This window comes from Pseudomonas sp. AO-1, assembly GCF_019775695.1.
GTDB lineage: Bacteria > Pseudomonadota > Gammaproteobacteria > Pseudomonadales > Pseudomonadaceae > Aquipseudomonas > Aquipseudomonas parakoreensis.
Genome location: NZ_CP079947.1, coordinates 1,194,674 through 1,252,019, shown reverse-complemented (window position 1 = coordinate 1,252,019; position 57,346 = coordinate 1,194,674). Strand labels below are relative to the sequence as shown.

General features: G+C 59.2%; 50 protein-coding genes, 3 tRNA genes and 3 rRNA genes (2 of these 56 cut by a window edge). 26 read left to right on the top strand and 30 right to left on the bottom strand.

Annotation, left to right across the window (positions count from 1 at the left end; translation table 11 throughout):
• From KVQ82_RS05840 to KVQ82_RS05800, 10 genes are all read left to right on the top strand, one after another.
• A protein-coding gene (locus KVQ82_RS05840; RefSeq protein ID WP_222018397.1) for an ABC transporter permease crosses the window boundary here: on the top strand, positions 1-772 show its 3' portion. Its footprint begins 149 nt before the window's first position; only the last 772 of its 921 coding nucleotides appear in the window; the start codon falls outside the window, past its left edge; the stop codon is at positions 770-772.
• Positions 772-1,578, top strand: a complete 807-nt coding sequence (locus KVQ82_RS05835; RefSeq protein WP_041072499.1) for an ABC transporter permease — start codon at positions 772-774, stop codon at positions 1,576-1,578. The genes KVQ82_RS05840 and KVQ82_RS05835 overlap by 1 nt, the downstream gene beginning before the upstream one ends.
• Positions 1,579-1,605: 27 nt before the next feature.
• Positions 1,606-2,652: an extracellular solute-binding protein gene (locus tag KVQ82_RS05830; RefSeq protein WP_222018395.1), complete on the top strand. Its 1,047-nt coding sequence runs from the start codon at positions 1,606-1,608 to the stop codon at positions 2,650-2,652.
• 61 nt (positions 2,653-2,713) lie between these two features.
• Complete coding sequence (locus KVQ82_RS05825) at positions 2,714-4,168, top strand: amidase (RefSeq protein ID WP_222018393.1); 1,455 nt, start codon at positions 2,714-2,716, stop codon at positions 4,166-4,168.
• 86 nt (positions 4,169-4,254) lie between these two features.
• Positions 4,255-4,331 (top strand) — tRNA-Met (locus KVQ82_RS05820).
• Between the two features lie 322 nt (positions 4,332-4,653).
• Entirely contained in the window at positions 4,654-5,901 is a 1,248-nt protein-coding gene (locus tag KVQ82_RS05815) for an S-type pyocin domain-containing protein (RefSeq protein WP_222018392.1), read from the top strand.
• A 9-nt stretch (positions 5,902-5,910) separates the two neighbouring features.
• Complete coding sequence (locus KVQ82_RS05810) at positions 5,911-6,162, top strand: bacteriocin immunity protein (RefSeq protein ID WP_086791584.1); 252 nt, start codon at positions 5,911-5,913, stop codon at positions 6,160-6,162.
• Between the two features lie 17 nt (positions 6,163-6,179).
• Positions 6,180-6,440, top strand: a complete 261-nt coding sequence (locus tag KVQ82_RS05805; RefSeq protein WP_086791583.1) for a bacteriocin immunity protein — start codon at positions 6,180-6,182, stop codon at positions 6,438-6,440.
• Between the two features lie 201 nt (positions 6,441-6,641).
• Entirely contained in the window at positions 6,642-6,767 is a 126-nt protein-coding gene (locus tag KVQ82_RS31860; RefSeq protein ID WP_369426612.1) for a hypothetical protein, read from the top strand.
• Between the two features lie 2 nt (positions 6,768-6,769).
• Positions 6,770-7,024 carry a bacteriocin immunity protein gene (locus KVQ82_RS05800; RefSeq protein WP_174376901.1) on the top strand — a complete coding sequence of 85 codons (255 nt, stop codon included), beginning with the start codon at positions 6,770-6,772 and terminating at the stop codon, positions 7,022-7,024.
• Positions 7,025-7,065: 41 nt separating this feature from the next.
• On the opposite strand, the gene KVQ82_RS05795 is transcribed toward KVQ82_RS05800, so the two are convergent.
• Positions 7,066-8,178, bottom strand: a complete 1,113-nt coding sequence (locus KVQ82_RS05795; RefSeq protein ID WP_222018389.1) for a DUF2817 domain-containing protein — start codon at positions 8,176-8,178, stop codon at positions 7,066-7,068.
• 264 nt (positions 8,179-8,442) lie between these two features.
• Here KVQ82_RS05795 and ggt point away from each other — a divergent pair, with 264 nt between their 5' ends.
• Complete coding sequence (ggt, locus tag KVQ82_RS05790; protein ID WP_222018387.1) at positions 8,443-10,275, top strand: gamma-glutamyltransferase; 1,833 nt, start codon at positions 8,443-8,445, stop codon at positions 10,273-10,275.
• Positions 10,276-10,365: 90 nt separating this feature from the next.
• On the opposite strand, the gene KVQ82_RS05785 is transcribed toward ggt, so the two are convergent.
• The 3 genes from KVQ82_RS05785 to KVQ82_RS05775 all read right to left on the bottom strand — a co-directional run bounded on the left by KVQ82_RS05785 (position 10,366) and on the right by KVQ82_RS05775 (position 13,884).
• Entirely contained in the window at positions 10,366-10,965 is a 600-nt protein-coding gene (locus KVQ82_RS05785) for a flavin reductase family protein (protein WP_222018385.1), read from the bottom strand.
• A gap of 177 nt (positions 10,966-11,142) precedes the next feature.
• Positions 11,143-12,459 carry a PAS domain-containing methyl-accepting chemotaxis protein gene (locus tag KVQ82_RS05780; protein ID WP_222018383.1) on the bottom strand — a complete coding sequence of 439 codons (1,317 nt, stop codon included), beginning with the start codon at positions 12,457-12,459 and terminating at the stop codon, positions 11,143-11,145.
• A 111-nt stretch (positions 12,460-12,570) separates the two neighbouring features.
• Entirely contained in the window at positions 12,571-13,884 is a 1,314-nt protein-coding gene (locus KVQ82_RS05775) for an MFS transporter (RefSeq protein ID WP_222018381.1), read from the bottom strand.
• 340 nt (positions 13,885-14,224) lie between these two features.
• Between KVQ82_RS05775 and KVQ82_RS05770 the strand changes: the two genes are divergently transcribed.
• The 4 genes from KVQ82_RS05770 (at position 14,225) to KVQ82_RS05755 (ending at position 19,486) form a co-directional block, all read left to right on the top strand.
• A complete protein-coding gene (locus tag KVQ82_RS05770; RefSeq protein WP_108183795.1) occupies positions 14,225-15,643 on the top strand; it encodes a short-chain fatty acid transporter in 1,419 nt (472 codons plus the stop codon).
• 157 nt (positions 15,644-15,800) lie between these two features.
• Positions 15,801-17,495: an acid phosphatase gene (locus KVQ82_RS05765; protein ID WP_041074823.1), complete on the top strand. Its 1,695-nt coding sequence runs from the start codon at positions 15,801-15,803 to the stop codon at positions 17,493-17,495.
• Between the two features lie 117 nt (positions 17,496-17,612).
• The gene (locus tag KVQ82_RS05760) at positions 17,613-18,794 is read left to right on the top strand and encodes a hypothetical protein (RefSeq protein ID WP_222018379.1); all 1,182 of its coding nucleotides are present in this window, start codon (positions 17,613-17,615) and stop codon (positions 18,792-18,794) included.
• 176 nt (positions 18,795-18,970) lie between these two features.
• Positions 18,971-19,486 carry an SET domain-containing protein gene (locus tag KVQ82_RS05755; protein ID WP_086791564.1) on the top strand — a complete coding sequence of 172 codons (516 nt, stop codon included), beginning with the start codon at positions 18,971-18,973 and terminating at the stop codon, positions 19,484-19,486.
• A 1-nt stretch (position 19,487) separates the two neighbouring features.
• On the opposite strand, the gene can is transcribed toward KVQ82_RS05755, so the two are convergent.
• Positions 19,488-20,132 carry a carbonate dehydratase gene (gene can, locus KVQ82_RS05750; protein WP_041074817.1) on the bottom strand — a complete coding sequence of 215 codons (645 nt, stop codon included), beginning with the start codon at positions 20,130-20,132 and terminating at the stop codon, positions 19,488-19,490.
• A 139-nt stretch (positions 20,133-20,271) separates the two neighbouring features.
• On the opposite strand from can, the gene KVQ82_RS05745 reads away from it, so the two are divergent.
• On the top strand, positions 20,272-20,676 hold the full coding sequence (locus KVQ82_RS05745; protein ID WP_108183800.1) for a serine kinase/phosphatase: 405 nt from the start codon (positions 20,272-20,274) through the stop codon (positions 20,674-20,676).
• A 112-nt stretch (positions 20,677-20,788) separates the two neighbouring features.
• Here the strand turns inward: KVQ82_RS05745 and rimI are convergent, their stop codons facing one another.
• Positions 20,789-21,241 (bottom strand): ribosomal protein S18-alanine N-acetyltransferase, encoded by a 453-nt coding sequence (gene rimI / locus KVQ82_RS05740; RefSeq protein ID WP_041074813.1) that lies wholly within the window; start codon positions 21,239-21,241, stop codon positions 20,789-20,791.
• Positions 21,234-21,980, bottom strand: coding sequence for an energy transducer TonB (locus KVQ82_RS05735; protein ID WP_222019363.1), 747 nt, complete (start codon positions 21,978-21,980; stop codon positions 21,234-21,236). Before KVQ82_RS05735 ends, rimI begins: the two co-directional genes overlap by 8 nt.
• A gap of 233 nt (positions 21,981-22,213) precedes the next feature.
• Here KVQ82_RS05735 and mksB point away from each other — a divergent pair, with 233 nt between their 5' ends.
• Genes mksB through mksF form a run of 3 tightly spaced genes read left to right on the top strand, consistent with a single transcriptional unit; the run spans position 22,214 to position 27,022 of the window.
• The gene (mksB, locus tag KVQ82_RS05730) at positions 22,214-23,494 is read left to right on the top strand and encodes an Mks condensin complex protein MksB (RefSeq protein WP_222018350.1); all 1,281 of its coding nucleotides are present in this window, start codon (positions 22,214-22,216) and stop codon (positions 23,492-23,494) included.
• Positions 23,484-24,185: an Mks condensin complex protein MksE gene (gene mksE, locus KVQ82_RS05725; protein ID WP_047296552.1), complete on the top strand. Its 702-nt coding sequence runs from the start codon at positions 23,484-23,486 to the stop codon at positions 24,183-24,185. Before mksB ends, mksE begins: the two co-directional genes overlap by 11 nt.
• Positions 24,182-27,022, top strand: coding sequence for an Mks condensin complex protein MksF (gene mksF, locus KVQ82_RS05720; RefSeq protein WP_086791558.1), 2,841 nt, complete (start codon positions 24,182-24,184; stop codon positions 27,020-27,022). Before mksE ends, mksF begins: the two co-directional genes overlap by 4 nt.
• A 215-nt stretch (positions 27,023-27,237) precedes the next feature.
• Here the strand turns inward: mksF and KVQ82_RS05715 are convergent, their stop codons facing one another.
• From KVQ82_RS05715 to KVQ82_RS05650, 14 genes are all read right to left on the bottom strand, one after another.
• Positions 27,238-29,541 (bottom strand): PqiB family protein, encoded by a 2,304-nt coding sequence (locus KVQ82_RS05715; protein ID WP_222018348.1) that lies wholly within the window; start codon positions 29,539-29,541, stop codon positions 27,238-27,240.
• On the bottom strand, positions 29,534-30,157 hold the full coding sequence (locus tag KVQ82_RS05710) for a paraquat-inducible protein A (protein ID WP_027612260.1): 624 nt from the start codon (positions 30,155-30,157) through the stop codon (positions 29,534-29,536). The genes KVQ82_RS05715 and KVQ82_RS05710 overlap by 8 nt, the downstream gene beginning before the upstream one ends.
• Complete coding sequence (locus KVQ82_RS05705) at positions 30,144-30,803, bottom strand: paraquat-inducible protein A (protein WP_041074803.1); 660 nt, start codon at positions 30,801-30,803, stop codon at positions 30,144-30,146. The genes KVQ82_RS05710 and KVQ82_RS05705 overlap by 14 nt, the downstream gene beginning before the upstream one ends.
• Positions 30,804-30,952: 149 nt before the next feature.
• Positions 30,953-31,068, bottom strand: a 5S ribosomal RNA gene (gene rrf / locus KVQ82_RS05700).
• A 154-nt stretch (positions 31,069-31,222) separates the two neighbouring features.
• Positions 31,223-34,114: ribosomal RNA gene (locus KVQ82_RS05695) — 23S ribosomal RNA — on the bottom strand.
• A 247-nt stretch (positions 34,115-34,361) separates the two neighbouring features.
• Positions 34,362-34,437 (bottom strand) — tRNA-Ala (locus KVQ82_RS05690).
• A 28-nt stretch (positions 34,438-34,465) separates the two neighbouring features.
• Positions 34,466-34,542 (bottom strand) — tRNA-Ile (locus tag KVQ82_RS05685).
• 81 nt (positions 34,543-34,623) lie between these two features.
• A 16S ribosomal RNA gene (locus KVQ82_RS05680) occupies positions 34,624-36,160 on the bottom strand.
• The 16S, 23S and 5S rRNA genes sit together here with 2 tRNA genes alongside, the layout of an rRNA operon.
• A 553-nt stretch (positions 36,161-36,713) precedes the next feature.
• Complete coding sequence (msrQ, locus tag KVQ82_RS05675; protein ID WP_108183806.1) at positions 36,714-37,325, bottom strand: protein-methionine-sulfoxide reductase heme-binding subunit MsrQ; 612 nt, start codon at positions 37,323-37,325, stop codon at positions 36,714-36,716.
• Positions 37,325-38,338 (bottom strand): protein-methionine-sulfoxide reductase catalytic subunit MsrP, encoded by a 1,014-nt coding sequence (gene msrP / locus KVQ82_RS05670; RefSeq protein WP_121187191.1) that lies wholly within the window; start codon positions 38,336-38,338, stop codon positions 37,325-37,327. The genes msrQ and msrP overlap by 1 nt, the downstream gene beginning before the upstream one ends.
• Before the next feature lie 63 nt (positions 38,339-38,401).
• A complete protein-coding gene (pssA, locus tag KVQ82_RS05665) occupies positions 38,402-39,259 on the bottom strand; it encodes a CDP-diacylglycerol--serine O-phosphatidyltransferase (protein ID WP_003228213.1) in 858 nt (285 codons plus the stop codon).
• A 146-nt stretch (positions 39,260-39,405) separates the two neighbouring features.
• Positions 39,406-40,422, bottom strand: a complete 1,017-nt coding sequence (gene ilvC / locus KVQ82_RS05660; protein ID WP_007959661.1) for a ketol-acid reductoisomerase — start codon at positions 40,420-40,422, stop codon at positions 39,406-39,408.
• A gap of 44 nt (positions 40,423-40,466) precedes the next feature.
• The gene (gene ilvN / locus KVQ82_RS05655) at positions 40,467-40,958 is read right to left on the bottom strand and encodes an acetolactate synthase small subunit (RefSeq protein ID WP_003205610.1); all 492 of its coding nucleotides are present in this window, start codon (positions 40,956-40,958) and stop codon (positions 40,467-40,469) included.
• 2 nt (positions 40,959-40,960) lie between these two features.
• Positions 40,961-42,685 carry an acetolactate synthase 3 large subunit gene (locus KVQ82_RS05650; protein WP_041065497.1) on the bottom strand — a complete coding sequence of 575 codons (1,725 nt, stop codon included), beginning with the start codon at positions 42,683-42,685 and terminating at the stop codon, positions 40,961-40,963.
• A gap of 399 nt (positions 42,686-43,084) precedes the next feature.
• Here KVQ82_RS05650 and KVQ82_RS05645 point away from each other — a divergent pair, with 399 nt between their 5' ends.
• Positions 43,085-43,501 carry a DUF4124 domain-containing protein gene (locus KVQ82_RS05645; protein WP_222018346.1) on the top strand — a complete coding sequence of 139 codons (417 nt, stop codon included), beginning with the start codon at positions 43,085-43,087 and terminating at the stop codon, positions 43,499-43,501.
• Between the two features lie 91 nt (positions 43,502-43,592).
• On the opposite strand, the gene KVQ82_RS05640 is transcribed toward KVQ82_RS05645, so the two are convergent.
• The 3 genes from KVQ82_RS05640 to mrcB are packed head-to-tail and all read right to left on the bottom strand — an operon-like array spanning position 43,593 to position 47,024.
• Positions 43,593-43,928 (bottom strand): YqcC family protein, encoded by a 336-nt coding sequence (locus KVQ82_RS05640; RefSeq protein WP_041065457.1) that lies wholly within the window; start codon positions 43,926-43,928, stop codon positions 43,593-43,595.
• Entirely contained in the window at positions 43,928-44,683 is a 756-nt protein-coding gene (locus tag KVQ82_RS05635) for a lipoprotein (RefSeq protein ID WP_047296575.1), read from the bottom strand. Before KVQ82_RS05635 ends, KVQ82_RS05640 begins: the two co-directional genes overlap by 1 nt.
• A 16-nt stretch (positions 44,684-44,699) precedes the next feature.
• A complete protein-coding gene (mrcB, locus tag KVQ82_RS05630) occupies positions 44,700-47,024 on the bottom strand; it encodes a penicillin-binding protein 1B (RefSeq protein ID WP_041065450.1) in 2,325 nt (774 codons plus the stop codon).
• A 116-nt stretch (positions 47,025-47,140) separates the two neighbouring features.
• Between mrcB and KVQ82_RS05625 the strand changes: the two genes are divergently transcribed.
• The 4 genes from KVQ82_RS05625 (at position 47,141) to KVQ82_RS05610 (ending at position 50,501) form a co-directional block, all read left to right on the top strand.
• Positions 47,141-48,697: a bifunctional aminoglycoside phosphotransferase/ATP-binding protein gene (locus KVQ82_RS05625; RefSeq protein ID WP_222018344.1), complete on the top strand. Its 1,557-nt coding sequence runs from the start codon at positions 47,141-47,143 to the stop codon at positions 48,695-48,697.
• A 91-nt stretch (positions 48,698-48,788) separates the two neighbouring features.
• On the top strand, positions 48,789-49,133 hold the full coding sequence (locus KVQ82_RS05620; RefSeq protein WP_041065444.1) for a pentapeptide repeat-containing protein: 345 nt from the start codon (positions 48,789-48,791) through the stop codon (positions 49,131-49,133).
• A gap of 278 nt (positions 49,134-49,411) precedes the next feature.
• Entirely contained in the window at positions 49,412-49,684 is a 273-nt protein-coding gene (locus tag KVQ82_RS05615; RefSeq protein WP_003228231.1) for a TfoX/Sxy family protein, read from the top strand.
• A gap of 16 nt (positions 49,685-49,700) precedes the next feature.
• Positions 49,701-50,501 carry a Crp/Fnr family transcriptional regulator gene (locus KVQ82_RS05610; RefSeq protein ID WP_222018343.1) on the top strand — a complete coding sequence of 267 codons (801 nt, stop codon included), beginning with the start codon at positions 49,701-49,703 and terminating at the stop codon, positions 50,499-50,501.
• Positions 50,502-50,727: 226 nt separating this feature from the next.
• Here KVQ82_RS05610 and KVQ82_RS05605 read toward each other — a convergent pair whose 3' ends face one another.
• The 4 genes from KVQ82_RS05605 to KVQ82_RS05590 are packed head-to-tail and all read right to left on the bottom strand — an operon-like array spanning position 50,728 to position 54,273.
• Positions 50,728-51,579 carry a ChaN family lipoprotein gene (locus tag KVQ82_RS05605; protein ID WP_222018341.1) on the bottom strand — a complete coding sequence of 284 codons (852 nt, stop codon included), beginning with the start codon at positions 51,577-51,579 and terminating at the stop codon, positions 50,728-50,730.
• A gap of 20 nt (positions 51,580-51,599) precedes the next feature.
• Positions 51,600-52,367, bottom strand: a complete 768-nt coding sequence (locus KVQ82_RS05600; protein ID WP_222018338.1) for a heme ABC transporter ATP-binding protein — start codon at positions 52,365-52,367, stop codon at positions 51,600-51,602.
• Positions 52,367-53,350: an iron ABC transporter permease gene (locus tag KVQ82_RS05595; protein ID WP_222019362.1), complete on the bottom strand. Its 984-nt coding sequence runs from the start codon at positions 53,348-53,350 to the stop codon at positions 52,367-52,369. The genes KVQ82_RS05600 and KVQ82_RS05595 overlap by 1 nt, the downstream gene beginning before the upstream one ends.
• Positions 53,351-53,400: 50 nt before the next feature.
• Positions 53,401-54,273, bottom strand: coding sequence for a hemin ABC transporter substrate-binding protein (locus tag KVQ82_RS05590; RefSeq protein ID WP_222018336.1), 873 nt, complete (start codon positions 54,271-54,273; stop codon positions 53,401-53,403).
• Positions 54,274-54,435: 162 nt separating this feature from the next.
• On the opposite strand from KVQ82_RS05590, the gene KVQ82_RS05585 reads away from it, so the two are divergent.
• Positions 54,436-54,753, top strand: a complete 318-nt coding sequence (locus tag KVQ82_RS05585) for a Rieske (2Fe-2S) protein (RefSeq protein WP_041065423.1) — start codon at positions 54,436-54,438, stop codon at positions 54,751-54,753.
• Here the strand turns inward: KVQ82_RS05585 and sfsA are convergent.
• Positions 54,750-55,463: a DNA/RNA nuclease SfsA gene (gene sfsA / locus KVQ82_RS05580; protein WP_041065421.1), complete on the bottom strand. Its 714-nt coding sequence runs from the start codon at positions 55,461-55,463 to the stop codon at positions 54,750-54,752. The two genes, KVQ82_RS05585 and sfsA, sit on opposite strands and share 4 nt — an antisense overlap.
• Positions 55,463-56,635, bottom strand: a complete 1,173-nt coding sequence (locus KVQ82_RS05575; protein WP_222018334.1) for a pyridoxal phosphate-dependent aminotransferase — start codon at positions 56,633-56,635, stop codon at positions 55,463-55,465. Before KVQ82_RS05575 ends, sfsA begins: the two co-directional genes overlap by 1 nt.
• Positions 56,636-56,969: 334 nt before the next feature.
• On the opposite strand from KVQ82_RS05575, the gene dksA reads away from it, so the two are divergent.
• Positions 56,970-57,346: the 5' portion of an RNA polymerase-binding protein DksA gene (gene dksA, locus KVQ82_RS05570; RefSeq protein ID WP_108183819.1), read on the top strand. It continues 67 nt past the right edge of the window; 377 of the gene's 444 nt are visible here — the first part of the coding sequence; its start codon is at positions 56,970-56,972; its stop codon lies beyond the right edge, outside the window.

Here is a 57,346-nt window from a genome sequence, read left to right as displayed (position 1 = left end):
CTACGGCGGGGTCAACAAAGTCTTCAGCAGCGATGCTTATACCTCGTTGCTGTTCGAACGGCAGATGGACGACAGCCTGGCGTTCGCCGACTCCTACCTGATCATCGCCCTGCGTTCGGTCGGCATTGCCGGGCTGACCACACTCATCACGCTGTTGATCGGCTTCCCGGTCGCGGTGTGGCTGGCAATGCAACCGGCACATCGGCGTGGCCTGCTGATCTTCCTGATCACCGTGCCGTTCTGGGCCAACCTGCTGATCCGCACCTACGCGTGGATTCTGCTGCTGCGCAACACCGGCGTGATCAACAACAGTCTGCTGGGCATGGGCGTCATCCATGAACCGTTGCAGCTGTTGTACACCGACGGCGCGGTGCTGCTGGGGCTGGTTTATACCTACGCGCCGTTCGTGGTGCTGCCGATCTACGCCACGTTGGAAAAGATGGATATTCGCTTGCTCGAAGCGGCTCAGGATCTGTACGCCGGCCGCGTGCGCACCTTGCGCAAAGTGGTATTGCCGATCGCCAAACCGGGAATTCTCGCCGGCGCCATCCTCACGTTCGTGCCATGCCTGGGCGCGATGATCGCCCCGGAACTGCTCGGCGGCGGCACGCGAATGATGCTCGGCAACCTGATTTTCCGGCAGTTCAGCGATGCACGTAACTGGCCGTTCGGCGCCGCGCTGTCGCTGGTGCTGATGGCCGCCGTGATGCTGGTCTTGACCGTGTATGCCCTGCGCGCCGAGCGCCAGCGCATCGCCAAAGGAGGTGCGTGATGCTCGCGCTATTCAAACGCAAAGGGCTGGGCGTGCAGGACTTTCCCGGTTTCGGCGGCTTCAGCTTGCTGTTCTATCTGTACCTGTACGCGCCGATCGTGGTGCTGGTGGTGTTCTCGTTCAACGCCAACCAGTCCGCGACGGTGTGGACCGGCTTCAGCCTCGACTGGTATCGCGCCGCGTTCGCCAATCAAGCCTTGCGTCAGGCCGCTGGCAACAGCCTGTTGATCGCGGTCTGTGCGAGCATGATCGCCACGGCGATTGCCACCCTCGCCGCCCTCGGCACCTCACGCGGAGCGAAGTTCAAGGGCCTGCAACTGTCGATGGGCGCGATCATGTTGCCGCTGGTGCTGCCGGAAATCGTCGTCGGTGTGGCGACGCTTGCACTGTTCTCGACCATTGGCCTGTCGCTGGGCTACGGCAACCTGATCATCGCCCATACGGTGTTCTGCATTCCGTTCGCCTACCTGCCGATTCGCGCTCGCCTCAACGACATGGACCTGTCGCTGGAACAAGCCTCGGCCGACCTGTATGCCGGCCCGTGGCGGACCTTCCGCAAGGTGACCTTGCCGCTGCTGATGCCGGGAATTTTCTCCGGGCTGATGCTGGCCTTCATCGTCTCGCTGGATAACTTCGTGATCTCGATGATGGTCGCCCAGGCCGGTACGACAACGCTGCCGATCTTCATCTTCGGCCTGTTGCGCATGGGCGTGACACCCGACGTCAACGCCGTGTCGACCCTGATCCTCGGCGTCTCGGTGCTGTTTGTGAGCCTCTCTTACCTGCTGGGCAAAAAGAACGCCTGAACCTTCCAAGAACTGTGGGGAAATAGCATGAGCAAGTGGATAAAAAGCGTCGGCACTGCGTTGTTCCTGACTGCGCCGCTGGCGATGACCGGCAGCGTTCAGGCCGCGGAAAAACTCAATGTGGTGAGCTGGAGCGGCTACTTCTCGCCGGAGATTCTCGCCAAGTTCCAGAAGCAGACCGGTATCGAAGTCACCGTCGATTCCTACGACTCCAACGAGACCCTGCTGGCCAAACTGAAACAGGGTGGCGCCGGTTACGACGTGGCGATTCCTTCGCACCAGTTCATCCCGATCCTGATCAAGGAAAACCTGTTGGAGCGCTTCGATCCGGTCAAGGAGCCGTACTACGCCAGCGTTGTGGATAACCTGAAAAAACCAAGTTGGGACCCGGAGGGCGCGTACTCGGTGCCATTCATCTGGGGCACCACCAGCGTAGTCCTCGACACCGCGCGCTACAAAGGCCCGACTGACAGCTACAAGGTGTTGTACGAGCCGCCAGCCGAGTTGCAGGGACGGATCAACATGTTCGACTCGACCAGCGAGATGGTCGACATGGCCAGCCTCTATCTGAATGTTCCGCTGTGCAGTGAAGACCCGAAACAGATGCAACAGGTGCTAACGCTGCTCAAGGCGCAGAAGCCGTTCGTAAAGACTTACAGCTCTAAGGCCGGCTCGATCCGCGAGAACCTCGCCTCGGGTGAAATCGACATGTCGATGTTCTGGGGCGGCTCATCGATGCGCGCCCGCGAGATGAAACCGAGCCTGAAATACCTGTACCCGAAAGAAGGCGTACTGGCCTGGGTCGACAACATGGTCATCCCCACCGGCAGCAAGAACCCGGCGAATGCCAAGGCGTTCATCGCCTTCCTCAGCCAGCCGGAAAACGCGGCGATGACCCAGAACTTCCTCAAGCACCAGAGCCCGATCAAAGGCGTCGAACCGTTCCTCGATGCGGCGCTCAAGGACGCGCCGGAATTGCACATTCCCGAGGGCACTCACGTGGTGTTCAGCAAGACTTGCGGTGAAAGCGCGATCCGCCTCGCTGACCGTCTCTGGACCAACCTGATGCGTTGATTCCTGCCGCCTCGGCATGACGCCGGGGCGTTTCTTCAGCCGTCTGAAAGGCGCCGTTGTCATGAACTCCAATAACATCAGCGAACTGGTCCTGCTGCAGGCCCATGAGCTCGCCGAACGCATCCGCCTGCGCCAAGTGTCCTGCCGCGAAGTGATGCAGACTTATCTTGCCCATATCGAACGCTTCAACCCGCAGGTCAACGCGCTGATCAGCCTGCAGGCACCGGATGTTCTGCTGGCCCAGGCCGATGCGCGCGACGCCGAACTGGCGCGCGGTGAATACCGTGGCTGGATGCACGGCCTGCCCCACGCGATCAAGGATCTGTCGCTGACCCAAGGCATCCGCACCACGCTCGGCTCACCGTTGTTCAAGGACTTTATTCCCGAGCGCGACGGCATTATGGTCGAGCGGATCAAGGCTGCCGGCGCGATCATCATCGGCAAGACCAACACCCCGGAATTCGGCCTCGGTTCGCAAAGCTATAACACGCTGTTCGGTGCTACCGGCTGCGCTTATGACCCGAGCAAAACCGCCGGTGGCAGCAGCGGCGGCGCAGCAGCGGCGCTGGCGATGCATCTGGTGCCGGTGGCCGATGGCAGCGACATGATGGGTTCGCTGCGCAACCCGGCGGCGTTCAACAATATCTTTGGTTTCCGCCCGTCTCAGGGCCGCGTGCCGTTTGATGACAGTGCCGATCTGTTTTTCGATCAACTTGGCTATGAAGGACCGATGGCCCGCAGCGTGCGCGATGCGGCGTTGCTGCTGTCGGTGCAGGCTGGGGGCGATGCCCGGGCGCCGTTGTCCAACGCTGAATCCGGAGAGGTCTTTGCCGCGCCGCTGGAGCGTGATTTCAAGGGCACGCGATTGGGCTGGCTGGGAGACTTCAACGGTTATCTGCCGATGGAAAACGGCGTTCTGTCGCTGTGCGAGAAGACCTTTGCCGACTTTGAAAGCCTTGGCTGCCACGTTCAATCCGTTCAGCCGGGGTTCGCGCCTGAGCGGTTGTGGAGCAGTTGGCGGACGTTGCGGCACTGGATGGTCGCGGGGTCGCTGGGCGCAACTTATGCTGATCCACAGAAGCGCGAGCTGCTGAAACCGGAAGCCTGCTGGGAAGTGGAAAACGGTCTGAAGCTTTCGGCGAGCGAAGTGTTCGCCGCGTCGGTGGTGCGCAGCGATTGGTATCGGGCGATTTCCCGGTTGTTCGAACGCTACGATTACCTGCTGCTGCCCAGTGCACAGGTCTTCCCGTTCGATAAAACCCAGCCTTGGCCGACGTCTATCGAGGGCGTGAGCATGGACACGTATCACCGCTGGATGGAGGTAGTCATCCCCGGCACGCTGTCGGGTTGCCCGGTGGCGAGCGTTCAGGCCGGCTTCAATGCGCAGGGGTTGCCGATGGGGCTGCAGATCATCGGCCGGCACCAGGCCGACTTCGCGGTTCTGCAACTGGCGCACGCCTATGAACAGGCCAGCCGCTGGTTCGAACGCTGCCCTTCGCCCCTGCTGAGCCAGTAATTTTGATAAACGGTTGAAAGCGTAGAAAAATTTTTTAAATTTACGCTTGACGCTTTTCCATTTCAGGGGAATAATGCGCGCCACTTGGCTACATAGCTCAGTTGGTTAGAGCATAGCATTCATAATGCTGGGGTCCGGGGTTCAAGTCCCTGTGTAGCCACCAAGTACTAAAAACGGCTTACCGAAAGGTAGGCCGTTTTTTTATGCCTCGAAAAAACCACCCTCCCGTGGCGAGGGGATTCATCCCCGATGGCTGCAAAGCAGCCCCTCTCCATCCAGCTGCCCCATAATTCCTGATTGGCCCTGACCAAGGTTAATGGCACGTCAACAAACCGGGAAAGCACTGCAGGAAAAAGGTGCGCGCGGTGTACGAATTGGATTTTTCGTAAAACCTCGCGCCTGAACCCCACCCCATCGGTTTGCCCGAATTCCCCGTTGACCGACAAGCTCCCCTGGCTCGTTTCAAAGCCGTACAGGGAGTTGGCATGGCTCGATTCAAATCTCTCTTCGATGAAGATTGGCTTTGGAAACGTCCGAGAAGGACCGGCTCATGGGCCGCTTGGAATCCGCCTCCCCCGCCGGAGCCGGTGTACATCGAAAAGGATGAATGGCCAACGCCCAAGCCCCGCGAAGACCAGGTGTTCGCCAAGTCCTGCACGCCGGATAACTGGTGTCGAACGGACGCCGGCACTGCGCCAGAGCCCGCCGCCAATTTCGGCAAGATCATGGTCGCGGGGGCCATGCTCTTTCCCTCAGCCAGCACCGCGGTAGCGACCGCGCTCGGCGCCGACCTGGCTTTGGGGCGCATGGCCGGCGGCGGAATTCTGCAACAACGCCTCAACTGGGCCATCCGTGGCGCAGGCGGCGCGGCCAGCGTATTCATCCTCGGGATGCTGCCGACCCGCATGGGCGACGGCACATTGCACACCGACGAACAACTACGCCGCATGAGCCGCGCCAGCACTCGCGTGCGCTTCCAGTTTCGGCGCGATGCCCAAGGCGTCATGCAGGTTTACGGCATCCACGCCGGCGCTTCGGGCGATGACTCGGTCCGTACCGTCAACGTCGAGTGGAACAGCGACAAGACGGCGATGGAGGCCAGGCTCAACGGCATCACGATTGTATGGACGCCGCAACGCGGGCCACTCGGTTCAATGCCGCCGCTGGTTTATCCGGAACACCGCGAGCAACTGAACACGATCCTTGTCCACCCGATTCCTGAGAACACTGATACCCAGATAGAAGGCCCGCCCGGCGAAGACATTACCGCCGAGGATTGTATTCTGGTGTTCCCGGCGGACACCGGGCTGAAGTCGCTTTATGTAGTGTTTTCGAGGCCGGCCAGGCTGATGCCGGGGACGGTGACGGGGGTGGGGGAGGATGTTTCGGGGATATGGCTTGCTGGAGCGGGAACGGGGATCGGTGCGCCGATTCCGACACGGATTGCGGATAGGCTCAGGGGGAAGGAGTTTTCAAGCTTCGATGCATTTCGGAAAGCATTCTGGCAGGCCGTGCGGGATGATCCAGCCCTGTTTAATCAGTTCAATGTGGATGCCCAAGATCGTTTAGTGTCAGGCAATGCTCCCGCCGTTCGAGATAGAGAGGCCGTTGGCACACGAGGCGTATTCGAAATACACCACGTCGAGCGGATCGTAGACGGCGGCGCTGTGTACGACATAGACAACCTCCGCATCAACACCCCTAGAAATCACATCAGCCAGCACAAAAAGTAGTGAACGCACATGGTAAAAATATCCGAATACACAGAAACCGAATTTATCCGCTTCATTGAAAAAATACGGGCAACCAACAAATGTGGATCGGATACGGAGCTTGGTGAACTGCTGGCGCAGTTCAGAACGCTAACCGGTCACCCGGATGGAACCGACCTGATTTTTTATCCCGAGCCAGGAGCAAACAGCTCTGCTGAGGGCATTGCGAAGACCGTAAAGGAGTGGCGTGCCACTAATGGACTTCCGGGCTTCAAGCAATAGATGTCGAACCCCAAAATATGATCATCAAACGCAGCTTTTCGGACTACACCGAACAAGACTTCGTTGAATTCGTGGACGAGATCAGAAAAGAAGACAAGGCGCCCACTGATGAGCGTGCAGACGTCTTAGTGCGGCACTTCAACTCGATTGTTGGTCATCCAAGCGGGATGGACCTTATTTACTATCCAGAACCCGGAGCGGACACGTCGTCCGCTGGTATAGCTCGTACAGTTGCAGCATGGCGTGCTGCTAATGGTCTGCCCGGATTTAAGCAATAAGCGTTTTTTATCCCTCGAGACACACCGAACCCGTGGCGAGGGGATTTATCCCCGACAGGGTGCGCAGCGCCCCTTTTCCCCATAAAAACCGAACGGGCCTGCTGCGCAGTCCATCGGGGATAAATCCCCTCACCACACTGCCAAACCTGACCTGTGTAGGTAGCTTTGCCGCCAGGGCCATCACCCCCTTCAACCATATAGATATTCAAGAAAGCCAAATACGGACTACATCACATCGAGCATATCCAGCATGGAGGTGCGGTTTATGATGTGGATAACCTCGCTGTGATGACTCCGAAACGACATATAGAGATTCACACGGAATAAAAATGTCTACTAAAAACAACTTCTCGGATTACACGGAACAAGAGTTCCTCGGCCTGCTTGAGCGCATCATGGGAAATGATGAGAGCGAGGAGGAAGAAGGCAGACTTGTATTTCACTTCAACTCAATTTGTGGACATCCGAAGGGGTCCGACTTGATTTTCTACCCTGAGGACGACGCTGACGATTCAGCAGAAGGCGTGACCGAAACCATTAAAAAATGGCGTGCCGCCAATGGGCTACCCGGCTTCAAGCAATAAGCAACTTCATCCCCGAAGAAAGCCACAATGCCAAGCCTGACCTATTCAGGCTGCTCTGCCGACAGGGCCGCCAACCCCTTCGCCCAGATCTGCCGAGTCCGCAGCCCCACCATCGCCCGCCAGTCCGGATCGGCCGGATAAAACTGCTCCAGCAGATTCAACTTGATCGCCCGCCCCGTCGCATCCAGCGGATCGCCATGCAGATGGAGCCAATGGTCATCGCGCAAATGCCGATGCACGTCTGGCCCCGGATACGTTCCGCATTCGATCACGAATGGCATCAGTTGCACGTCGGGCAACGCATTGAGCAGCGCCTGTGAGGTGTACCCGGTAGCGGTCGCTGCCACACCGGTTTCACTCAAGGTGTCGGCGCCGGTGTGCAGCGTGTACAGCCATGGGCCATAAATCGCCTGTGCCTGCGCGAGTGCCGGATAAGGCGCCTGGGTGATGGTGAGCAACATCGGATGCCCGTACTCCCCTGCCCCAGTGTGCAGGTCGAAGCACATCACGGTTTCAGCACCGGTCATATGCGCATCGATGATCTGATGCAACGTGCGATTCGACCAGCTCGGTGCGCGGCCGCCATAGAACAGGCCATCGGGATGACTGTGCTGACCGCCCTCGACAATCGACATCACCGCCGGCCAGCCATGTTCGGCAATCTGCGCTTCGAGCAAGGCATCGGTGCGCTTACGCTCGGGGCCGTGCAAATCGGTGCAGGCATAGATCTCGTGCAGCGTGGCGTAGGCGCAGTTGTCCGGCAACGGCCCGGCGAAATCCAGGTGATTGCGGTTGAGATCGATGTTGTCTTCGTTGACCCGGCGCAGCCACGCGGCGCCCCATGGGTTGATCAAGTGGATCATCACAACCGCGACATCCTTGGGCAGCGAGCCGGGAACGAAAGTTTGCAGCCAGTCGATCTGGCAATCCGAACCGTAATAGCCCTCGACCCCGTGAGTGCCGCTGAGTGCCACCAAACGACGTTTGGCCTGCGGATCACCGAGCACAGCGACGTCGGTGCTCAAGGGTTCACCGAAGGGGCCGCAACGCGGATGGGCATACGAGGTGAGCGTGGCTCCGGCAGTTTGGGCGGCGGTCAGAAACTGTTCGCGCTGATCACGATAACTGGATTCGGTGGGAAACTCGCTGTGCATGTCGGCCTCTTGTTGGTTTTGTACTTGTGGGAGCGAGCTTGCTCGCGAAGGCGATAGTGCATTCAACATTTTGGTTGCCTGACACGCCCCATTCGCGAGCAAGCTCGCTCCCACAAGGGCTTTGTTTCAGTTCGATCAATTTGGCATTGACCCTAGCGAACATCCGCCCAGAAAAGAAAGACAAAAATGCCCGGTGGTTTGCGTCGCGACCGGCCGGTCGATAAAGTCCGTCAGACCTTTTACCCCACGGACGGAGAGCCCCACGTGTTTCCAGCCCTGCCCCTGAGCCGCTTTCGCCTGCCTGCCCTGACGCTGATCATCAGCGCCCTGACCCTCACCGCGTGCAACGCCCCGTCCTCCTCGACCTTGCCGCTGGCACCGGAAGCCGCTTCCGGTTACCGCACCGATCTGCAGACTCGCCACGCCAGTCAACACATGGCCGCTGCCGCCAATCCGCTGGCCGCCGAGGCCGGTCGCGAGATGTTGCGCAAGGGTGGTTCGGCGATTGATGCAGCGATTGCCATGCAAGCCGTGCTGACCCTGGTCGAGCCGCAATCCTCCGGGATCGGTGGCGGCGCGATGATCGTGTTGTGGGACGGCAAACAGGTGCGTACCTACGACGGTCGCGAAACCGCGCCGGCGGGTGCCACCGAGAAGCTGTTCCTGCAGGCCGACGGCAAACCGATGCCGTTCCCGCAGGCACAGATCGGCGGGCGCTCGGTGGGCACGCCGGGCGTATTGCGTGCACTGGAGATGGCGCACAAGCAACACGGTCGGCTGCCGTGGGCCACGCTGTTCGAACCGGCGATCAAACTCGCCGAGCAGGGTTTTGCTATTTCGCCGCGCCTGCATTCTCTGCTGGAATCCGACCCGGTGATCCGCAAATCCCCGGACATGGCCGCGTACTTTCTCAACAGCGACGGCAGCGTCAAAGCGGTCGGCACGCGCCTGCAGAACCCGGCGCTGGCCGCCGTGCTCAAGCGCATCGCCAACGAAGGCCCGGACGCGCTGTACAAAGGACCGATCGCCGAAGAGATCGTCGCCAAGGTGCAGGGCCACGCCAACCCCGGCAGCTTGTCGCTCAATGATTTGCAAGGCTACAAAGCAAAAGAGCGCGCTCCGCTGTGCACCGACTATAAACGCTGGCAGGTCTGCGGGATGCCGCCTCCGTCGTCGGGCGGGATCGCCGTGGCGCAGATTCTCGGCACCCTGCAAGCGCTGGAAAGCCGCGATCCACGCCTGTCGCTGACGCCGCTCAAACCCGTGAAAACCAACAAACCGGCCGGTATCGAACCCGATCCACAAGCCGTGCACCTGATCGCCGAAGCCGAACGCCTGGCCTACGCCGATCGCGCGCAATACGTCGCCGACACCGACTTCGTCCCGGTGCCGGTCAAAGGCCTGGTGGATCCGGGCTATCTGGCCAGCCGCGCCAGCCTGATCGGCGAACGCAGCATGGGCAGTGCCAAATCCGGCACCCCGCCGGGCGTACAGGTGGCCTACGCGCCGGATCGCTCACCGCTGCGTATCTCCACCTCGCAAGTGGTGGCGGTGGATGACCTCGGTGGCGCGGTATCGATGACCACCACCATCGAAGCGGCATTCGGCTCGCACCTGATGGTGCAGGGCTTTTTGCTGAACAACCAGATGACCGACTTCTCGTTCATCCCCGAAGAGAACGGGCAGAAAGTCGCCAACCGCGTCGAACCCGGCAAACGCCCACGCTCGTCGATGGCGCCAACATTGATCTTCGACCGCAACAGCGGCCAGTTCCTCGCCAGCGTCGGCTCGCCGGGCGGTTCGCAGATCATCGAATACGTGGCCAAGACCACTGTCGGCCTGCTCGACTGGAACCTCGACCCGCAAAGCGCCATCAGCCTGCCCAACTTCGGCAGCCGCAACGGCCCGACCGAACTGGAACAGGGCCAGTTCAGCCCGGCGCTGATTCAGGCGCTGAAGGACAAGGGACATGTTGTGAATGAAATCGACATGACCAGCGGCACGCAGGCCATCGTGCGGGTCAAGGATGCGCAGGGTAAAGCGTCGTTGGCGGGTGGTGCGGATCCGCGGCGTGAAGGGGAAGCGTTGGGAGATTGAGGCTACGCACGGAAAACAAAAGGCTTACTGCGAGGTAAGCCTTTTTTATGCCTGATAAATTGTGCTCATCTGCCGCAAAAGGCTCGCGAATCAAACCGACAGGATTTTACCGTCCACCGCATCGCCAATCGTCAGGAAATGCCCGCCGGCCACGTGGTGCAGCGTGCGCAAGCCGTCGTGCCCGTCGAAGTGCCAGCGGCCGTCGCTGAACACACGTTCATCGGCCTGAGCGGCGATGACTTCGGCGAGGAACAGGTCATATTGTTCGTGGTTGCGCGGTTCGGGCAGCAAGCGGCATTCGAGCCAGGCCACGCAACCTTCGAGTAACGGCGCCTCGACGGTTTCACCGGTAAAGGTTTGCAGGCCGTAAGCCTGAAACTTGTCCTGCCCCTGACTCTGCTGGATCTCCAGCCCCGAGGTATTGCCGACGGTTTGCACGATGTCAGCCTGATTGACGCACGGCACGTTGAGCACAAAAGTGCCGGACGCTTCGAGCAACTGGCGGGTCCAGGTGGACTTGTCGAGGACGACGGCGACTTTCGGCGGTTCGAAATCCAGTGGCATTGCCCAGGCGGCGGCCATGATGTTGCGCTGGCCGTCATAAGCGGCGCTGACCAGCACGGTCGGCCCGTGATTGAGCAGACGGTAGGCTTTGTTCAGGGGCACCGGGCGGCGGTGGGAGGCGCTCATGGGGATCTGCTCCGGGGAAAAGGAACAGATTGTAGCGCCAGCTGCTGGTGAAAACCTGTAGGAGCTGCGGCACGCTGCGATCTTTTGATCTTGATGTTGATCCTTGAAATCAACATCAAGATCAAAAGATCGCAGCCTCGTTGCACTCGGCAGCTCCTACAGGTATTGGCGGGGGAATCAGTTAGAAAGTTGATTGGCAAACTGCCCGACCGCATCCACCACTTTCTGCGCGCCGTCCTGAATCTCGACGATTACCGTGCCCGCCTCCGCCGCCAGCGCCAGGCCTTGTTCTGCCTGCAGCTTGCCATCGGTCATCAGGGCCACGGCGTTACGCGCCATCTCCTGGTTCTGCCGCACCACGCCGACGATCTCTTCGGTCGCCTGACTGGTGCGCGAAGCCAGTTGTCGGACTTCGTCGGCCACCACCGCAAAGCCCCGGCCCTGCTCGCCAGCGCGCGCCGCTTCGATGGCCGCGTTGAGCGCCAGCAGGTTGGTTTGCTCGGCAATGCCGCTGATGGTTTTGACGATGGTACCGATCACCTGCGACTGCTCGTTCAGTGCCTCGATGCCCTCACCGGCCGCCTGCATGTGGCGCGACAGATCACGCATCACATTCACCGCCTCGGTGACCACCGTGGTGCCACGTTGCGCGGTGTTGTCGGTTTGCTGCGAAGTGCTGTAGGCAATGCTCGCCGCGTCGGCAACCGCTTGTTCACGGTTGACCTGATCGGTGATCACCGTGGCGAACTTCACTACTTTGTACAGTTTGTTGTTGGCATCGACCACCGGGTTGTAGGACGCCTCCAGCCACACCGTACGACCATGGCTGTCGACCCGTTTGAAGCGGTCGGCGACAAACTCGCCATTGTTCAGACGACGCCAGAAATTCTGGTACTCGGCGCTGTTGTACTCCTCAGGTGTGCAGAACATCCGATGATGTTTGCCTTTGATCTGCGCCAGGCTGTAACCCATACCATGCAGAAAGCGCTCGTTGGCATTGAGCACGTTGCCGTTGAGGTCGAATTCGATCACCGCTGTCGAGCGCACCAGAGCGCCGATCAGGTTTTCGTGTTCGCGCGAGGCTTCGATGGTGCGGGTCAGGTCGCTGGAGAAGATCGAAAAATGCTTGATCCGCCCGTCCGAAGCGCGCACCGGCTGCACGATGGAGCGCAGCCAGGCTTCTTCGCCATTACCGCGCAGCAGGCGCACTGCACCAGCGAAATGTTCGCCACGGGTCAGGGCGGCCTTGAAACGATGATGAAAGTCATCGGCCTTCACATGCGCCGGAACGATGTCTTCAATGGCGCGCCCCACCAGATCCTGGCTCTTGTAGAGCATTTCGCCGAGGAAGTTCTGGTTGACAGACTGAATCCGGCCATCGGGCTCCAGGGTCAGCACCAGCATCTCGCTTTCCAGGCTTTCCTTCACCTGCAGCAGGCTGGAGAGTTCTTCACGAAGAGTGGCCAGCTCTTGCTTGAGGCGTTTGTTGAACATGGGCAGATACCGATGGAAAGAAAGCGGGATGCAGACTAGCCATCGGCCTTGAATTTCTTTTCTGAAGAGCGCTTGAGACCCGTCGGTCAAAAATAGTTCACGGGCGTGCGATCAGACAGTTCCGGCCACTTGGCATTGCCCTGTACGCGGCATTCGCGAGCCGAAATACAGCGCACTCAACAGCCCCACCACGCCCATCACCGCACAGAACATCACGCAGATCCACGGACTCCACGGCATCAGACCGATCAGCAACAGCGGTGTCATGCTCGCCCACGCGGCGTAGGCAATGTTGTAGGTGAAGGAGATGCCTGACACGCGAATTCGCGCCGGGAACAACCCGACCATCACCGACGGCACCGCCCCCACCACACCGCAGGCCAGGCCGGCGATGGCGTATGCCAGCCCGATCCAGTGACCGCCCATGATCAAGCAGCTGTAAAGCACGCCGATTCCCAAGGGCAGCAGCAGGCTATAGAGCATGACGGTGCGCCAGGCCCCCAGACGGTCGACCAGCAGCCCGGCGATCACACAGCCGATGTTGAGGAAGACAATGCCCAGCGCACTGAGGGCGAAGGTATGGCTGGCGGTCATGCCGAAGGTTTTCTGCATCATGGTCGGCGTAATGACCACGAACACCACCACGGCCGAGGTCAGCACGCAGGTCAGCAGCATGGCCGGCAACATCGCCAGTCGATGCTCGCGCAGCACCGTACGCAGCGGCAATTCGACCCGCGCTTCACGCTGCGCCTCCATGGCCATGAACACCGGTGTTTCGCTCAACCAACGGCGCAGGTACACACCGATGACGCCGAACACGCCACCGAGCAGGAACGGATAACGCCAGGCGTAATCAAGGATTTCCGCCGGGCTGAACACTTGTGCAAGGAAAGTCGCGGTCAACGCACCAATCAAATAACCGAAGGTCAGCCCGGCCTGCAAAAAGCCCAGCGCGTAACCGCGATGTCCGGCAGGCGCGTGCTCGGCGACGAACACCCAGGCACTCGGCACCTCCCCTCCAACGGCTGCGCCTTGCAGGATGCGCAGCGCCAGCAACAGCAGCGGCGCGAAATAACCGATCTGTGCATACGTCGGCATGATCCCGATCAGCAGGCACGGCAGCGCCATCATCAGGATGCTCAGGCTGAAGACCTTTTTCCGGCCCAGGCGATCGGCGAAATGCGCCATCAGGATCCCGCCCAGCGGACGCGCCAGATACCCGGTAACAAAGATCCCGAAGCTTTGCAGCAGCCGCAGCCATTCGGGCATTTCCGGCGGGAAGAACAACTGGCTGAGGGTCAGGGCGAAGAACACGAAAATGATGAAATCGTAGATCTCCAGCGCCCCACCAAGGGCCGCAAGGCCGAGGGTCTTGTAGTCGGAACGGCTGAACGGCGCCGGTCGGGCTGGGGATTGGGCAGTCATGGCAAAGCACTCTGGCAGGCAAAAAACCAAGGCGCTCATGGTCTACGCAAATCCGCCTGGGGACAACCCGTTAGACCATGGTCACGGTTTGGCAGAAACCTGCTCACAAAATGGCGGCGGTTGATTTACTGTTGAGGCTTGTCTGGCGGGACACATCTGAATCAGGTCTACCTCTGTGGCGAGGGAGCTTGCTCCCGCTGGGTCGCGAAGCGGCCCCCTCTGAACTTTAAAAGCAGGGGACTGCTACGCAGTCCAGCGGGAGCAAGCTCCCTCGCCACAGGGTTGTCGGGTTTGAATGTCCCAAGGACCACAATAACCATAAAAATCCGAGGTACTCCCTGTGGCCGTTGATATCGAAGATAGCCGCTCCGCGCGCTTTGCCTTGCGCTGTTCAAACTTTGCCGAACGCTGGTTCCCCGACTCCTGGGTGTTCGCCGCGTTGGCCGTAATCATTGTCGCGCTGGCCACCTTGGCCATGGGCGCGAAACCCACCGATGCCGCGATGGCGTTCGGTGACGGGTTCTGGAGCCTGATTCCGTTCACCATGCAAATGGCCTTCGTGGTGATTGGCGGCTACGTGGTCGCCAGTTCGCCGCCGGCGGTCAAACTGATCGACAAGCTGGCGCGCATCCCGAAAAACGGCCGCTCCGCCGTGGCCTGGGTCGCGCTGATCTCGATGGTCGCTTCGCTGTTGAACTGGGGTCTGTCGCTAGTGTTCGGCGGTTTGCTGGTGCGCGCCCTCGCCCGCCGCACCGATCTGAAAATGGATTACCGCGCGGCCGGTGCGGCGGCGTATCTGGGCCTCGGCGCTGTTTGGGCCCTGGGCCTGTCATCATCGGCAGCGCAATTGCAGGCCAACCCGGCCAGCCTGCCGCCGGCGATCCTGTCGATCACCGGGGTGATTCCGTTCACGCAGACCATTTTCCTCTGGCAGTCCGGTGCGATGCTGCTGGCGCTGATCGTGATTTCGATCATCGTCGCCTACGCCACCGCGCCCGGCCCAAACTCTGCACGCGATGCCAAGGATTGCGGCATCGACCCGGCGTTCAACCTGCCACCGCTGCAACCACGCACCCGACCCGGCGAATGGCTGGAGCACAGTCCGCTGCTGATCATTCTGCTGGTGTTGCTGGCGGCCGGATGGCTGTTCCACGAGTTCTCGACCAAACCGGCGATCACCGCGATTTCCGGGCTCAACACCTATAACTTCCTGTTCATCATGCTCGGCGCGCTGCTGCACTGGCGCCCGCGCAGCTTCCTCGATGCGGTGGCCCGCGCGGTGCCGACCACCACTGGCGTGCTGATCCAGTTCCCGCTGTACGGCTCGATTGCCGCGCTGCTGACCACGGTCAAAGGTGCCGATGCGCAGACGCTGGCGCATCACATCTCGACCTTTTTTGTCAGCATCGCGTCCCACGACACCTATGCGCTGTTGATGGGCGTGTACTCGGCGATTCTCGGTTTCTTCATCCCTTCCGGCGGCGGCAAGTGGATCATCGAAGCGCCGTATGTGATGCAAGTGGCCAACGATCTGCAATACCACCTCGGCTGGGCCGTGCAGATCTACAACGCCGCCGAAGCGCTGCCGAACCTGATCAACCCGTTCTACATGCTGCCGCTGCTGGGTGTGCTCGGCTTGAAGGCGCGGGACCTGATCGGCTTCTCGTTCGTGCAATTGCTGGTGCACACGCCGCTGGTGCTGTTCCTGCTGTGGGTGCTGGGGACGACATTGGCGTATACGCCGCCGGTAATGCCATAAACCTGATCTGACAGGCCAAGTCATTCCCGCGTGGGAGCCAGCCTGCTGGCTCCCACCTTTGTTCCACTGCAACTTTAAGCTGTAACCCAACCGTCACATCCACTTGCTAGCGTCCGCCCGAAACAAACTGAAACAATTAAGCAAAACGGGCTGACAGATGAAAGACGAAACAGACAGCACTGACGCACCTGAATCCGACACCCCCACTGACACCAGTCGCCGCCGCTTCCTCGGTGGAGTTGCCGTCCTGGGTGTGGGCGCGACGTTGGCCGGCTGCGGTAACGCCAGCAACGCGCCGGGCAAACCGGCCGAGCGCCCGCTGACGTCAGCCGAGCTGGACAAGGCCCTGCGCGATCAAGTGAAAACTGTGGTGGTGATCTACGCCGAGAACCGCAGCTTCAACAACCTGTTCGGTGATTTCCCCGGTGTCGAGAAGCCGCTGTCTGCGCTCAAACCTGCCGATTACCAGCAACGTGATCGCGACGGCAGTCTGTTGCAGACGCTGCCTCCCGTTTGGGGCGGCGTGTTGCAGATCGGCCCGCAAACCCTCGATGGCGTGACCTACCCCAGCGCCACGCAGTTTCAGGAAAACCTGCCCAACGCACCGTTCGCCCTCAAAGGCCCGAACGGCGAAGACCTGCCATTCGGTCTGGTGACCCGCGATTTGTGGCACGTGTTCTATCAGAACCAGATGCAAATCAACGGCGGCAAGAACGATGGCTTTGTTGCCTGGGCCGATTCCGGCGGGCTGACCATGGGCCATTACGCTCAGAGCCGTTATTCCCTGCGTCTGTGGGACGTGGCTCAGGAATTCGTACTGTGCGATAACTTCTTCCAGGGCGCGTTCGGTGGCTCGTTCCTCAACCACCAATACCTGATCAGCGCCACCGCGCCGTTCTATCCGGACGCGGCCAATTCGGTGGCCAAGTCGCAGATCGCCGCGCTGCAAAGCGCCGACCCGGCCGATCCACGCCTCAAGCCGCTGGAGGCATCGCCGGCCAGCGCCATGAGCGGCCCGCCGCAGTTCGGCCCGAGTGCGCTGACGCCGGACGGTTACGGTGTCAACACCCTTGCCCCGCCGTACTGGCCAACATGGATTCGCGACCCGGAGCGTCCGGCGTATTCCAAACCGGATCTGCCCAACGTACTGGTGCCGCAGACCCACGAGCACATCGGCGACAAGCTGTCGAAGAAGAATGTCGATTGGGCCTGGTACGCCGGCGCGTGGCAGGCGACGCTGGATCAATACAAGGATTCCGGCGGGATTCCGAAGATCCCCAACTTTCAATATCACCACCAGCCGTTCAACTATTTCCAACAACAAGGCCCGGAAAACCCGCAGGAGCGCAGCAAACGCCTGCGCGATGCCGGGCTGGGGGATGAATCGAGCACCAACAAATTCTTCGCCGATGCCGAGGCCGGCAAGTTGCCGGCGGTCACGTTCTACAAACCACAAGGCAACCTGAATATGCACGCTGGATATGCCGACGTGGCCTCCGGTGACCGGCACATCGTCCGCGCCCTCAAAGTGCTGCGCGAAAGTCCGCAATGGAAAAACATGGTGGTGATCGTCACCGTCGATGAAAACGGCGGCTGGTGGGACCACGTGGCACCGCCCAAGGGCGATCGCTGGGGGCCGGGATCGCGGGTGCCGGCGCTGGTGGTGTCGCCGTTCGCCCGCAAAGGCACGGTGGATCACACGGTTTACGACACGGCGTCGATCCTGCGCCTGATCACCCGGGTGTTCCAACTGGAAACCCTCGACGGCCTCAAGCAGCGCGATGAGGCAATGATCGCCCGTGGCCAGAAACCCATGGGCGATCTGAGCAACGCCCTGCATTTTCAGGCGTGAGCCGAGTGCGGCGGGCTGACGAAAAAATCCGCGAATGACAGCTTCACTGTGCAACACGGCTGATCCAATATGAAGCGCCCCAAACTCCGGGGAACCCACGCTGAAAAGGATCTGAGCATGTTCAAACTCGCAGGATTTACCCCCGCCGCGCTGACACTCGCCGCGCTCACATTGAGCGCGGCGGCCCACGCCGATGTCGATCTGAAGCTGGGCAGCACCGAGCGCGTCACTCGCCTTTTTGCCTACCCCAACAACTGCAGCGTGATCTGCTATCGCAACTGGTCGCTGGAGCAGACGGTCGCTCACTATTTGAGCCAGAGCGTGCAGCGCGATGGTTACGCCAATGCCAAGGTGCTGGTGAAGAACGATAACGGGCAGATTTACGTTGAGATCAGTGGCGTACCGAAAGGCTACGACAAGCCGCTGTCGGCGCTGCTCGACGCCGGTGATCTGGCCTATACCGGCGCCAGCAAGCTCAATGCCGATGGCAAATGGGCGTACAGCTGGTACCTGTTCCTGCCGTTGGGCATGGCCCTGGAAAACCGCAAGAGCGTCGAGCTGCTGCACTTCCCGCCGGATTACTCGCTGACCCAGGCCCAGGATTACCTGCGCTCGAACACCACGGATCGCTGGGCCACGCTGTTGAGCGCCAACGGCATTCCGGCCGACCAGACGCCGGCCTATCAGACCATCATCGACATCGCCCCCATCGCGGCGCCGTCCAATGCCGGCAGTGACCTGGAAGGTGTCTACGACTACTTCAAGGATTATCAGACCACGCTGGTCAAGCAGTTCAGCCAGACCAGCGCCGGCACCACCCTGCCGATGGTCGCGTTCGGCGCACCGGTGCGTAACTGGATCAAGCAACAATATGGCCCGACCGTCGCCGTACTGGGTCTGGCGACCATCAGCCCGAGTGCGGGGGTGAACGTGCCGGTGCTGGGTTCGAACCATCCGAGCTACATCTGGTACGCCGCCGATCCGGCCAGCTACGACGGCGATGAAGCGAAAGCCGATGCCGCCGGCTTGAAGGTCATGGGCCAGGACTTGAGCGCGGCCTGCTGGCAGGCCGGGATGGGCAGCAAGCCCGGCACCGATGCGAAAACCCTGCTCAGCAGCTGTACGCAAACCTGGCAAGTGACGCAAAAGGGCAAGACCTGCGAGTTGTTCTACACCTCGATCCGCAACCTGACCCCGGCCCAGGCTGCCGCCAAGTGCTCGACCACGCCGATCAAGGCACAACTGCAACAGCTTCAGGGCGAAATGCCGGACACCAGCGTTCCCGCGCCACACCTCTGATGGGCTGAAAGCCTTCCCGTGTCAGTCGATGCTGACACGGGAAGCAGCCGATCACGCCTGTCAGATCTGACAGTAGACGCTTTGGCGTTTACGCGAGAGGATCGGATCCAAACATGTTGCAGCGCTGACAGGACGTCAGATCAAGGAAGTCGCAGCATTTGCCGACAGGGATCGTTATGAACAATCAGGCCCATCAGCATCACATCCCCCGCGACGCACCCGGCATTTACCCGTTTGCCGGATTGCCCGTGCGCCTGGGTTTCCCATCCAGCGAGGACTTCGAAATCGTTCAGCACGACGATGGCCGCGCGTCGGTGGTGGCGCGTCGGGCGTTCCTGCGGATCACCCGGATGTGTCGGGTGTCCGGGCAACTGCTGCCCTATCGCTGCCGCCAGACTCGCCAGCTACTGGCCGGCATCCATCTCTACGATCCGCGTTTTTGCGGATTGCTCGAACATGCCTGCGACCCGAATGCGTTCCTCGACATGAGCGAACTGTGGCTATGGGCGCTGCGCGATATTCAGCCGGGAGACCGCCTGACCATCGACTTCGCGGCCACCGAAGACCGTTTGCTGCAACAGTTCGCCTGTACTTGCGGCTCGCCGCGCTGCCGTGGGTGGATCACCGGTTACGATGAACCACCCACGATCGAGGGCCAGCACTTTTTGCAGCGCTGGCGACATCCAGACTGAGTTACAACGCTCCGACCGGGCGCAGACGGTACTGCGGCGGCAGTTGCTCGAAGCCGCTGATGGTAGTGTTCAGGCTTTTCCAGCGACCGTCCTTGATGCCGTAGATGCAACCGTGAATCGACAGGCTCTGGCCGCGATGCCAGGCGTTCTGGATGATGCTGGTGTGGGCGACATTGGCCACTTGCTGGATAACGTTCAGCTCGCAGAGGCGGTCGACCTGTTCTTCCTCGGTCGGCAGCTTGGCCAGTTCTTCACGTTTTTCGTAATACAGGTCACGGATCGAGCGCAGCCAGCCATCAATCAGGCCGAACTGGCGATCCTGCATCGAGGCACGCACGCCGCCACAGCCATAGTGGCCGGTCACAAGAATGTGTTTGACCTTGAGCACGTCGACCGCGTACTGGATCACCGACAGGCAGTTGAGGTCGGTGTGCAGCACGACGTTGGCGACGTTGCGGTGTACGAACAGATCGCCCGGCAGCATGCCGACGATCTCGTTGGCCGGCACCCGCGCGTCGGAGCAGCCGATCCACAGATATTCCGGGGTCTGCTGGCGTGCCAGTTTGGCGAAGAACTCCGGATCTTCCTTGGTGATCGCGTCAGCCCAGCGCTCGTTGTTATCAATCAGGTCTTGTAAGTCGTGCATGGTTAAGGCCTCAAGAAAGATGCGCTGGTATGACAGACGACCACCCGTCGGGGTCACGCAAGGGTCGCAAGTGTTTTCGTTGGAATTCCTGGGTGTGCGGTGAGTCCACTTAGTAAGGCCCACAGTATGAGGATTTGCCATGACTGATTCACGACGTCCGTACGATGCGGTGCAACCGGAACCGATCGATGATAACGAGGACCGCATGGGCTCGGTGCATGAACTGGATTTTGATGAAGACGAACCCAGCGCCAGGATTGGTGACGAGATTCCGGCGCGAGAACGCGAGCAACTGATGCCCAACGAGCGCGTGCGTGAGGCCGGGTTGACCGGTGCATCGACGGCGGACCACGAGCCGACCGACGATGATCTGAGCCCGGAAACACTGATTCATGAAGATGGTGCGCGCGATGCCGAAGAGGCTGGCGCAGGCAATCAGGCGGATTGGGACCTGAGCATTGTCGACGAGGACGATATCGGCGGCGGCAATGGTCTGGATGAGGCGGAGCTGGCGCGGCGTGATCCGCTGGATGGCAATCGCTGATCTCCTGATGTGACGCGACTCACTGTAGGCGCTGCCGAAGGCTGCGATCTTTTGATCTTGCCTCTAAAAACAAGATCAAAAGATCGCAGCCTTCGGCAGCTCCTACAGGAGATCAGTCAACCAGGGTGCAGGCCATGACCACGGCGTCTTCACGCCCGCCCACCGCCGGATAATAATCCCGGCGCCGGCCAATTTCGTTGAAGCCATAGCGCTCATACAGCTTGAACGCTGCGGTATTGCTGTCACGCACTTCCAGAAAGCATTCCCGAGCGTCAGCCTTGTAGGCAATCGACATCAGATGCTCCAGCAACGTCAGCCCCAGCCCTCGCCCCTGATTCTCCGGTTTGACCGTGATGTTAAGCAGGTGCGCCTCATCCAGAATGATCTGCACCACGCCGTGGCCGACTTGCTGCTGGCCTTCGAACATTAGCCAGATCTGGTATTTGCCCAGCCCGTCGAGAAAAATCCCGCGCGTCCAGGGATGGCTGTACGCCGCGTATTCGATCTTCAATACCGCGTCCAGGTCCGCCTCGGTCATCGGGCGGAACGATACAGCTTCACTCATTCGATGGTTTCCAGCGCGCCATCAGCCGACGCATGGCTTGCCACACAGCGGCCTTGCGCTGTGGCTCTTCCATTAACAATTCCAGACCGGGAATGGCCCAGGCCAGGCCCAGGCCTTCGATCTGCAATTCACTATTGAACGCTTCGGCGTCCGCTTCACCGGCAAAGCGTATTGCCGGAAGGCCGATCAGCCACAGGCAGGCGCAGGGTGCCGCTTCCATCTGTACCGAGAGGAAACCCTGAACAAAGTCGCGCGCGGCTTCCGGGCCCTGATCCATAGTGCCGCGGTTCAGCCACGGCCAGCGCACCGGCTCGCCGACGATTTGTGGCGCATCCGGCAGACCGGCGGAGCGCAACATGTCTTTAAGCAGCAGATAGGCCGGATCGCGGCTCTGGAACGCTTCGCCTGTGGGTAACTCGACCAGCAGCAGGCAAGCCCCGGCGCGCAGCAACTGCAGGGCAAAACGCGGTGGCGGCACGGGCGCGGGTCTGGCGGCAACTGGCGCCTCCTCGACCTCTTCCACCGGTTTGGCGCCATTGCGGGTACTGGCGAGCGACGGGCGTGGCACTTCGATCTTCGGCCGTTCGACCGGACGGGCGGCAGGCTGCACTGGAGCTTCGGCCTGCACAACCGGCATCACCACGACCTCTGGCTCAGGCTCGGGCATGTCCAGCAGCTCGGGCCGCGACGGGGCGGCGAAAGGCAATTCGGTGCGCGGCAGCCAGTTGACCACCTGCATGGCGTTCAAATAGGCGCGGCGGCGGGACTCGATAAGCAAAGGGTCGGCCACTTGTGGATAACTGAAGTGGGCTGATTCTACAGCCCTTCGTTCAAGATCGCTTGCTGTTGATCGATAGCCTTTACCTGGGCTCGCTCCCTTAGAAAATGCGACAGCCCGTCCCGAGAGTGAATCGCATCCCTCCTGATGCAGTACAATCGCGGCTTTTAATCGCCAACCAGCCGGCCATTCCGATGATCGAACCCAAGCGCGTCTTGCGCGCCCTCGCTGAACACTGGGCACTTCTTGAGCCACTGTGCGAGCACTTCGACCAAGGCACCCTGAGCCTCAACGAACTGCGCACGCAACTGGCCGCCCAACAACTGGACAGTACGCCGCAGGACATCACCAGCCTGCTCGACGTGTGGATTCGCCTCGACATTCTGGTCCCCGTGGCGAAAAGCCCGAACCGTTTCGAGCTCAACGCGCAAATTCACGACTTCCTTGCCTACCTGCGCCGTGAACACCGGCTGGGCCTGTGCCTGGAAATCGAAGCCTATCTGCGCCACCTCGAACGGCTGGCCGGCTACATTCAGGACGCGTTCGACGTGCGCGACGGCAACGACCTCGCCCGTCAGCTGCGTTTGCTCGACATGCGCGTACGCGATGTGCTGAAGAAACTCGACAACGACGAACAGGCGCTGGTGGCCGTGGCCGAACGGGCCAAGACCAGCGACCGACAGATTCCGCTGCGTCAGCGATACGCCGAAGTGCTGGCGACCTGGGACGAATACGTTGAGCCGATGATCGACCTGGTGAACGCCGACGGTGCCTTCGAGCAAGGCGTGCGCAAGGTCGAAACCGTGCTGCTGAAAATGCTCAGCGAACAGCAGCGCCTCGGCCACCTGGTCGATGACGACATGCTGCTGCGCACCCACGCGCGCATCCTCGAAATGCAGACCAGTGCCCAGCTGACCCTGCGTCATGCCCGCGAACTGCTGCTGCCGCTGCGGGAAGAAGCGCGCCGACACAACGCCGTGACCCGTGGCGCCGCGCTGGCGCTGGCGGCGATCCGCCGCAAAGGCATCGATGCCGTGCCGCAGGCGGCGATGCCGCTGTTCACCCGGCCGCAAAGCACCTTCCTCGGCAGCGCCAGTCAGGTCGAAGCCTACGTCTACGCCCTGGCGCGTTTCGAGCCGAAACCGGCGCGTTTCCCCAAGGCGCACAAGACCCAGAAATCCGGCGATGCGCCGCGAGCACCGCGCACCGTGCGCGAGATGGTCGAGCGTTGCGAACAGTCCCTGCCGATGCCGGATCTGATGACCTGGTTGCTGGAGCAGGAACCGGACGGCGCCACCGACGAATTGCTCTACTGGTTCTCGCGCCTGTCGCGGGAAAAACGCTTCACCCGCGAGCGTCTGGAACGCCGCGAATACCACACTCACGAGCACCAGGTCAGCCTGCGCTCCTTCGCCCTGCTCTCGGCCCGCGACTCCGCCGCCGAGGATTCTGCGAGCATCCCCAATGCATCTTGATCTATCCGAACTGTCCCAACTGGCGCCGATCTTCCGTGAGCTGTTCAAGGGCTACCACGTCAGCCGCCGCGACCCGGAACTGTACGCGCAACTGTCGAACTTCCAGGATCAATACCGCACGCTGTTCAAGGCGCTGGGGTTCGAGCTGGTCTGCGACACCCGTGGCTTCTACTACTTCGTGCCGGACATGGCCGCTGCGGCGGTGAACAAGACCGCTCAGCGCCTGGCGCTGTTCACCTTCATCCTCGTCGAGCACCTGGCCGATCAGGGCCGCGACCCGATCGCCGTGCTCGACGGTGGCAGCCTCGGCCGTGAAGAACTGCCGTCGCTGCTGGACAAATACCGCGACCTGTTCATCCAGGCCGAAGTGCAGACCGTCGAAGAACTCGAAGAAAAGATCATGCGTCGCATGACCCAGCTCGGTTTCGCCAGCGAAGAAAACGGCGTGTACCGCTTCCTGCCGCCGATGCACCGTTTCCTCGACGTGTGCCTGTCGGTGCAGCAGGACCGCGATCTGGCGGCCAGCGTGCACAGCGTGCTGCCGCTGCCAGCACCGGTGCTGATCGACGAAGAAGCCGAAGCCAGATTCCTCGAGACCGACGATCCGCTTGATCTGTCCGAATTCGAAGAAGAAAGCGAAGAAGACGCACTGGCCCGCGCCATTGCCGAAGAACAGGAGTCCGACGCATGAGCCAGGAACGCTACGGCATTCGCCGCTTTGCCCTTTTGAACACCGCCGGTTACAGCCTCGGCCTGTTTCCGCTGGAAGAACCGCTGTCGGTTTACGGCGCGAACAACCTCGGCAAATCCGCCTCGATCAACGCCTTGCAGTTCCCGATTCTGGCGCGCATGTCGGACATGAGTTTCGGCAAGTACAGCCTGGAACAATCGCGGCGCTTCTACTTTGCCTCCGACACCAGTTACATCCTCGTCGAAGTCAATCTGCCTCACGGCTCGCACGTGATCGGCGTGGTCGGCCGTGGCCCGGGCGGTGGTTTCGGTCACCAGTTCTTCGCCTACGCCGGCAAGCTCGATCTGGCGCATTACCAGAAAAACGACACCTGCCTGCGTCAGAAGGAACTGTTCAGCAACCTTGAGAAAGAAGGCCTGAAAGCCTACGAACTCAAGCCGGACGAACTGCGTCGTTTGCTGGTGGGCGGGCACACCTCTATCCCGCTCGACCTGACGCTGATTCCGCTGCGCTCCACCAGCGAGCAGAGCCTGAAGACCTTCCGCGCGCTGTTCATCAACCTGCTGCACATGCGCGAAATCACTGCGGCCAAGTTGAAGCAACTGTTCCTCGATGCCTTCGAGCACAGCCTGCGTTCCGGCAGCGTCGACTACATTGCTGCGTGCGAAGAAGCCTTCCGCGATGTGCGCCGGATGGAGCAGGACTACAACTCGCTGGTCGCCGCCGGCCCATTGGTCGAGGCCTTGGCCAACGGCGTGAAACAGCGTGACGTGTTGCGCGGCAAACTGCATCGCCTGTCGCCGCTGCTCGACTCGTTGCTCGGCACTTGGTCGGACTACGCCAATGCACGCAAGGAAGAACTGACGATTCAGGCCGAACACTACCGTCGCGAGCAGGACGACCTGCAAAACGACCAGCGTGGCGGCACCCAGGAGCTGATGCGCCTGGAGCGGGAAATCTCCGGCATTCAGCGCTGGCTCGGCGAGTTGTCGGTGCTGAAGAACCGCTTTGCGCTGGTCGATGACGTCAAAGTGCTGGAGCAACAACTGCTCGCGGCCAAGGACGCCCACGACGAACTGGCTGGTGCGCTGGCACAGTCACGACAGTTCAGCGCCGAGGATCTGGAAGAGCGTCTGCGCGACCTGGAAAAACGTCTGAAGTCGGTGAAACAGCAACTCGATCACGCCGACAACAACAGCTACGCCCGCCTGCGTGAAGAATTCTCACAACAGGACGTCGAGCGCCTGATGCGCCTGTTCAACAGCGCGCTGTTCAGCCTGCCGCTGGGCGAACATGGCATCACCCTCGACGAAGACGGCGAGTGGGTCAAATCGGTCGAGCTGATCCTCGATGGCTTCAAGGGCGAGCGTTTCGAAGTGCCGGGGCTGTCGATCGACATCTCGCACATTGAGCCGCCGGCTCTGCAAGCGCTGGCCGACCGCGCCGCGCTGCGTGACCAGAAAGAGCGTCTGGAAAAAGAGCTCAAGCAGCTCAAGACTCAGCAAGCCGTGGCCGCCGACCGCGCCGCGAGCAAGACCCAGACCGAAGCGCTGTACCAGCAAGTGCTGGATGCGCAGAAAGCCCTGGAAGATTTCCGTCGCACTCAAACGCTGAGCGCCGAAGAAGGCGACAAGCTTGAGCAACTGGCGCAGATGGAAGCCGCGCAGGACGAACTCAAGCGCTCCAGCGATGCGTTCACCGAGCGCGTCCAGCAACTGTCGGCCAAGCTGCAACTGGTCGGCCGGCAGATCGCCGACATGGAAGCCAAGCAGCGCACGCTCGACGACGCCCTGCGCCGTCGTCAGCTGCTGCCGGCGGATCTGCCATTCGGTACGCCGTTCATGGATCCGGTCGACGATTCGATGGACAACCTGCTGCCGCTGCTCAATGACTATCAGGACAGCTGGCAGGGTCTGCTGCGCGCCGACGGACAGATCGAAGCGCTGTACGCGCAAGTGCGTCTGAAAGGCGTGGCCAAGTTCGACAGCGAAGACGACATGGAGCGCCGTCTGTCGTTGCTGATCAACGCTTACGCGCACCGCACCGACGAGGCCCTGACGTTGGGCAAGGCGCGGCGTGCGGCGGTCACCGACATCGCCCGGACCCTGCGCAACATTCGCAGCGACTACGACAGCCTCGAGCATCAACTGGCGCTGTTCAACCGCGAGATCAACAAGCGTCAGGTGTCCAACCTGCAGAGCTTCCGCATCGTCCTCGCGCCGAACAAGGAAGCACTCAAGCACATCGACCAGATTATCCACAGCGCCGGTCAGTACGAAGAAGGCGAAACCCTGTCGGTGTTCGATCTGAGCCAGAGCGCCGAACAGGACAACAAGAACGAAGAGGCCAAGGAATACCTCGCACGGCTGGTGGCGGCGAACCACAACCAGCTCGGCCTCAAGGACTTGTTCGAACTGGCGTTCGAGATCACCAAGGTCAACGGTCAGCCGGTGATTCACACCGACATCGACGGCGCGGCCTCCAACGGCACCACCATGACCATCAAGGCGCTGACCAACATGTACTTGTTGCTGCACTTGATGGATCGCGACCTGGCCGGTCGCGTGCGCCTGCCGTACTACCTCGACGAGGCCGCAGACATCGACGAGAAGAACCAGGCCGCGCTGCTGGAAACCAGCCTGCAATTGGGCTTTGTGCCGATTCTGGCGAGTGTGAAGCCGCAAGTCTGCGCCAGCGTCGCCATCGACCTGGAAGGCGGCAGCGGCCCGGCGGGGATCTACATCGACGAGGCGGACTGGAAGTACATCCGCCGGCATGATGTGGTGAAGGCCACCGTCAATGTGCAAGCCGATGAGCCGGAGCTGGATGAGGTTTGATCTGCTTTAGCTGAAAACCAAAAAGGGCCGCGATCTGTTGGGATCGCGGCCCTTTTTCATGGCTTTGGGTTTGTGCTGAATAGGAGGACCTCATCGCTGGCAAGCCAGCTCCCACAGGTTTTTGCGTTGAACACACATTCTGTATACGACATGAAACCCTGTGGGAGCTGGCTTGCCAGCGATGGCGTCTTTGTAGACGCCACCTCAACTCAGAATTATTTACCGAGCGAAATCTTCGGCGCCCAGGTCAGCCACTCATCCTCGAACTTGTCGAACAGCGGGAACGTCTGCTCAGGCCGTGCCGGGCTGCCCATGCGCTCACCGTCCGGCGTGGCGAAGGCGATGCCTCCCTGAATCGCCGTCTCCAGCGACTCTGTGCGCACTGTCAGACCATTGAACAAGCCGATGTCGAAACCGACGCCGCTGGTGTTCCAGAATCGGCTGCCGCTGCGCACCAACGGCGCGTATTTAGGCTCGATCAGAATGTGCACCAACACCCGGTCGGCCGTCTGGCCCAGTTCATAACCGGTGACCTTGCCCACGGTGATTTCGCGGTAGGTCACGGGCACGCCCGGTTTCAGCGAGCCACGCCGCGCGGCGCTCAACACCAGACTCAAGCCAGCCTCCTGCTTGCTCACTTCCGGCGGACTGGCCAGCGCAACGAAGTTCTTCTGCGGGCCGAGATTTTTCGCCGCCGGCTGCACCTCCACATATTGCCCGGTGACCAGCGTCTCCAGGTTCTGGGTCTTGATCAGTCCCAACTCCGGCTTGACCACCCAGAACTGACTGCCGACCCGCGCAATGCGCTCCGGTACTTCGGTGATCCGCGCGGTAATCATCACGGCTTGCAGATCGGCGGTCAGATCGACGTCTTCAATCTTGCCGACATCCAGCCCTTTGAAACGAATCGGTGTGCCCGGGCGCAAACCATCGGCGCGGTCGACCTTGATCGTCACCAGCGTGCCTTTCTGGTTGGCCTCGTCATGGTTGGCGAACAGACGGAAGCGTGGAATACGCTTCTGCAGCGGCGCCTTGGCTTGCGGCGTTTCGAAAGCGATACCGCCGGCCATCAATGTCTGCAACGACTCGCTCTTCACTTGAATCCCGCCCGTCAGACCACCGGTGAGGGTGATGCCGCTGACATTCCAGAAGCGTGTCGACGCGTTGACCAGATTTTCGTACTCCTTCTCGATATGCACGCCAATGACGATTTGTTTTTTGGTCTTGGAGAACTGATAGCTCTGGACCGAGCCAACCTTGACCTGTTTGTACAGAATCGGACTGCCGACTTCGATCGAACCGAGAACATCGGTGAACAGCACCAGGTGCAGGCCCGGGGCGCGCAGATCCAGTGGCGGTGCTTTTGGCCGTGCCTCGAATTCGCGTTTCGGCGCAGCACCTTTGTCGCCCGGGCGCACGGCGATGTAGTTGCCTTTTACCAACGCTTCGAGCCCGGTAATACCGGCCAGGGAAATCGACGGTTTAACCACCCAGAACTGCGTGCCTTCGACCAGGTAGTCTTCGGCCAGAGGATCCAGCGTCAGTTCGGCCGTGGCGCTGTTGAGATCCGGATCGATTTTCAACGCTTTCAGGTTGCCGACCTGAATGCCTTTGTACATCACCGGCGTGCGGCCGGCCTGCAGGCCTTCAAAGTCACTGAGTTTGACCTTCACCCGAATACCGGCAGCGGCGGCGTCGAAGTCCTCATACAAACGGAAAGGCAGGCTTGGATCAGTGGGTGGGCTGTCCTTGCGATTCTCCGGTGTGGCAAAGGCGATACCGCCGGCGACAATGCTCGCCAGGGACTCGCTGCGCACTTTCACACCCGACAGATTGGCGTCGATACTGATGCCGCTGGCATTCCAGAAACGCGTGTGTTTGCGCACCAGTTTGGCGTAAGTCGGTTCGATGAACACTTTGAGTTCAACGGTGCTCTGGTCTTCAGACAGCACGTAGCTTTTGATCTGACCGACTTTAATCTGCTTGTAGAACACCGGGCTGCCGCGATTCAGCGAACCGAGGCGATCGGCCTTGATGGTCAAGTGCAGACCCGGCTTGGAATCGGACAAGGGCGGCTCTTCAGCCAGGGCCTTGAACTTGCGGGTCGGCTCGCCTTCGCCGGGACTGATGGCCACGTAGTTCCCCGAGACCAGTGTTTCCAGTCCTGTGATGCCAGCCAGGGTGACGCTTGGTTTCACCAACCAGAAGCGGGTGCTGGTCTTGAGGTATTGTTCGACGTCCTTGTTCATCTCCACAGTGGCGATCACGCCTTTGGAATTGCCTTCGTCGTCGAGCTTGAGCGTCTTCACCTTACCGACCGACATGCCTTTGTACATGACCTCGGTCTTGTTGGCCTGGATGCCTTCACCGCTTTCGAAGCGAACCTGAATCTCGATACCGGTTTCGTTATAGGCACGCCAGCCAAGCCAGCCGCCGATGATCAGGGCGATCAGGGGCAGTACCCAGATGGCAGACCAGTTGGAGGCCGGTCGGGTTTTCGCTACAGGCAAATCAGTCATGGTCGTCGTCCGACTCCGTGTTATCCCAAATCAGTCGGGGATCGAAAGTTACTGCGGCAAGCATCGTCAAAATCACCACACTGGCGAAAGCGATGGCGCCAAGATTGGCTTCGACACTGGCAAGCCGGCCGAAGTTGACGACCGCCACCAGAATGGCGATCACAAAGATGTCGAGCATCGACCAGCGACCGATGAACTCAATGAAGCGGTACATCCAGATGCGCTGCCGTGCAGACAATGGCTGGCGGCGCTGTACAGAAAACAGCAACAGCGCGATACCGACCAGTTTAAACGTCGGCACCAGAATACTGGCGATGAACACCACTGCGGCAATCGGGATCATGCCGTGCTGCACCAACTGGATGACCCCGGACATGATCGTGCTGGGGTCGCCCTGACCCAGCGAGCTAACGGTCATGATCGGCAACACATTGGCCGGAATGTAGATAATCGCAGCCGTGATCAGCAGGGCCCAGGTTCGGGCCAGACTGTTCGGACGACGAGCGTGAACCAGCGCGCCGCATCGGGTGCAGGTCTGCTCGTCGGTGTCCGCATCCCGTTTGTTCAATTCATGGCATTCGGTACAGATCAGAATGCCCGCATCAATCGCCCGCATGGGCATCCTCTCCTGATAACGCCTGCCAGATCTGATGCGGTGACATCACCACTTCCAGCCAGACCTGAACCAACAACAAACCGATGAAACACGCCAGACCGAGGCCGACGGTGATGGCCGCCATGTCCGCCAGTTTGACGATCGCCACGAGGACGCCCATGAGGTAGACCTCGAGCATTCCCCAGTCTTTGAGGTGGTGATAAATGCGGTAGAGCAATAAGCCGTAACTGCGTCCGACGTTGAATCGAATCGTCAGCAAAACGAATAACTGGCACAGCAACTTCAGCAACGGAATAGCCATACTGCACAGGAATACAACGATCGAAACGCCCTGCATGTCCGTATTGAACAAGCCGAGCACGCCGCTCCAGACCGTATCCTGCGAAGATTGTCCGAGAATATTGAGTTGCATGATGGGTAAAAAGTTTGCCGGGATGTACAGCAATAATGCTGCGATCACCAGGGCAAGGCTGCGCTGCACCACGTTATGGCGGTGGGCGTACAACTCGTAACCGCAGCGCGGGCAGAGCGCTTTCTCACCATGGGCAAGCTTGGGCTTGCGCATCAGCAGGTCGCACTCGTGACAGGCCACCAGGTCTTCCAGCGGTAAATCTGACAGCCCTGAGGCGTCAACCGGATCTGACATAAAGGCTCTGGCTCCGAAAAAGATGGGGCTATTCTAGTGTTCTGATTCGAAAATAACTGTGCAAAATTGTTCGCTGCCTAAGTAAAAATACTTTCCTGCGGACAAAACAAAACCCCAACTGCTTTCGCAATTGGGGTTTCGGAATTTAATCTTGACGATGACCTACTCTCACATGGGGAAACCCCACACTACCATCGGCGATGCATCGTTTCACTTCTGAGTTCGGGATGGGATCAGGTGGTTCCAACGCTCTATGGTCGTCAAGAAATTCGGGTACTGACTCGTGACCGGCTGGCCTCGCTTCAGCAAATCGGGTATGTGATACAGGTGCTTTGTGAGCAGCGCGAACTTTCGGTTCATTGCGTCTTCACACACCGCAATCTGGTCTCTTTCGAGCATTCAAATTGCTTGGGTGTTATATGGTCAAGCCTCACGGGCAATTAGTATTGGTTAGCTCAACGCCTCACAGCGCTTACACACCCAACCTATCAACGTCGTAGTCTTCGACGGCCCTTCAGGGAACTCAAGGTTCCAGTGAGATCTCATCTTGAGGCAAGTTTCCCGCTTAGATGCTTTCAGCGGTTATCTTTCCCGAACATAGCTACCCGGCAATGCCACTGGCGTGACAACCGGAACACCAGAGGTTCGTCCACTCCGGTCCTCTCGTACTAGGAGCAGCCCCTCTCAAATCTCAAACGTCCACGGCAGATAGGGACCGAACTGTCTCACGACGTTCTAAACCCAGCTCGCGTACCACTTTAAATGGCGAACAGCCATACCCTTGGGACCGGCTTCAGCCCCAGGATGTGATGAGCCGACATCGAGGTGCCAAACACCGCCGTCGATATGAACTCTTGGGCGGTATCAGCCTGTTATCCCCGGAGTACCTTTTATCCGTTGAGCGATGGCCCTTCCATACAGAACCACCGGATCACTAAGACCTACTTTCGTACCTGCTCGACGTGTCTGTCTCGCAGTCAAGCGCGCTTTTGCCTTTATACTCTACGACCGATTTCCGACCGGTCTGAGCGCACCTTCGTACTCCTCCGTTACTCTTTAGGAGGAGACCGCCCCAGTCAAACTACCCACCATACACTGTCCTCGATCCGGATAACGGACCTGAGTTAGAACCTCAAAGTTGCCAGGGTGGTATTTCAAGGATGGCTCCACGCGAACTGGCGTCCACGCTTCAAAGCCTCCCACCTATCCTACACAAGCAAATTCAAAGTCCAGTGCAAAGCTATAGTAAAGGTTCACGGGGTCTTTCCGTCTAGCCGCGGATACACTGCATCTTCACAGCGATTTCAATTTCACTGAGTCTCGGGTGGAGACAGCGCCGCCATCGTTACGCCATTCGTGCAGGTCGGAACTTACCCGACAAGGAATTTCGCTACCTTAGGACCGTTATAGTTACGGCCGCCGTTTACCGGGGCTTCGATCAAGAGCTTCGCGTTAGCTAACCCCATCAATTAACCTTCCGGCACCGGGCAGGCGTCACACCCTATACGTCCACTTTCGTGTTTGCAGAGTGCTGTGTTTTTAATAAACAGTCGCAGCGGCCTGGTATCTTCGACCGGCATGAGCTTACGGAGCAAGTCCTTCACCCTCACCGGCGCACCTTCTCCCGAAGTTACGGTGCCATTTTGCCTAGTTCCTTCACCCGAGTTCTCTCAAGCGCCTTGGTATTCTCTACCCAACCACCTGTGTCGGTTTGGGGTACGGTTCCTGGTTATCTGAAGCTTAGAAGCTTTTCTTGGAAGCATGGCATCAACCACTTCGTCACCTGAAAGGTAACTCGTCATCAGCTCTCGGCCTTAAGATCCCGGATTTACCTAAGATCTCAGCCTACCACCTTAAACTTGGACAACCAACGCCAAGCTGGCCTAGCCTTCTCCGTCCCTCCATCGCAATAACCAGAAGTACAGGAATATTAACCTGTTTTCCATCGACTACGCTTTTCAGCCTCGCCTTAGGGACCGACTAACCCTGCGTCGATTAACGTTGCGCAGGAAACCTTGGTCTTTCGGCGTGGGTGTTTTTCACACCCATTGTCGTTACTCATGTCAGCATTCGCACTTCTGATACCTCCAGCAAGCTTCTCAACTCACCTTCACAGGCTTACAGAACGCTCCTCTACCGCATCACTTACGTGATACCCGTAGCTTCGGTGTATGGTTTGAGCCCCGTTACATCTTCCGCGCAGGCCGACTCGACTAGTGAGCTATTACGCTTTCTTTAAAGGGTGGCTGCTTCTAAGCCAACCTCCTAGCTGTCTAAGCCTTCCCACATCGTTTCCCACTTAACCATAACTTTGGGACCTTAGCTGACGGTCTGGGTTGTTTCCCTTTTCACGACGGACGTTAGCACCCGCCGTGTGTCTCCCATGCTCGGCACTTGTAGGTATTCGGAGTTTGCATCGGTTTGGTAAGTCGGGATGACCCCCTAGCCGAAACAGTGCTCTACCCCCTACAGTGATACATGAGGCGCTACCTAAATAGCTTTCGAGGAGAACCAGCTATCTCCGAGCTTGATTAGCCTTTCACTCCGATCCACAGGTCATCCGCTAACTTTTCAACGGTAGTCGGTTCGGTCCTCCAGTCAGTGTTACCTAACCTTCAACCTGCCCATGGATAGATCGCCCGGTTTCGGGTCTATTCCCAGCGACTAGACGCCCTATTAAGACTCGCTTTCGCTACGCCTCCCCTATTCGGTTAAGCTCGCCACTGAAAATAAGTCGCTGACCCATTATACAAAAGGTACGCAGTCACAGAACAAAGTCTGCTCCCACTGCTTGTACGCATACGGTTTCAGGATCTATTTCACTCCCCTCTCCGGGGTTCTTTTCGCCTTTCCCTCACGGTACTAGTTCACTATCGGTCAGTCAGTAGTATTTAGCCTTGGAGGATGGTCCCCCCATATTCAGACAAAGTTTCTCGTGCTCCGTCCTACTCGATTTCATGACTAAGAGACTTTCGCGTACAGGGCTATCACCCACTATGGCCGCACTTTCCAGAGCGTTCCGCTAATCTCAAAGCCACTTAAGGGCTAGTCCCCGTTCGCTCGCCACTACTAAGGGAATCTCGGTTGATTTCTTTTCCTCAGGGTACTTAGATGTTTCAGTTCCCCTGGTTCGCTTCTTGCACCTATGTATTCAGTACAAGATAACCATCTTGTGATGGCTGGGTTCCCCCATTCAGACATCTCCGGATCAAAGTCTGTTTGCCGACTCCCCGAAGCTTTTCGCAGGCTACCACGTCTTTCATCGCCTCTGACTGCCAAGGCATCCACCGTATGCGCTTCTTCACTTGACCATATAACCCCAAGCAATCTGGTTATACTGTGAAGACGACATTCGCCGAAAATTCGCAAAACTCTTAAGAGTCACTCACAAATTTTACCTTAGCCTGATCCGTTACCAGTGAAAGTAACGTTCAGTCTATCTTTCTATCACATACCCAAATTTTTAAAGAACGATCTAATCAAAAGACTAGAAATCAGCATTCACCATCACAGCGATGGAATGCTCATTTCTAAGCTTTCAAACTTCAGAAGCAGTGGTGGTGGAGCCAAGCGGGATCGAACCGCTGACCTCCTGCGTGCAAGGCAGGCGCTCTCCCAGCTGAGCTATGGCCCCGTATTTCTACAGGTTCCCACACAAAAATTGGTGGGTCTGGGCAGATTCGAACTGCCGACCTCACCCTTATCAGGGGTGCGCTCTAACCAACTGAGCTACAGACCCAATTTCGGGCTGCTTCTATCGTCTTCTTCAATGAATCAAGCAATTCGTGTGGGAACTTATGGAGCAGCTGACGTCGTCGATTAAGGAGGTGATCCAGCCGCAGGTTCCCCTACGGCTACCTTGTTACGACTTCACCCCAGTCATGAATCACACCGTGGTAACCGTCCTCCCGAAGGTTAGACTAGCTACTTCTGGTGCAACCCACTCCCATGGTGTGACGGGCGGTGTGTACAAGGCCCGGGAACGTATTCACCGCGACATTCTGATTCGCGATTACTAGCGATTCCGACTTCACGCAGTCGAGTTGCAGACTGCGATCCGGACTACGATCGGTTTTGTGGGATTAGCTCCACCTCGCGGCTTGGCAACCCTCTGTACCGACCATTGTAGCACGTGTGTAGCCCAGGCCGTAAGGGCCATGATGACTTGACGTCATCCCCACCTTCCTCCGGTTTGTCACCGGCAGTCTCCTTAGAGTGCCCACCATAACGTGCTGGTAACTAAGGACAAGGGTTGCGCTCGTTACGGGACTTAACCCAACATCTCACGACACGAGCTGACGACAGCCATGCAGCACCTGTCTCAATGTTCCCGAAGGCACCAATCCATCTCTGGAAAGTTCATTGGATGTCAAGGCCTGGTAAGGTTCTTCGCGTTGCTTCGAATTAAACCACATGCTCCACCGCTTGTGCGGGCCCCCGTCAATTCATTTGAGTTTTAACCTTGCGGCCGTACTCCCCAGGCGGTCAACTTAATGCGTTAGCTGCGCCACTAAGAGCTCAAGGCTCCCAACGGCTAGTTGACATCGTTTACGGCGTGGACTACCAGGGTATCTAATCCTGTTTGCTCCCCACGCTTTCGCACCTCAGTGTCAGTATCAGTCCAGGTGGTCGCCTTCGCCACTGGTGTTCCTTCCTATATCTACGCATTTCACCGCTACACAGGAAATTCCACCACCCTCTACCATACTCTAGCTTGCCAGTTTTGGATGCAGTTCCCAGGTTGAGCCCGGGGATTTCACATCCAACTTAACAAACCACCTACGCGCGCTTTACGCCCAGTAATTCCGATTAACGCTTGCACCCTCTGTATTACCGCGGCTGCTGGCACAGAGTTAGCCGGTGCTTATTCTGTCGGTAACGTCAAAATTGCAGAGTATTAATCTACAACCCTTCCTCCCAACTTAAAGTGCTTTACAATCCGAAGACCTTCTTCACACACGCGGCATGGCTGGATCAGGCTTTCGCCCATTGTCCAATATTCCCCACTGCTGCCTCCCGTAGGAGTCTGGACCGTGTCTCAGTTCCAGTGTGACTGATCATCCTCTCAGACCAGTTACGGATCGTCGCCTTGGTGAGCCATTACCTCACCAACTAGCTAATCCGACCTAGGCTCATCTGATAGCGCAAGGCCCGAAGGTCCCCTGCTTTCTCCCGTAGGACGTATGCGGTATTAGCGTTCCTTTCGAAACGTTGTCCCCCACTACCAGGCAGATTCCTAGGCATTACTCACCCGTCCGCCGCTGAATCCAGGAGCAAGCTCCTTTCATCCGCTCGACTTGCATGTGTTAGGCCTGCCGCCAGCGTTCAATCTGAGCCATGATCAAACTCTTCAGTTCAAACATCTTTGGGTTTTTAAGAAACCCTAAACTTGGCTCAGCAATCGTTGGTTACATCTTTGATTTCTCGCGGAGTAACTTGTGATGCTGATAATCTTGTTGACTATCAGCCTGACTCCACAAGCACCCACACGAATTGCTTGATTCAGTTGTTAAAGAGCGGTTGGTTAAGATCTTTCATCTCAACCGAGGCGCGCATTCTACAGCAGCCTCATTTGCTGTCAAGTGATTATTTTCAGAAGTTTTCGAAGAATTCTTCAACAACTTCAACCACTTGCGCTTCCGATCTCTCGTTAGCGGGAGGCGAATTCTACAGCGTTACACGCTGCTGTCAACACCTCTTTTTCACCGCTTTCGACCGAGAAGATCGAACCGTCAAAAGAGCCAAACATCACCGCTCTTTCAACTCCTTCCAGGCCTCGATGAGCTGAAGCGACCCACTGTCGAAAACCGCGCAACTCATTGAATCTCAAGGAGTTTTCCGTTTCGACTGCGCCGGAAGTGGGGCGAATTATAGACCTCCAGAATCTGCCGTCAACCGTTAATTTCAGTTTTATTGCAAAACCTGCTTTTTAGTCAGCAAGCGCGGAATTCGACGCGCAACGGCAGGCACTCGCAGCAGCAAAAGCGCTGCACCCACAAAGGCATAGATCACCCACTCCTTAAGATCAGCCCGCACAATCCATAACATGTGCAGCAATCCCAGCCCCAGAATCACGTACACCACCCGATGCAGTTTCTTCCAGCGCACACCCAAACGACGCTGACTATAACGATTGGAGGTTACTGCCAGTGCCAACAATCCAAGAAAACCCAGCGTACCCACAATAATGTACGGCCGCTTACGCAACTCCACGCCCAACTGTGACCAGTCGAAACCAAGAATGAACGCCATATAGCTGAACAGGTGTAGAACCACATAAGTAAAACACCAGAGCCCCAACTGACGGCGCACAGCAATCCAGCCCGCCCACCCCGTCAATTTCTGCAACGGCGTCATGCTCAACGTGATCAGCAGCAATACCAGCGTCCCCAGTCCCAGTCGATCAACCAGAACCTTGCCGGGATCCGGACCGAGCAAATCGGCGAACGCCTGATAAAACCAAAGCAGTGGCCAGATTGCCGCCGCAATGAAAACGCCTACACGCCAAAACGGATATCGCATCAGTAGTTCTTCCGCAGATCGAGCCCTGTATATAAAGAAGCGACTTCATCCGAGTAGCCGTTGAACATCTGGGTATCACGTACATTCGGCTTGAACAAACTGTTCGGCAGACGCCGTTCTCTTGCCTGAGTCCAGCGCGGATGATCGACCGTCGGATTCACGTTGGCATAAAAACCGTATTCATCTGCCGCGATGCTCTGCCAGGTAGTCTTGGGCTGCTCGCTGACGAGACTGATCCGCACAATGGACTTCACACTCTTGAAGCCATACTTCCACGGCACCACCAGACGCAGCGGCGCACCATTCTGATTGGGCAATTCGCGGCCATACATGCCCACCGCCAGAATCGCCAAGGGATTCATCGCCTCATCCAGACGCAAGCCCTCTACATACGGCCAGTCGATCAACGCAAAACCCGAGCGCTGCCCAGGCATGCTCTTGGGATCCTGCAAGGTTTCAAAGCGAATGTACTTGGCGTTAGAGGTCGGCTCGACCTGCTTGAGCAGCGCGGAAATCGGAAAACCAATCCAGGGGATGACCATCGACCACGCTTCAACACAGCGAAGACGATAGATACGCTCCTCCAACTGGTACGGCTTCATGAAGTCTTCCAGCGCGTAACGCCCGGGCTTACCCACCTCCCCATCGACGACCACGCTCCACGGCTCGGTTTTCAGCGAGCCGGCATTGGCTGCGGGATCGCCCTTGTCGGTGCCGAACTCATAGAAGTTGTTGTAATGGGTCGCGTCTTTATAAGGCGTGATCGCCTCATCCTTGACGTTGACGGCGCCCCACTTGGTAGAACGGAGCTTCTCGGCAAACCAGGCAGGCGCCTTGCCTGGCTCGACATCAGCATAGCGCGCCGCGTCCTCGGCACTGGCCCAACGCGGCAGGCTGCTCACGGCGATACCGGCCGCAGTAGCTCCGAGCAATTGGCGACGAGAAAGATAAATGGATTCAGGCGTGACATCCGACTCATGGCAGTCGGACGCTTTGGGGATTTTGATCAGCATGGCAACTCCGCAGCTTTGGAGGACAGATGCACCCATAGACTGCGGAGTATGCGGGAAATTACATCACTCGGCGTTTTTGTGCCGACGAAGATGCAACAGGTATTGCACCGGGCCGGAAGCCGCGTAGGCGAGGAACACCAGCAGCAAAATACGCGGTGGATCGCTGAACACCACAGCGAACACCAGCACCACGGCGAGGATCGCCACGAACGGCACACGGCCCTTCAGATCCAGCTCCTTGAAGCTGTTGTACTTGATGTTGCTGACCATCAGCATGCCGGCAGCCGCCACCATCAAAGCGACCAGGAACGACATCTTCGAACCCTGAATACCATAATCGCTGAACGCCCAGACAATCCCCGCCACCACGCCTGCCGCCGCCGGGCTGGCCAGACCGATGAAGTAGCGCTTGTCGGCCGTACCGACCTGAGTATTGAAACGCGCCAGACGCAGCGCTGCACCGGCTACATAGATGAAGGCCACCATCCAGCCGACCTTGCCCATGTCGCCCAGCGCCCAGCCGAACGCCAGCAGCGCCGGTGCCACACCGAAAGCGACCATGTCGGACAGCGAGTCATACTCGGCACCGAAGGCACTTTGCGTATTGGTCATCCGCGCTACGCGGCCATCAAGACCATCGAGCACCATGGCCACGAAAATCGCGATCGCGGCAAAGGCAAAATACTTGCTCGCATTCGCTGAATCCCCGGCGCTCAAGGCAGCCTGGGCACTCATTGAGTTGATGATGGAATAAAACCCTGCAAACAGGTTCGCAGTGGTGAACAGGTTCGGCAGCAGATAGATACCACGATGCCGGACTTTACGACCTTCTGCGTCGTGCCCTTCCTCGACATGTTCATCGATGGGCAGCAGGCTTTCGGCGTCAGAAGCCTGGTTCGGCTCTTCGGGACGTTCGCTCATGGACATTACCTTGCAACGGTTTGGAAAGTTTCGACAGGTGCCTGTGACGACGGTTCGGCCACAAACGATGCAGCTTTATACCAGAACCATCGGTTTCAAACGAAAAAACGCGGCCGAGGCCGCGTTTTTCGTACAAGGATGACGACTTAGTTTTTGGCTTTGTCGACGATCTTGTTGGCACCGATCCACGGCATCATGGAGCGCAGTTGCTCGCCGATGATTTCGATACCGTGAGCGGCGTTGTTACGACGCTTGGCGGTCATCGAAGGGTAGCCGGTTGCGCCTTCGCTGATGAACATTTTGGCGTATTCGCCGTCCTGAATACGTTTCAGGGCATTGCGCATGGCCTGACGGGATTCGGCGTTGATCACTTCCGGACCGGTCACGTACTCGCCGTATTCAGCGTTGTTGGAGATCGAGTAGTTCATGTTGGCGATACCGCCTTCGTACATGAGGTCAACGATCAGTTTCAGTTCGTGCAGGCACTCGAAGTAGGCCATTTCCGGCGCGTAGCCAGCTTCAACCAGGGTTTCGAAACCGGCTTTCACCAGTTCAACGGTACCGCCACACAGTACGGCTTGTTCGCCGAACAGGTCGGTTTCGGTCTCGTCCTTGAAGGTGGTTTCGATGATACCGGTACGACCGCCACCCACGCCAGCGGCGTAGGACAGTGCAACGTTTTTGGCGTTGCCCGAAGCGTCCTGGTAGATCGCGATCAGGTCAGGGATACCGCCGCCCTTCACGAACTCGGAACGTACGGTGTGGCCCGGCGCTTTCGGCGCGATCATGATCACGTCGAGGTCGGCACGTGGAACAACCTGGTTGTAGTGAATCGCGAAGCCATGGGAGAAGGCCAGGGTGGCGCCTTTCTTGATGTTCGGCTCGATTTCGTTCTTGTACAGCTGAGACTGGAATTCGTCCGGGGTCAGGATCATGACCAGGTCGGCGCCGGCAACAGCAGCAGCCACGTCGGTCACTTTCAGGCCATGGGCTTCGGCTTTGGCAACAGTGGCCGAACCTTTACGCAGACCGACGGTAACGTCGACACCGGAGTCTTTCAGGTTGCATGCCTGGGCGTGGCCCTGGGAACCGTAACCGATGATGGCAACTTTCTTGCCCTGGATGATCGACAGGTCGCAGTCTTTATCGTAGAAAACTTTCATGAATTTCCCCTATATATCCAGGCCGTTCAGGCCATTCGCTAATTTTAGATGCTGAGTACTTTGTCGCCGCGGGCAATGCCGGTCACGCCGCTACGGACGGTTTCCAGAATCGATGCGGTGCCGATGGACTGAATGAAGCTGTCGAGCTTGTCGCTGGTACCGGTCAATTGAACGGTATACACGCTGGCACTGACGTCGACGATCTGTCCACGGTAAATATCGGTGGTGCGTTTGATCTCGGCGCGCTGGGCGCCAGTGGCCTTGACCTTGACCAGCATCAGCTCGCGCTCGATGTGAGCGCTTTCCGACAGGTCCACCAGCTTGACCACTTCGATCAGCTTGTTCAGGTTTTTGGTGATCTGCTCGATGATTTCATCGTGGCCGACAGTGGTCAGCGTCAGACGCGACAGCGTCGGGTCTTCGGTTGGCGCCACCGTCAGGCTTTCAATGTTGTAGTTGCGCTGCGAGAACAGGCCGACTACGCGAGACAAAGCGCCGGGTTCGTTTTCCAGAAGCAGGGAAATAATGTGCCGCATGATTAAGTACGCTCCGTCTTGCTCAGCCACATATCGCGCATGGAGCCGTCTTTGATCTGCATCGGATAGACGTGCTCGCTGGTATCGACCGAAATATCGATCACCACCAGACGATCTTTCATGGCGAACGCCTCTTCCATCTTCGACTTCAAATCCTTCGAATCGGTGATGCGCACGCCGACGTGACCGTAGGCTTCAGCCAGTTTGACGAAGTCAGGCAGCGACTCCATATAAGAGTGCGAGTGACGGCTGCCATAGCTCATGTCCTGCCACTGACGAACCATCCCCAGAACACCGTTGTTCAGAATGACGATTTTCACCGGCAAGCCATATTGCAGGCAGGTCGACAGTTCCTGGATGTTCATCTGGATGCTGCCTTCGCCGGTGACGCAGGCAACGTCGTCATCCGGGAAGCTCAACTTGATGCCCATGGCCGCCGGGAAACCGAAGCCCATGGTGCCCAGGCCACCGGAGTTGATCCAGCGGTTAGGCTTGTTGAACTTGTAGTACTGCGCCGCGAACATCTGGTGCTGGCCCACGTCGGACGTGATGAAGGCATCGCCCTTGGTCACTTCGCACAGGGTCTCGATCACGGTCTGCGGCTTGATCAGGCTGCCGTCGCCCTTTTCATAAGGGAACAGGCCGCGATCACCGCGCCACTCATCGACTTGCTTCCACCAACTGGCCACGGACTCCTTGTTCGGGGTCTCGCCGATTTCCTTGAGGATCGCGACCATTTCGGTCAGGACACTCTCCACCGGACCAACGATTGGCACGTCGGCCTTGATGGTCTTGGAGATCGAAGCCGGGTCGATATCGATGTGGATGATCTTGGCGTTCGGGCAGAACTTCGCCGCGCCGTTGATCACACGGTCATCGAAACGTGCGCCGACAGCCAGGATCACGTCGGCATGGTGCATCGCCAGGTTGGCGGTGTAGCTGCCGTGCATGCCGAGCATGCCGATGAACTGACGATCGGTACCCGGGAAACCGCCCAGGCCCATCAAGGTGTTGGTCACTGGCAGGTTGAGCATTTTCGCCAGTTCGGTCAGCGGTGCGGAACCGTTGCCCAGAATCACGCCGCCACCGGAATAGAGCACAGGACGCTTGGCCGCCAGGAGCATTTCTGCCGCCTTGCGGATTTGCCCGGAGTGACCGCGAACGGCCGGGCTGTAGGAGCGCAGCTTGGCTTTTTTCGGGAAAACGTATTCGAACTTCTCGGCCGGGTTGGTCATGTCTTTCGGGATATCGACCACGACCGGGCCCGGACGACCGGATTGCGCCAGGTAGAACGCCTTCTTCATGACTTCCGGGATTTCCGAGGCGTGCTTGATCATGAAGCTGTGCTTCACGATCGGCCGGGAGATACCGATCATGTCGGTTTCCTGGAACGCGTCGGTGCCGACCATGGTGCTTGGCACCTGACCGGAAATGATCACCATTGGAATCGAATCCATATAGGCGGTGGCAATACCGGTGATGGCGTTTGTGGCGCCAGGACCTGATGTCACCAATACCACGCCGGCTTTACCGGTGGCACGGGCGTAGCCGTCAGCCATATGGGTCGCCGCTTGTTCGTGACGAACCAGAATGTGGGTCACTTCCGGTTCTTTGAACAGGGCATCGTAAACATGCAGGAGAGCACCACCCGGGTACCCGTAGATATATTTGACGCCTTCGTCACGCAAGAAGCGGACGAGCATCTCACCGCCAGATAAAAGCTCCACGTTGTTCACCTCTAAAACGCCAGAATACCGTCCACACAAAAGGGGCGGGTCTTAATAGGTTTACTTCTCGGCAGAGCATGAGCGACGGTGGTCGCCGACTACGTCAGCACTGACTGAGCAAGTATTGGGATCGTCCCAAGTGTTGCGGGCCTTTCCCACCCAGCGCGAGGTAACGCGTTGCGGGTGTAACAGGTCGACGCGGATATGCGCCTCATGATCTGCCGAGTGGGTCTGCTTCTGGCAGTCCCTCTACAGCGGACTTTGGATTCTTCTGTTTCGCCCTCTCCAAGTCAAGCCGTCAATGTGCTTAATTGTGGGTAAGCACATGAGAACGCAAGAAAAAACCTGAAAACAGCTACTCTGTTAGCGTCAATTGCGCAATTTTGCCAAGGAATCAGCATGCGAACGCTTCTGTTAACTCTGCTGATCGGCCTCAGCCCCTGGTGCTCGGCCGCTCAGATCTACAAGTGGATCGACGCACAAGGCGTCACGCACTTCGATGCGCAACCGCCGCAAGGGCAACCGGCCAGCACCGTGCAGACGCCCTCCTCGCCCCCGCCGAAACCTGCAGCAATGCCTGGCAGCGGCGCGCTGGGCGATCAGAAAGCCATTGATGACAAGGTGAAGAAACAGGTGGCGGAGCAACAGACTCAGCTCAAGGCCTTTTGCGAGCAGGCACGGACGAACCTGGCGCAATTGCAGAACAATCCGCGATTGAGGGAGGAAGTAGAGGGGCAGCTACGGCGGCTGGATGATGCGCAACGCCAGGAGCGCATTGTCGAAGCGCAGAAGCAGATTGCGCAGAACTGCGAATAAGCACCTGCAGGAGCTGCCGCAGGCTGCGATCTTTTGATCTTTGAAAGCAAAATCAAAAGATCGCAGCCTGCGAATAAGCTCCTACAGAGGCTTAGCGGGAGGCGGTGATCAGCAGATCGAATTCTTTGAGCAGCACCTGCAACTGGCGATCCTTGCCCTGCAGATTGCGCTGGGCAAAGACCATCTCCGCCATTTCCTGAATGCCCGAAGCGTTGGGCAACGCCAGGTCCTGCTCAAGGATCATCTTCATTCGTGGCAGGAAGATCCATTGCAGCCATTGTTCGAAATCCAGCGTATCGACCGAAAACGGCTCGACACTACTAAGGGCTTCGGCCGATGGCTGCACTTCATCCCACCAACCTTGCGCGCGCAGCTCACGCTCGATCAGCAGCAACTGGTCGGCGATTTTCGGGAAACGGGTGTCCATCAGAGCGAAACCTTGGCCTTTTGACGAGCCAGTGCAGCGCCGGCGGAGTCGCCCTGCTTCTCACGGGACTGCGCGATGATTTCCCACAGGTTGGCTTGCAGATCCGGACGGCCGTTGGCCATGGTCAGCGCGCGACGGGCGAACTGTTCCGCCTGCGGCGCATCACCTTGGGCCATGCGCACCTGCGCCAGACGATAAAGCACCTGCGGTTCACGCGGAGCGACGCGCTGGGCACGTTCCAGGCTGGAGGATGCACCGTTGAGGTCGCCACCGGCCTGTTGCTGCTGGGCGGTGGTCAGCAAGGCGAGTACCGGGCCATCCAGTTGCTCGTCTGCCGACAGACCGCCGCCGCTGCTGGCCGAAGGAATACCGCTCGGCGTCGAAGGCATGCTGTAGCTGCCGGTGTTGATCGGTGCCGACTCGACCGGCGAAGGATTGTACGGACCCGCCGTAATCCCACCGGACGCCGGACCAGGAACGATCGGCGAGGAGCTGATCGGCGCCGATGTCGCAGCACCGCCACCCGGCACCATCACCACCACACCGGTATCGCCTTGCGGAATGGCCTGGGATTGCGCCTGCCCCTGCACTGGACGTTTGACTGTCGTCTTGCGGAAACCGCCATTGGCCGACAGCCGTTCACTGTTGGACACGGCTGTGCCGGAATCCACCACCGGGATCGAACCACGCTGTACGGTAGAGCAGCCGCTGAGCAAAGCCACGGCGGTCACCGCTGGAATCAACCACTTGTTCACTTGAAACCCTCTTTGCTTAATTCATCCAGCCCTTGACCCAATCCATCACCGACTCCGGCGAAGCAGGCGTTTCGCTTGCACACGCGGCACCGGGTGGCGGTTCACTGCCGCGAATATACGGCATCTGCACGGCTCCCGGACAGTTGGCATCCGAGCCTTGCCCGGTACGCGAATCGACCCAGGCCTGAACGATGTTGTCCGGCTGCGGCATGTCCAGCGGCAGCGGATCGGCCTTGCGCATGAAACTGGTCCAGACCTGTAGCGCACCGGTCGCACCGGTGAACGGGGTCTTGCCGTTGTCGTCACGACCGAGCCAGACCACCGCCAGCAGATCCTGACTGAAACCGGCGAACCAGCTGTCACGCGAATCGTTACTGGTACCGGTCTTGCCGGCCAGCGTCAGGGTCTTGGGCAGCACGTTGTAAACCGAGCTGCCGGTACCTTCACGCATCACCCGCTGCATGGCGTTCTGGATCAGGTAAATGGACGCCGGATCGAAGCGCTGCTCGATCTGGAACGGATAACGCTTGAGCGGTTCACCCTCGGCGGTCAGTACGCTGCGAATCCCACGCATCGGCGTATTGAAACCACCGTTGGCGAGGGTCTGATACATGGTCGCCACTTCGATCGGGGTCATGCCGCCAGCCCCGAGCAACATCGACGGGAACGCCGGGAATTCACGGGTTACACCCAGGCGCGCGAGGGTCTTGAGCACATTTGGCACACCGACTTCCAGACCCAGACGCGAGGTCGACAGGTTGTAGGAATGTGCCAGCCCTTGATAGAGAAACACCGTGCCGTGGGAGCGACGATCATAGTTCTGCGGTTTCCACACCTGGCCGTCCGCGCCTTTGATCGACAGCGGATCATCCGACAGCCAACTGGTCAGTGTGTAATGGCTCGGTTTTTCCAGCGCCGTCAGATACACCGCTGGCTTGACCAGGGAACCGATTGGCCGCACGGCGTCCAGCGCCCGGTTGAAACCGGCATAACTGGCCTGACGACTACCGATCATCGCCTGCACTTCGCCGGTCTCCGGGTTGGTCACGACCATCGCCGCTTCCACATCATCGGAGCCCTTGCGTCCGGCCAGACGTTTAAAGGTGTCGTTAACCGACGCCTCGGCTTTCATCTGCAGAATCGGGTCGAAACTGGTGAAGATCCGCAGGCCTTCTTCGGTCAAGTCCTCGTCACGATAGTCCTCACGCAACTGGCGTTTGACCAGATCGATAAAGCCCGGGAACGAGCTGTCGGCGAGCTTGCCGCGGGTGGTCACGCCCAAGGGCATTTTCTTCGCCGCTTCGACCTGCTCGGCCGTCGCCACGCCTTGCTGCTCAAGCACGTCAAGTACCAGGTTACGGCGCTCCAGCGCGCGCTCCGGGTTGCGCCGCGGGTTGTAGTAGGACGGACCCTTGACCATGCCGACCAGCAGCGCAACCTGATGCAGCTTCAGCTCGGACAAAGGCTGACCGAAGAAGAACTGGCTGGCCAGACCGAAACCATGCACGGCACGCTGACCGTCCTGCCCGACGAAGACTTCGTTGAGGTAGGCCTCAAGAATTTCCTTCTTGTCGTAGTGCAGCTCCAGCAGCATCGCCATCATCGCTTCGGTGAGCTTGCGGCTCAGGCTGCGCTCGTTGGTGAGGTAGAAGTTCTTCACCAACTGCTGGGTCAGCGTACTGCCGCCCTGGGTCATCTTGCCGCCAGAGGTGTTGACCCAGATCGCCCGGGCAATCGATTTCGGCGACACGCCCCAGTGGCTGTAGTAGTCGCGATCTTCAACGGCGACCAAAGTATCGAGCAAATACGGCGGCACCTGATCGAGCTTGATCAGAATGCGGTCTTCAAGGTTTTTCGGGTAAATGCCGCCGATCATCAGTGGTTCGAGCCGCACCACGGACAATTTTCCACCATTGAGCCCCGAGAGTTCGGCCACATAGTCGCCGGAGAAGCGCACGCGTACTGGCTGAGGTTTCTCCAGGCCTTCATAGAACTGGAAGCCGCGGGTATTCAGATCGACGGTATTGCCACTGACGGCAGCAGCGCCGGGGCCATTGCTCACGGCTTCGCGGCGATAGCCCAAGGCGTCGAGTTCGGTGAGGAAATCGTCCTTGCTCAGTTTTTGTCCGACGAACAGCTCGAGCGGACGCGCGTACACCTTGGCCGGGATGGTCCAGCGCTTGCCGGAGAATTTCTCCTGCACCACGGCATCGAGGTAAACGGCGAAGCCGGCCAGCACCACAAGGCCGACCAGACTGAGTTTAATGGCCCACCCCAGCCACGGCCGCAGGCCCTTGGCAGGTGGTTTTTTCTTGGTACGGGGGGATCGAGTTCGAGTCATGGCGGCGGATTATACGCACTTTATTCATCCTCAACAGGAGCGCTCCGAGGTTTGCGTCAGGCTGGCGAGCGGCCATAATGGCGACCTCGAATTTCCCAGTCTCTGAAGGATCGCCCGTGAGCCAGTCACTGATCGCTGCCCTGCAAAACCCGGCCCTCTACCCGCACCCCGTCGACGGGTTCCAGGTCATCGAAACCCATATCTCGTGGGTGATCCTCACCGGGTCGTTTGCTTATAAAGTGAAGAAGCCGGTGAATTTCGGCTTTCTCGACTTCACCAGCCTCGAAGCGCGCAAGCACTTCTGCGCTGAAGAACTGCGTTTGAATCAGCGCCTGACCGAAGATTTGTATCTGGACGTGTTGCCGGTGACCGGCAGCGTCGAAGCGCCGCAACTGGGCGGCGACGGCCCGGTGATCGAATATGTGCTGAAAATGCGTCAATTCCCGCAGACCGGCCTGCTCAGCACCCTGCAAGCCAACGGTGAACTGACCACTCAGCACATCGACGAAATGGCCGAGCAGATCGCCAGATTCCACCTCAGCGCGCCAAAAGTCCCGGCCGAACACGACGCTGGTACGCCAGAAAGCGTAATGGCCCCGGTGCGCCAGAACTTCGAACAGATCCTGCCATTCCTCAGCGACAAAAACGATCTGCTGCAACTCGAGGCCCTGCAAGCCTGGGCCGAGAGCAGCTTCGACCGTCTCAAGGCACTGTTCAGCCAGCGCAAGGCCGAGGGTTTCACTCGCGAATGCCACGGCGACATTCACTTGGGCAACGCCACTGTGATCAATGGCAAAGTGGTGATCTTCGACTGCATCGAGTTCAACGAGCCGTTCCGCTTCACCGACGTCTGGGCCGACACCGGTTTCCTGGCGATGGACCTTGAAGACCGTGGTCTGAAATCCCTGGCCCGCCGCTTCATCAGCCAATACCTGGAATTGACCGGCGACTATCAAGGCCTGGAAGTGCTGAACTTCTACAAAGCCTACCGAGCACTGGTTCGCGCCAAAGTTGCACTGTTCAGCATGCCGGCGGACGCCACCCCGGTGCAGCGCGCCACTACCCTGCGCCAGTACCGTAACTACGCCAATCTGGCGGAAAGCTACAGCACCATCCCTTCGCGCTTCATGGCGATCACCCACGGCGTATCGGCCGTCGGCAAGAGCCACGTGGCGATGCGCCTGGTCGAAGCACTGGGCGCGATCCGCCTGCGTTCCGATGTCGAGCGCAAGCGTCTGTTCGGCGAGCAAACCGTGGCCAACGACGTGCAGGCCGGGATTTACAGCGCCGACGCCAGCGCTGCCACCTACGCCCGCTTGCATGAGATTGCCGGAGTCATTCTGCACGCCGGTTTCCCGGTCGTCATCGATGCGACCTACCTCAAGCGCGAGCAACGTGACAGCGCGGCGAAAGTCGCCGAGGCGACCGGCACGCCGTTCCTGATTCTCGACTGCAACGCTCCGCAAGCCGTGATCGAAAGCTGGCTGGCGATCCGCCAGGCCGACAAGAAGGATCCTTCCGACGCCACGCTGGCGGTCATCGAGGCCCAACAGGCCAGCCGCGAAGCACTGACGCCAGAAGAAATTCTGCGCAGCAAACGCGTACAGACCAATGAAAGCGGGACCCTCGACACCGTCGTGGCGCAGATCCGCCAGCGTCTGCCAGGCCTGTAAGAAACTATTTCGACCGTGAAGCCCTCACTGGCTTCACGGTCGTCAAATAGTGGCACTATACTGGCGTCATAAAACCAACAGGTGATGTGACATGAGCCAGCCGAAACTTCTCGACACCCCGCTTTATGCCCTGCTGCACAAAGACGACATCGCAGGCTTCAACAAGGAACGCCCGAACGACGGCCCGATCGACATGGTCGGTGGCGACTTCCGTGGTCTCGATCTGCGTGAACTGAACGCCGACGGCGTTGATTTCCGCGACGCCTACTTCCGCTCCGCCGATTTGCGCGGCATCGATTTCCGTAATTCCGCCCTGGAAGGCGCGAGCCTGGCCCATGCGCAGATTTCCGGTGCGTACTTCCCACCGGAACTGAGCGCCGACGAGATCCTGATGTCGATGAATTTTGGTACTCGCCTGCGCTATCGCACCCGCTGATACTTTTTATCTTTCTCTGACCCGACGCCTTTCCCGCGAGGGAGCGGGCTTGCTCGCGAAGGCGTGGTGTCAGTCGATACATCTCGTGGCTGACAGGACGCCCTCGCGAGCAAGCTCGCTCCCACATGTTTCCGCGTTTCTTCCCTCCTTTCTGGGTTTGCAGCCCTTTCTTAGTAGCGTTTGCGTCTAATCCGACCAAACAACCACGCTTTTCCTACTGATGGCTACACTCCTGAGAAGATCGCCCACGCACCATTCGGCCGTCGCAAGGAGGCTTGATGAATGATGAACTGCAACACCTGAAGAATCTTGGCAAGACGTCGGCGCAATGGCTGCATGCCGTGGGCATCCACAGCGCCTCGGACTTGCGTCGCCTGGGGGCGGTGGACGCCTATCGGGCCGTGCGTACCCGCGGGTTTCGCGCATCGAAGGTGTTGTTGTACGCGATCGAAGGGGCGCTGATGGATGTGCACTGGAACGATATCCCGGCCGAACGCAAAGACGCCTTGAACAAGCAGCTCGAAGCCATCTCCTCGCGTCACAAGAACTGAACAGGCGCTGACGGCCATGTATCTGCTCGGGGAACAATCGGCACCAGTCGATACGCTGATCAATCGTTTGCAGAGCTTGCCCGCGCGCTGGCTGGAAGGGCTTGCGCCGTGCGGGCCTGCCTTTGAGCCGGAAATCTCTGATGACCTGATGGCGCAGCTCCCACACGATCAGCTGTTTCTGCTGACAGAAGGCGTGATCCACGGCTACATCGGCGGCCGCGCGCTGTTTTACTGGCAGGAAGGCGATCTGATCGGCCTGCAGCAAGGTGACGCCTGGGCCGATTGCCGACTGCGCAGCGACGGATTATTGCGCTTGTTGCCCTATCGGCGAACCGATCTGTTCCGACATTTGTACGCCGAGCCGGAACGGGCTGAGCAATGGCTGGAGTATCTGCTGGGGCAGATGGCGCTGCTGGCACACGCGGTGGCCGAACTGAAGCCACGGGAGTTTCGCAGCACCAATGGCTTTAAACGGGTCGAGAGCGGTGAAGTGTTGATCCAGCAGGGCGATGCTGCCGATCACGTCTTCGTGATCATCGATGGGCATGCCGAAGCGCTTGTTGATGGGCACAAGGTTGGCGACGTGCCCAAGGACGAGATTTTCGGCGCCATGGCAGTGTTCACAGGCGAGCCGCGAAACGCCACGGTCATTGCCCGCGAGCCAAGTACAGTGATGTTGATTCCCGGCGATCAGTTTCTCAGCATGACCCGCAACAATCCGAAGATTGCCCAGAGCCTTATCGAGAGCATGGCCCGGCGCATTGGCCAGCTCAACCAGCAAATCACCCAACTGAGTGCGATCAAGGCTGCGCTTTAAGTCCCGTTTTTCCGGGGCATTCCGGACATTTCCACGACTAAATCACGCGAATGGAAAAACAGTGGTTGACTCGTTAATGAGAATCGCTATGATTATCACAACTGATCGCGAGATCAGTCGATATTCTGAAAAGCCCTTGGTTCGGACTCTCAGATTATCTCCTCATCAGGCTAATCACGGTTATTTGACCCGGTTTTTACCGGGTCTTTTTTTGCCTGTGGAAAAGTCATTGACCGAACTGTTTGCGCATCTGTGCGCAGTAATCCTGCGCAGGCGTGGCCGGGGTGTACCAGACGTAATCGGCCATCGCCGCGCTGACCTCAGCGCCCTGCTCGGCCAGCATCAGCACCGTGGGCGCCTGGGCTGCGCCAAGATCAAGCACATGCAGCGACACGCCAGCATCCTTGCGCGCATGCCAGGCGCCTGCCAACAACATGGCGGGGGTGGGTGCCGCCAGCAAACGTTCGGCCATGCGTCGATCGCGCTGTTGCTGAATCGCGAGCATCGCCGGCATCTGCGATTTGGGCAGCAAGCCACAGTGTGAGTCGCTGATCTGCTCAAGCAGCGTGGCTTTTACCGCTGCCGCATTGCTGCGAACACCGCTCAGGGTTGGCGGCTGACGATAGAAGGCGCGGATTTCGCTGTCGTCCAGATTGGCTGCCAACAGCGGATAGGATTGTGTGAGGGCGAAGCGAACGATCGGCCCATAAAGCTTCCAGTCCCAGCCATCCTGCCAGGCCAATGCCGTGGCAAGATCGGAGGGCGGCGTTGCTGCATGGCGAACCTGATCAACTTTCGGCTGTTGATCAGGCGTGAACATCTCCAGCAGCAGACTGCCCTGAGGGCGTTGCTCACCCAGCGACTGCAACAGCCACAACTGCGCAGCGTGATGATCGGCATTGTCATGCTGCTCGCCAATGATCACGTGTTGTGCACCGGCCAGACGTGTCAGCAGTTCCTGCGCCGTCAGTACCTGACCGGTGTGCAGATCGCGTATCTCACCGCTGACCGGTGGCGGCGCAGCAACATGCTGACACCCTGCAAGCAGCAACACCGCCAACAACCAGATCCCGCGCATGCCATCACCTCGATGAGAAATCAGCGGGCGATGATCAGCGGATGCCCACGCTCCGGGTGCGGCTGCACCAATACTTCGAGACCGAACACCGCTTTGAGCGAGTCCGGTCGCAAGACTTGCTGCGGCGTATCCAGCGCTACCGGGCGCCCGCCTTCAAGCAGCAACACCCGATCACAATAGCGCGCCGCCAGATTCAGATCATGCAGGATGACCAGCACCGCCGCGCCACGGTCGGCAAATTCGCGCACCGCTTGCAGCGTCGTATGTTGGTGCAGTGGATCTAGCATCGAGGTCGGCTCATCCAGCAACAGCGTTTGCCCGGCCTGCCCCGGCCATAACTGCGCCAGCACCCGCGCCAGATGCACACGCTGGCGCTCGCCACCCGACAGCGCCAGATAACTGCGCCCGCTCAGGTGCCCGGCATCCGCAGCGTCCAGCGCTGCCACAACGATCTCGTCATCGCGCACCCGACCACTTTGATACGGCAAGCGGCCCATGCCGACCACTTCTTCCACGCGAAAGGCAAAATCCAGCGTCGACACCTGCGGCAACACCGCCAGGCGCTGAGCGCGCTGCGTACCTGTCCAGTGACTCAGCACCTTGTCGTCGAGCAACACCTCACCGTCACTGGCCGTCAGCTCACCGCACAAGGCACCGAGCAAGGTGCTTTTGCCGGCACCGTTAGGTCCGAGCACACCCAGCACCTCACCGGGCTCCAGTTGCAGGGTGACGTCGCTGAGGACGGTCTTGCGCCCGCGACGGATGTGCAGATTGTGCGCACGCAGCATCAGGCACGTCCTCGCAGCAGCAGATACAGGAAGAACGGCGCACCGATAAACGCCGTGACGATACCGATCGGCAACTCCGCCGGCGCCAGTGCCAGCCGCGCCACCAGATCCGCCAGCAACAGCAGGCTCGCCCCCGCCAATATTGATGCTGGCAGCAACACCCGGTGATCGGGCCCGGTCAATAAACGCACCAGATGCGGCACCACCAGCCCGACGAAACCAATCATCCCCGCTGCTGCCACCGCCGCGCCAACACCCAACGCCGTGCAGAACACCAATTCACGTTTGAGCCGTTCGACATCGATCCCCAGATGCCCTGCCTCGGACTCACCCAGCAACAACGCATTCAGCGCCTTGGCACGCCGCGGCAACCACAGCGCAACACCGGCGCTGATGATCAGCAACGGCCACAAACGCGCGTAACTGGCACCATTGAGGCTGCCCAGATTCCAGAAAGTCAGCGTGCGCAGGGTCGCGTCATCCGCCAGATAGGTGAACAACCCGACTGCCGAGCTGGCCAGCGCCGTCAGGGCGATCCCAGCCAGCAGCATGGTCGCGACGTTAGTCTGGCCGTTGCGCCGTCCGAGCCGATAGACCAGCGCCGTTACCCCCAACCCGCCGAGAAACGCGCATGCCGACAACAGATACGGCCCGAACCACTCTGGCAAACCGCCAAAAAACGCACCGCCGACAATGGCTACAGCCGCACCAAGCGCCGCACCGCTGGAGACCCCGACCAACCCGGGATCGGCCAGCGGATTGCGAAACAAACCCTGCATCGCCACGCCGGACAGCGCCAGTACACCGCCGACGGCCAGGCCAAGCAAGGTACGCGGTAGCCGAATCTGCCCGAGAATCAGCTCAGCCTGCTCCAGACCGTCCGGCGCCAGCGGCACACCGAGCATGCGCAGAGCCGCGCGCAACGTATCGAACAGCGGCAGGCTCACCGGCCCCAACGCCAACGACAGCCAGATGGCCAGCAAACACAGGAGCGTCAGCCCGATAAACAGGCTGCGTGGTTTGACCAGTACGGTCATTGGCCGCTCGCAGTCGGGTAAAGGCCGTCAGACAAACCCTTCAACGCCGCCGGCAAACGCGGCCCGAGCCCGCCGACCAGCAGCGTCGGATCCAGCTCCAGCACCCGTCCGGCCTTGGCCGCACGGCTTGAATTGAGAATGGGATTTTCTTTGAACAGCGCCGCTTTTGCCGTCTCACCGCTCAACGCGCGATCCGCAAACACCAGCACTTCAGGATCAAGCCCGGCCAGCGACTCAACGGAGAACGGCTTGTAACCGGTATGCGTTGCCAGGTTATGTCCGCCGGCCCGTTGCAGTAGCCAGTCGGCGACAGTGTCCTTGCCGGCAATCAACGGTTTGCCGCCGGCATGCCCGATCAGCACCAGCACACCGGGCGCCTTGTGCCTGGTCTGCAACTCGGCGACTCGCGCCTTCTGCATGGCGAGCTGCTGTCGATAACTTTCCAGCAACTGCGTCGCCTGGGCTTGCGCGCCGAGCAACTGCCCGAGATGCGTGAGGTTTTTTTCCAGCGTCGGCAGATCCGGCTGTGCCGAGAACAGTTCGACCTGCACCTTGGCGCTCCTTACTTGAGCGATCACCGGTGGCGGGCCCATTTCTTCGCTGCCGATAAGGATATCCGGGCGCAGGCTGAGAATGCCCTCTGCCGACAGGCTGCGTTGATAGCCGATACTTGGCAGTTTCTTCAGCGACTCGGGATGCTGGCTGGTGGTGTCGACGCCGACCAGTTTCGACTCGCCGCCCAATGCACTGACCCACTCCGAAAGCGCGCCACCGGCACTGACCCAACGCTGTGGCAAGTCGGCAGCTGTCACCTGAAGGCTGGCGAACAGTCCGACACACAGCACAGCAACGCGGATAATCAGGCGCATACGCAGCTTTCCTTGAACAGTTTTCCCGGGCAGCGAACCGGCAGGCCAAGTATCCTTGGCGGCAGCCGCGCACAGTGGGCGAAGGCGGCCATTTGATAATTGTTTGCATTTAAACGTCAAGCTCGGACATTTCCTGAAACGAGCAGACAGTTGAGGATAGTCATGAAGTTTTTGTGCGCGGGCGCCGATCTCGCCGAGGCCGGCAGCCGTGGGTTCGACATCCACGGCAACAAACTGTTTGCCGTGCGCCGCAATGGACAGGCCTATGTTTATCTCAACCGTTGCCCGCATCGTGGCGTCGGCCTGGAATGGCACCCCGACCAGTTTCTCGACCCGAGCAACAGCCTGATCCAGTGCGCCACCCACGGCGCACTGTTCCTGATCGAGGACGGCGAATGCGTCGCCGGACCCTGCGCCGGGCAATCCCTGATCGCCATACCCTGCCGCGAAGACGCCCAAGGGGTGTGGATCGATGTTTAACCGTTGAGCAACACGTCCAGCCGCCGGTCGATCACCATTTCTTCGTGGTTCAAGCGCACGCCGTAAGCCAGCACTTCAACTCCGCATGCCACCGCCTCGCGCAGGGCATCGGCGTAGGCCGCATCGATTTCCTCGGCCGGACGCACTGCGTCAATCCCACTGAGATTGACGCAATACAGCTGCACCGCCCGAATGCCGTCACGGGCCAGATGCGCCAGCTCACGCAGATGCTTGGCGCCGCGCTGGGTCACCGCATCGGGAAACGCCGCGACATTCGTTCCGTCGAACCCCAGCGTGACGCTTTTCACTTCCACATAGGCCGGGCCGCTCGGGTACTCGAGACGGAAATCGATGCGGCTCTTTTCCTGGCCGTACGCCACTTCACGTTTAAGCGCCGTAAAGCCGCTCAACTCGTCGATGACACCCGCCTGCAGCGCCTCTTCCACCAGTGCGTTGGCACGGCCGGTGTTCACGCAAAACAGCCGGCCCTGCGGAGTTTCGCCAATTTCCCAGGTGCCGGGCAGCTTGCGTTTCGGGTCGCTGGAGCGACTGAACCACACCTGTCCGCCCTCAACCTGGCAGTTGAGCATCGAACCGGTGTTCGGGCAGTGAAGGGTCAACAGCTCGCCATTGACCGTTTCAACATCAGCCAGAAAACGTTTATAGCGGCGAATCAGCCGCGCCTCTTCCAGAGCCGGATAAAAACGCATCAGGCTTGCCAGCTCTTCAAACCGCGAGCGATGCGTTCCACCGCTTCCTGTAAGCGAGGGAGGTTTTGCGTGTAGGCAAAACGCACATGATGGCCCGCTTGATAACGACCGAAATCCAGCCCCGGGGTAAAGGCAACGTGCTCGGTTTCGAGGAAATGCCGGCAGAACGCGAAGGCATCACCGCCGAACTGGCTGATATCGGCATACAAGTAGAACGCACCTTCAGGTTCGACGGCGATGTTGAAACCCAACTCGCGCAACGCCGGCAGGAGGAAGTCGCGACGGCGGCCAAATTCGGCGCGGCGCTCTTCGAGAATGCTGATGGTGCCCGGCTCGAAACAGGCCAGTGCGGCATGCTGCGCCATGCTCGGCGCGCTGATATAGAGATTCTGCGCGAGCTTTTCCAGCTCACTGACGGCCGCATCCGGTGCCACCAGCCAGCCGAGACGCCAACCGGTCATGCCGAAATATTTGGAGAAACTGTTGAGGACAAAGGCGCTGTCATCGACTTCCAGCACGCTGGCGGCATCGGTGCCGTAAGTCAGGCCATGATAAATCTCGTCCACCACCAGATGGCCGTGCCGCGCCTTGATCGCTGTGGATAATCCGGCCAGTTCGTCGCGGGCCAGAATGGTGCCGGTCGGGTTGGCCGGCGACGCCACCAACGCTCCCACGCTGTCGTGATCCCAGTGCCGCGCCACCAGATCCGGGGTCAATTGATACCGCACTTCCGGGCCGACCGGCACCAGTTGCGCCGCGCCTTCGACCAGTCGCAGAAAGTGCCGGTTGCACGGGTAGCCCGGATCCGCCAGCAGCCAGTGTTTGCCCGGATCGACCAGCAAGGCACTGGCCAGCAACAGCGCACCGGAGCCCCCCGGCGTGATCAGGATCCGCCGCGGATCGATGTTCAAACCGTAACGCGATTGATAGAACCCGGAAATCGCCTCGCGCAGTTCAGGAATACCGCGCGCCGCGGTGTAGCGAGTCTTGCCCGCCGTCAGCGCCGCTTGCCCGGCGCGGATGATCGGTTCGGCCGTGGTGAAATCCGGCTCGCCGATTTCCAGGTGGATCACATCGTGACCTTCGGCCTGCAGTTCATTGGCCCGCGCCAGCAGCGCCATCACATGGAACGGTTCGATCGCACGACTGCGCGCACTGTAGGGCTGAGCCATTGGTTTTCCTTCGACGGGGCAAAAGAGACGATTCTACCCATCTGCCGGAACGAGCGAGAACCCGTCGCGGTCACAGCCTCAAGAACGCTGGACTGTAACGATATGCGCGTACGCTCCAGGATTGACTAAAATCAGAGATTGATCAGGCCTCCATCACTGTCAGACATGACTTGCCAAACTTCTGCAAGCGCCACCCGCCGGGGCCTCGACATCCGGGAGTAGCGCAGGCCGAATTGATCTGGTAAGTTCGCCCGCTTGCAGCCGCAGGGCCGGCAGGTGTCGGTGATGGAGCAATCCTGCGCAATGGATTACAAGAGTAGAGGCGGTCCATTTCATGCCCACCCAAGCAAAGCAACAGCAGCAAGTGACGATCAGCGGCTTCGAACCTTACGTTCCGAAGGACGGCGAAGAGTACATGGGCGCCCCGATGCGCGCGCACTTCACCAAGATCCTGAACAAGTGGAAACAGGACTTGATGCAGGAAGTCGACCGTACTGTTGATCACATGAAAGACGAAGCGGCCAACTTCCCTGACCCGGCCGACCGTGCCAGCCAGGAAGAAGAATTCGCCCTTGAGCTGCGCGCCCGCGATCGCGAGCGCAAACTGATCAAGAAGATCGACAAGACTCTCGAACTGATCCAGGACGAAGAGTACGGCTGGTGCGAATCCTGCGGCATCGAAATCGGCGTCAAGCGCCTCGAGGCCCGTCC

What these genes read in the sequence shown, in the direction of transcription:
- msrP (WP_121187191.1), bottom strand. Translation starts at nt 38,338, where the DNA reads ATGCTGATCAAAATCCCCAAAGCGTCCGACTGCCATGAGTCGGATGTC.
- KVQ82_RS05760 (WP_222018379.1), top strand. Translation starts at nt 17,613, where the DNA reads ATGTTCAAACTCGCAGGATTTACCCCCGCCGCGCTGACACTCGCCGCG.
- KVQ82_RS05610 (WP_222018343.1), top strand. Translation starts at nt 49,701, where the DNA reads ATGTATCTGCTCGGGGAACAATCGGCACCAGTCGATACGCTGATCAAT.
- rimI (WP_041074813.1), bottom strand. Translation starts at nt 21,241, where the DNA reads ATGAGTGAAGCTGTATCGTTCCGCCCGATGACCGAGGCGGACCTGGAC.
- KVQ82_RS05640 (WP_041065457.1), bottom strand. Translation starts at nt 43,928, where the DNA reads ATGGACACCCGTTTCCCGAAAATCGCCGACCAGTTGCTGCTGATCGAG.
- KVQ82_RS05745 (WP_108183800.1), top strand. Translation starts at nt 20,272, where the DNA reads ATGACTGATTCACGACGTCCGTACGATGCGGTGCAACCGGAACCGATC.
- KVQ82_RS05795 (WP_222018389.1), bottom strand. Translation starts at nt 8,178, where the DNA reads ATGCACAGCGAGTTTCCCACCGAATCCAGTTATCGTGATCAGCGCGAA.
- ilvC (WP_007959661.1), bottom strand. Translation starts at nt 40,422, where the DNA reads ATGAAAGTTTTCTACGATAAAGACTGCGACCTGTCGATCATCCAGGGC.
- ilvN (WP_003205610.1), bottom strand. Translation starts at nt 40,958, where the DNA reads ATGCGGCACATTATTTCCCTGCTTCTGGAAAACGAACCCGGCGCTTTG.
- KVQ82_RS05615 (WP_003228231.1), top strand. Translation starts at nt 49,412, where the DNA reads ATGAATGATGAACTGCAACACCTGAAGAATCTTGGCAAGACGTCGGCG.
- mrcB (WP_041065450.1), bottom strand. Translation starts at nt 47,024, where the DNA reads ATGACTCGAACTCGATCCCCCCGTACCAAGAAAAAACCACCTGCCAAG.
- KVQ82_RS05775 (WP_222018381.1), bottom strand. Translation starts at nt 13,884, where the DNA reads ATGACTGCCCAATCCCCAGCCCGACCGGCGCCGTTCAGCCGTTCCGAC.
- mksB (WP_222018350.1), top strand. Translation starts at nt 22,214, where the DNA reads ATGATCGAACCCAAGCGCGTCTTGCGCGCCCTCGCTGAACACTGGGCA.
- KVQ82_RS05815 (WP_222018392.1), top strand. Translation starts at nt 4,654, where the DNA reads ATGGCTCGATTCAAATCTCTCTTCGATGAAGATTGGCTTTGGAAACGT.
- KVQ82_RS05835 (WP_041072499.1), top strand. Translation starts at nt 772, where the DNA reads ATGCTCGCGCTATTCAAACGCAAAGGGCTGGGCGTGCAGGACTTTCCC.
- sfsA (WP_041065421.1), bottom strand. Translation starts at nt 55,463, where the DNA reads ATGCGTTTTTATCCGGCTCTGGAAGAGGCGCGGCTGATTCGCCGCTAT.
- KVQ82_RS05805 (WP_086791583.1), top strand. Translation starts at nt 6,180, where the DNA reads ATGATCATCAAACGCAGCTTTTCGGACTACACCGAACAAGACTTCGTT.
- KVQ82_RS05785 (WP_222018385.1), bottom strand. Translation starts at nt 10,965, where the DNA reads ATGAGCGCCTCCCACCGCCGCCCGGTGCCCCTGAACAAAGCCTACCGT.
- KVQ82_RS05810 (WP_086791584.1), top strand. Translation starts at nt 5,911, where the DNA reads ATGGTAAAAATATCCGAATACACAGAAACCGAATTTATCCGCTTCATT.
- KVQ82_RS05825 (WP_222018393.1), top strand. Translation starts at nt 2,714, where the DNA reads ATGAACTCCAATAACATCAGCGAACTGGTCCTGCTGCAGGCCCATGAG.
- KVQ82_RS05715 (WP_222018348.1), bottom strand. Translation starts at nt 29,541, where the DNA reads ATGACTGATTTGCCTGTAGCGAAAACCCGACCGGCCTCCAACTGGTCT.
- KVQ82_RS05600 (WP_222018338.1), bottom strand. Translation starts at nt 52,367, where the DNA reads ATGCTGCGTGCGCACAATCTGCACATCCGTCGCGGGCGCAAGACCGTC.
- KVQ82_RS05830 (WP_222018395.1), top strand. Translation starts at nt 1,606, where the DNA reads ATGAGCAAGTGGATAAAAAGCGTCGGCACTGCGTTGTTCCTGACTGCG.
- mksF (WP_086791558.1), top strand. Translation starts at nt 24,182, where the DNA reads ATGAGCCAGGAACGCTACGGCATTCGCCGCTTTGCCCTTTTGAACACC.
- KVQ82_RS05705 (WP_041074803.1), bottom strand. Translation starts at nt 30,803, where the DNA reads ATGTCAGATCCGGTTGACGCCTCAGGGCTGTCAGATTTACCGCTGGAA.
- KVQ82_RS05645 (WP_222018346.1), top strand. Translation starts at nt 43,085, where the DNA reads ATGCGAACGCTTCTGTTAACTCTGCTGATCGGCCTCAGCCCCTGGTGC.
- msrQ (WP_108183806.1), bottom strand. Translation starts at nt 37,325, where the DNA reads ATGCGATATCCGTTTTGGCGTGTAGGCGTTTTCATTGCGGCGGCAATC.
- KVQ82_RS05735 (WP_222019363.1), bottom strand. Translation starts at nt 21,980, where the DNA reads ATGCAGGTGGTCAACTGGCTGCCGCGCACCGAATTGCCTTTCGCCGCC.
- pssA (WP_003228213.1), bottom strand. Translation starts at nt 39,259, where the DNA reads ATGAGCGAACGTCCCGAAGAGCCGAACCAGGCTTCTGACGCCGAAAGC.
- KVQ82_RS05800 (WP_174376901.1), top strand. Translation starts at nt 6,770, where the DNA reads ATGTCTACTAAAAACAACTTCTCGGATTACACGGAACAAGAGTTCCTC.
- mksE (WP_047296552.1), top strand. Translation starts at nt 23,484, where the DNA reads ATGCATCTTGATCTATCCGAACTGTCCCAACTGGCGCCGATCTTCCGT.
- KVQ82_RS05780 (WP_222018383.1), bottom strand. Translation starts at nt 12,459, where the DNA reads ATGTTCAACAAACGCCTCAAGCAAGAGCTGGCCACTCTTCGTGAAGAA.
- KVQ82_RS05620 (WP_041065444.1), top strand. Translation starts at nt 48,789, where the DNA reads ATGAGCCAGCCGAAACTTCTCGACACCCCGCTTTATGCCCTGCTGCAC.
- KVQ82_RS05585 (WP_041065423.1), top strand. Translation starts at nt 54,436, where the DNA reads ATGAAGTTTTTGTGCGCGGGCGCCGATCTCGCCGAGGCCGGCAGCCGT.
- KVQ82_RS05605 (WP_222018341.1), bottom strand. Translation starts at nt 51,579, where the DNA reads ATGCGCGGGATCTGGTTGTTGGCGGTGTTGCTGCTTGCAGGGTGTCAG.
- KVQ82_RS05575 (WP_222018334.1), bottom strand. Translation starts at nt 56,635, where the DNA reads ATGGCTCAGCCCTACAGTGCGCGCAGTCGTGCGATCGAACCGTTCCAT.
- KVQ82_RS05765 (WP_041074823.1), top strand. Translation starts at nt 15,801, where the DNA reads ATGAAAGACGAAACAGACAGCACTGACGCACCTGAATCCGACACCCCC.
- can (WP_041074817.1), bottom strand. Translation starts at nt 20,132, where the DNA reads ATGCACGACTTACAAGACCTGATTGATAACAACGAGCGCTGGGCTGAC.
- KVQ82_RS05590 (WP_222018336.1), bottom strand. Translation starts at nt 54,273, where the DNA reads ATGCGCCTGATTATCCGCGTTGCTGTGCTGTGTGTCGGACTGTTCGCC.
- KVQ82_RS05755 (WP_086791564.1), top strand. Translation starts at nt 18,971, where the DNA reads ATGAACAATCAGGCCCATCAGCATCACATCCCCCGCGACGCACCCGGC.
- KVQ82_RS05710 (WP_027612260.1), bottom strand. Translation starts at nt 30,157, where the DNA reads ATGCGGGCGATTGATGCGGGCATTCTGATCTGTACCGAATGCCATGAA.